The 53,887-nt window shown below is 31.5% G+C and carries 49 protein-coding genes; 11 read left to right on the forward strand and 38 right to left on the reverse strand.

The genetic code is table 11. The features are described from left to right. Positions 1 to 58 precede the first annotated feature (58 nt). The 14 genes from ACRBBL_RS16910 to ACRBBL_RS16975 all read right to left on the reverse strand — a co-directional run bounded on the left by ACRBBL_RS16910 (position 59) and on the right by ACRBBL_RS16975 (position 17,201). Entirely contained in the window at positions 59 to 1,771 is a 1,713-nt protein-coding gene (locus ACRBBL_RS16910; protein WP_431370251.1) for a hypothetical protein, read from the reverse strand. Next, a complete protein-coding gene (locus tag ACRBBL_RS16915; protein ID WP_431370252.1) occupies positions 1,771 to 2,013 on the reverse strand; it encodes a hypothetical protein in 243 nt (80 codons plus the stop codon). Before ACRBBL_RS16915 ends, ACRBBL_RS16910 begins: the two co-directional genes overlap by 1 nt. Positions 2,014 to 2,019: 6 nt before the next feature. Continuing rightward, the gene (locus tag ACRBBL_RS16920; RefSeq protein ID WP_431370253.1) at positions 2,020 to 2,373 is read right to left on the reverse strand and encodes a hypothetical protein; all 354 of its coding nucleotides are present in this window, start codon (positions 2,371 to 2,373) and stop codon (positions 2,020 to 2,022) included. Positions 2,374 to 2,382: 9 nt separating this feature from the next. After that, on the reverse strand, positions 2,383 to 2,637 hold the full coding sequence (locus ACRBBL_RS16925; protein ID WP_431370254.1) for a hypothetical protein: 255 nt from the start codon (positions 2,635 to 2,637) through the stop codon (positions 2,383 to 2,385). Positions 2,638 to 2,854: 217 nt separating this feature from the next. Then, positions 2,855 to 4,819: a sensor histidine kinase gene (locus ACRBBL_RS16930; protein ID WP_431370255.1), complete on the reverse strand. Its 1,965-nt coding sequence runs from the start codon at positions 4,817 to 4,819 to the stop codon at positions 2,855 to 2,857. A 247-nt stretch (positions 4,820 to 5,066) separates the two neighbouring features. Then, a complete protein-coding gene (locus ACRBBL_RS16935) occupies positions 5,067 to 6,719 on the reverse strand; it encodes a S41 family peptidase (RefSeq protein WP_431370256.1) in 1,653 nt (550 codons plus the stop codon). A 68-nt stretch (positions 6,720 to 6,787) separates the two neighbouring features. Further along, a complete protein-coding gene (locus ACRBBL_RS16940; RefSeq protein ID WP_431370257.1) occupies positions 6,788 to 8,074 on the reverse strand; it encodes a M20 metallopeptidase family protein in 1,287 nt (428 codons plus the stop codon). 107 nt (positions 8,075 to 8,181) lie between these two features. Beyond that, positions 8,182 to 8,937 carry a LytR/AlgR family response regulator transcription factor gene (locus tag ACRBBL_RS16945; protein ID WP_431370258.1) on the reverse strand — a complete coding sequence of 252 codons (756 nt, stop codon included), beginning with the start codon at positions 8,935 to 8,937 and terminating at the stop codon, positions 8,182 to 8,184. Beyond that, positions 8,918 to 10,012 carry a sensor histidine kinase gene (locus tag ACRBBL_RS16950; RefSeq protein WP_431370259.1) on the reverse strand — a complete coding sequence of 365 codons (1,095 nt, stop codon included), beginning with the start codon at positions 10,010 to 10,012 and terminating at the stop codon, positions 8,918 to 8,920. The genes ACRBBL_RS16945 and ACRBBL_RS16950 overlap by 20 nt, the downstream gene beginning before the upstream one ends. A gap of 210 nt (positions 10,013 to 10,222) precedes the next feature. Beyond that, entirely contained in the window at positions 10,223 to 11,107 is an 885-nt protein-coding gene (locus ACRBBL_RS16955; protein WP_431370260.1) for a hypothetical protein, read from the reverse strand. Further along, positions 11,104 to 12,051 (reverse strand): hypothetical protein, encoded by a 948-nt coding sequence (locus tag ACRBBL_RS16960; RefSeq protein ID WP_431370261.1) that lies wholly within the window; start codon positions 12,049 to 12,051, stop codon positions 11,104 to 11,106. Before ACRBBL_RS16960 ends, ACRBBL_RS16955 begins: the two co-directional genes overlap by 4 nt. 26 nt (positions 12,052 to 12,077) lie before the next feature. Further along, positions 12,078 to 14,039 (reverse strand): serine hydrolase, encoded by a 1,962-nt coding sequence (locus ACRBBL_RS16965; RefSeq protein ID WP_431370262.1) that lies wholly within the window; start codon positions 14,037 to 14,039, stop codon positions 12,078 to 12,080. A gap of 111 nt (positions 14,040 to 14,150) precedes the next feature. Continuing rightward, on the reverse strand, positions 14,151 to 15,818 hold the full coding sequence (locus ACRBBL_RS16970; RefSeq protein WP_431370263.1) for a serine hydrolase: 1,668 nt from the start codon (positions 15,816 to 15,818) through the stop codon (positions 14,151 to 14,153). A 243-nt stretch (positions 15,819 to 16,061) separates the two neighbouring features. Then, positions 16,062 to 17,201, reverse strand: a complete 1,140-nt coding sequence (locus ACRBBL_RS16975) for an alpha/beta hydrolase-fold protein (protein WP_431370264.1) — start codon at positions 17,199 to 17,201, stop codon at positions 16,062 to 16,064. Positions 17,202 to 17,402: 201 nt separating this feature from the next. On the opposite strand from ACRBBL_RS16975, the gene ACRBBL_RS16980 reads away from it, so the two are divergent. The 5 genes from ACRBBL_RS16980 to ACRBBL_RS17000 all read left to right on the forward strand — a co-directional run bounded on the left by ACRBBL_RS16980 (position 17,403) and on the right by ACRBBL_RS17000 (position 22,591). Further along, positions 17,403 to 18,401, forward strand: a complete 999-nt coding sequence (locus tag ACRBBL_RS16980; protein WP_431370265.1) for a sensor histidine kinase — start codon at positions 17,403 to 17,405, stop codon at positions 18,399 to 18,401. A gap of 5 nt (positions 18,402 to 18,406) precedes the next feature. Continuing rightward, on the forward strand, positions 18,407 to 19,102 hold the full coding sequence (locus ACRBBL_RS16985) for a LytR/AlgR family response regulator transcription factor (protein WP_431370266.1): 696 nt from the start codon (positions 18,407 to 18,409) through the stop codon (positions 19,100 to 19,102). Positions 19,103 to 19,256: 154 nt separating this feature from the next. Continuing rightward, the gene (locus ACRBBL_RS16990; protein ID WP_431370267.1) at positions 19,257 to 20,717 is read left to right on the forward strand and encodes an ankyrin repeat domain-containing protein; all 1,461 of its coding nucleotides are present in this window, start codon (positions 19,257 to 19,259) and stop codon (positions 20,715 to 20,717) included. Positions 20,718 to 20,756: 39 nt separating this feature from the next. Beyond that, positions 20,757 to 21,806, forward strand: a complete 1,050-nt coding sequence (locus ACRBBL_RS16995; RefSeq protein WP_431370268.1) for a sensor histidine kinase — start codon at positions 20,757 to 20,759, stop codon at positions 21,804 to 21,806. After that, positions 21,803 to 22,591 (forward strand): LytR/AlgR family response regulator transcription factor, encoded by a 789-nt coding sequence (locus ACRBBL_RS17000; protein WP_431370269.1) that lies wholly within the window; start codon positions 21,803 to 21,805, stop codon positions 22,589 to 22,591. The genes ACRBBL_RS16995 and ACRBBL_RS17000 overlap by 4 nt, the downstream gene beginning before the upstream one ends. Here the strand turns inward: ACRBBL_RS17000 and ACRBBL_RS17005 are convergent. Both ACRBBL_RS17005 and ACRBBL_RS17010 read right to left on the reverse strand, forming a co-directional pair. Then, complete coding sequence (locus tag ACRBBL_RS17005; protein ID WP_431370270.1) at positions 22,588 to 23,304, reverse strand: LytR/AlgR family response regulator transcription factor; 717 nt, start codon at positions 23,302 to 23,304, stop codon at positions 22,588 to 22,590. The two genes, ACRBBL_RS17000 and ACRBBL_RS17005, sit on opposite strands and share 4 nt — an antisense overlap. Continuing rightward, positions 23,304 to 24,314 carry a sensor histidine kinase gene (locus ACRBBL_RS17010; protein WP_431370271.1) on the reverse strand — a complete coding sequence of 337 codons (1,011 nt, stop codon included), beginning with the start codon at positions 24,312 to 24,314 and terminating at the stop codon, positions 23,304 to 23,306. The genes ACRBBL_RS17005 and ACRBBL_RS17010 overlap by 1 nt, the downstream gene beginning before the upstream one ends. A gap of 193 nt (positions 24,315 to 24,507) precedes the next feature. Here ACRBBL_RS17010 and ACRBBL_RS17015 point away from each other — a divergent pair, with 193 nt between their 5' ends. Together ACRBBL_RS17015 and ACRBBL_RS17020 are read left to right on the forward strand one after the other, a co-directional pair. Next, complete coding sequence (locus ACRBBL_RS17015) at positions 24,508 to 25,065, forward strand: PepSY-associated TM helix domain-containing protein (protein ID WP_431370272.1); 558 nt, start codon at positions 24,508 to 24,510, stop codon at positions 25,063 to 25,065. A gap of 45 nt (positions 25,066 to 25,110) precedes the next feature. Next, entirely contained in the window at positions 25,111 to 25,770 is a 660-nt protein-coding gene (locus ACRBBL_RS17020; protein ID WP_431370273.1) for a hypothetical protein, read from the forward strand. 80 nt (positions 25,771 to 25,850) lie between these two features. Here the strand turns inward: ACRBBL_RS17020 and ACRBBL_RS17025 are convergent, their stop codons facing one another. From ACRBBL_RS17025 to ACRBBL_RS17045, 5 genes are all read right to left on the reverse strand, one after another. Further along, on the reverse strand, positions 25,851 to 26,414 hold the full coding sequence (locus ACRBBL_RS17025; RefSeq protein ID WP_431370274.1) for a TetR/AcrR family transcriptional regulator: 564 nt from the start codon (positions 26,412 to 26,414) through the stop codon (positions 25,851 to 25,853). Positions 26,415 to 26,416: 2 nt separating this feature from the next. Beyond that, complete coding sequence (locus ACRBBL_RS17030; protein ID WP_431370275.1) at positions 26,417 to 26,968, reverse strand: dihydrofolate reductase family protein; 552 nt, start codon at positions 26,966 to 26,968, stop codon at positions 26,417 to 26,419. Between the two features lie 270 nt (positions 26,969 to 27,238). Continuing rightward, complete coding sequence (locus ACRBBL_RS17035) at positions 27,239 to 27,637, reverse strand: DoxX family protein (protein ID WP_431370276.1); 399 nt, start codon at positions 27,635 to 27,637, stop codon at positions 27,239 to 27,241. A 101-nt stretch (positions 27,638 to 27,738) separates the two neighbouring features. After that, positions 27,739 to 28,596: a LamG-like jellyroll fold domain-containing protein gene (locus tag ACRBBL_RS17040; protein WP_431370277.1), complete on the reverse strand. Its 858-nt coding sequence runs from the start codon at positions 28,594 to 28,596 to the stop codon at positions 27,739 to 27,741. Positions 28,597 to 28,620: 24 nt separating this feature from the next. Beyond that, the gene (locus tag ACRBBL_RS17045) at positions 28,621 to 29,313 is read right to left on the reverse strand and encodes an aspartate/glutamate racemase family protein (protein ID WP_431370278.1); all 693 of its coding nucleotides are present in this window, start codon (positions 29,311 to 29,313) and stop codon (positions 28,621 to 28,623) included. A gap of 131 nt (positions 29,314 to 29,444) precedes the next feature. On the opposite strand from ACRBBL_RS17045, the gene ACRBBL_RS17050 reads away from it, so the two are divergent. Beyond that, complete coding sequence (locus ACRBBL_RS17050) at positions 29,445 to 30,338, forward strand: LysR family transcriptional regulator (RefSeq protein WP_431370279.1); 894 nt, start codon at positions 29,445 to 29,447, stop codon at positions 30,336 to 30,338. Positions 30,339 to 30,507: 169 nt separating this feature from the next. Here the strand turns inward: ACRBBL_RS17050 and ACRBBL_RS17055 are convergent, their stop codons facing one another. The 14 genes from ACRBBL_RS17055 to dcm form a co-directional block, all read right to left on the reverse strand. Further along, on the reverse strand, positions 30,508 to 32,475 hold the full coding sequence (locus ACRBBL_RS17055) for a GEVED domain-containing protein (RefSeq protein ID WP_431370280.1): 1,968 nt from the start codon (positions 32,473 to 32,475) through the stop codon (positions 30,508 to 30,510). 624 nt (positions 32,476 to 33,099) lie between these two features. Continuing rightward, positions 33,100 to 34,050 (reverse strand): alpha/beta hydrolase family protein, encoded by a 951-nt coding sequence (locus tag ACRBBL_RS17060; RefSeq protein WP_431370281.1) that lies wholly within the window; start codon positions 34,048 to 34,050, stop codon positions 33,100 to 33,102. A gap of 58 nt (positions 34,051 to 34,108) precedes the next feature. Continuing rightward, positions 34,109 to 34,606, reverse strand: a complete 498-nt coding sequence (locus ACRBBL_RS17065; RefSeq protein ID WP_431370282.1) for a hypothetical protein — start codon at positions 34,604 to 34,606, stop codon at positions 34,109 to 34,111. 718 nt (positions 34,607 to 35,324) lie between these two features. Further along, entirely contained in the window at positions 35,325 to 36,587 is a 1,263-nt protein-coding gene (locus ACRBBL_RS17070) for a MalY/PatB family protein (protein ID WP_431370283.1), read from the reverse strand. After that, positions 36,574 to 37,473 (reverse strand): phosphatase PAP2 family protein, encoded by a 900-nt coding sequence (locus tag ACRBBL_RS17075; RefSeq protein ID WP_431370284.1) that lies wholly within the window; start codon positions 37,471 to 37,473, stop codon positions 36,574 to 36,576. Before ACRBBL_RS17075 ends, ACRBBL_RS17070 begins: the two co-directional genes overlap by 14 nt. A gap of 63 nt (positions 37,474 to 37,536) precedes the next feature. Continuing rightward, complete coding sequence (gene sigZ / locus ACRBBL_RS17080) at positions 37,537 to 38,082, reverse strand: RNA polymerase sigma factor SigZ (protein WP_431370285.1); 546 nt, start codon at positions 38,080 to 38,082, stop codon at positions 37,537 to 37,539. Between the two features lie 121 nt (positions 38,083 to 38,203). Beyond that, the gene (locus ACRBBL_RS17085) at positions 38,204 to 39,025 is read right to left on the reverse strand and encodes a hypothetical protein (RefSeq protein ID WP_431370286.1); all 822 of its coding nucleotides are present in this window, start codon (positions 39,023 to 39,025) and stop codon (positions 38,204 to 38,206) included. A gap of 92 nt (positions 39,026 to 39,117) precedes the next feature. Further along, on the reverse strand, positions 39,118 to 39,549 hold the full coding sequence (locus tag ACRBBL_RS17090; protein ID WP_431370287.1) for an antibiotic biosynthesis monooxygenase family protein: 432 nt from the start codon (positions 39,547 to 39,549) through the stop codon (positions 39,118 to 39,120). A gap of 11 nt (positions 39,550 to 39,560) precedes the next feature. Next, positions 39,561 to 40,088, reverse strand: a complete 528-nt coding sequence (locus ACRBBL_RS17095; RefSeq protein WP_431370288.1) for a cytochrome b — start codon at positions 40,086 to 40,088, stop codon at positions 39,561 to 39,563. A 58-nt stretch (positions 40,089 to 40,146) separates the two neighbouring features. After that, positions 40,147 to 40,581, reverse strand: a complete 435-nt coding sequence (locus tag ACRBBL_RS17100; RefSeq protein ID WP_431370289.1) for a MarR family winged helix-turn-helix transcriptional regulator — start codon at positions 40,579 to 40,581, stop codon at positions 40,147 to 40,149. A gap of 198 nt (positions 40,582 to 40,779) precedes the next feature. Further along, a complete protein-coding gene (locus ACRBBL_RS17105) occupies positions 40,780 to 42,120 on the reverse strand; it encodes a DEAD/DEAH box helicase (protein ID WP_431370290.1) in 1,341 nt (446 codons plus the stop codon). 67 nt (positions 42,121 to 42,187) lie between these two features. After that, positions 42,188 to 43,483 carry a hypothetical protein gene (locus ACRBBL_RS17110; RefSeq protein ID WP_431370291.1) on the reverse strand — a complete coding sequence of 432 codons (1,296 nt, stop codon included), beginning with the start codon at positions 43,481 to 43,483 and terminating at the stop codon, positions 42,188 to 42,190. A 3-nt stretch (positions 43,484 to 43,486) separates the two neighbouring features. Then, the gene (locus ACRBBL_RS17115; RefSeq protein WP_431370292.1) at positions 43,487 to 46,159 is read right to left on the reverse strand and encodes an EcoRII N-terminal effector-binding domain-containing protein; all 2,673 of its coding nucleotides are present in this window, start codon (positions 46,157 to 46,159) and stop codon (positions 43,487 to 43,489) included. Continuing rightward, positions 46,159 to 47,208, reverse strand: a complete 1,050-nt coding sequence (gene dcm, locus ACRBBL_RS17120; RefSeq protein WP_431370293.1) for a DNA (cytosine-5-)-methyltransferase — start codon at positions 47,206 to 47,208, stop codon at positions 46,159 to 46,161. The genes ACRBBL_RS17115 and dcm overlap by 1 nt, the downstream gene beginning before the upstream one ends. A 365-nt stretch (positions 47,209 to 47,573) precedes the next feature. Here dcm and ACRBBL_RS17125 point away from each other — a divergent pair, with 365 nt between their 5' ends. Continuing rightward, complete coding sequence (locus tag ACRBBL_RS17125) at positions 47,574 to 48,134, forward strand: DUF4494 domain-containing protein (protein ID WP_431370294.1); 561 nt, start codon at positions 47,574 to 47,576, stop codon at positions 48,132 to 48,134. A gap of 143 nt (positions 48,135 to 48,277) precedes the next feature. Continuing rightward, entirely contained in the window at positions 48,278 to 50,047 is a 1,770-nt protein-coding gene (locus ACRBBL_RS17130; RefSeq protein WP_431370295.1) for an ABC transporter ATP-binding protein, read from the forward strand. Between the two features lie 92 nt (positions 50,048 to 50,139). Here ACRBBL_RS17130 and ACRBBL_RS17135 read toward each other — a convergent pair whose 3' ends face one another. The 3 genes from ACRBBL_RS17135 to ACRBBL_RS17145 all read right to left on the reverse strand — a co-directional run bounded on the left by ACRBBL_RS17135 (position 50,140) and on the right by ACRBBL_RS17145 (position 52,848). Beyond that, entirely contained in the window at positions 50,140 to 51,042 is a 903-nt protein-coding gene (locus tag ACRBBL_RS17135) for a DUF1353 domain-containing protein (protein WP_431370296.1), read from the reverse strand. 236 nt (positions 51,043 to 51,278) lie between these two features. Continuing rightward, on the reverse strand, positions 51,279 to 51,743 hold the full coding sequence (locus ACRBBL_RS17140; protein ID WP_431370297.1) for an aegerolysin family protein: 465 nt from the start codon (positions 51,741 to 51,743) through the stop codon (positions 51,279 to 51,281). 211 nt (positions 51,744 to 51,954) lie between these two features. Further along, positions 51,955 to 52,848: a DMT family transporter gene (locus ACRBBL_RS17145; RefSeq protein ID WP_431370298.1), complete on the reverse strand. Its 894-nt coding sequence runs from the start codon at positions 52,846 to 52,848 to the stop codon at positions 51,955 to 51,957. Between the two features lie 213 nt (positions 52,849 to 53,061). Between ACRBBL_RS17145 and ACRBBL_RS17150 the strand changes: the two genes are divergently transcribed. After that, positions 53,062 to 53,877 carry a hypothetical protein gene (locus ACRBBL_RS17150; RefSeq protein ID WP_431370299.1) on the forward strand — a complete coding sequence of 272 codons (816 nt, stop codon included), beginning with the start codon at positions 53,062 to 53,064 and terminating at the stop codon, positions 53,875 to 53,877. The last annotated feature ends 10 nt before the right edge of the window (positions 53,878 to 53,887 follow it).

Consider the following 53,887-nt stretch of genomic DNA (forward strand, 5'->3'; position numbering starts at 1 on the left):
CAACTCCTATTTTCAATAATTAGAAACAATCAGCGCTATAGTTTCTTATTATAGAAAATTAAACAAGCCGTATTTTCACTTCTTTAGTTAACATTTCTCTGAATAGTTTTGCGATGCTAACAAGTATTTTCACCCAACCAATAGGACCAGTTGCAAAGCGTATGCCCCAAGTAATTACGATGCGAACAAAATTTAAGGTTGGATATAAAGCTGAGGAATACTTTTTTACCTCTGTTGTATGTGTTTGGAGCTCTTCAGCCGTTGGTTTTTTATGTATCATTGTAATGCCATCAAAATCAAAGTCGTAATCTGTAGTAATGGCAGTAGTTGGATTGATGATACGCTTGCCAAATAAAAATTTTAATCCATAACGGAAGTTTTGAAAAGCTTCTTTTATTTCTGAATAAATGATTTGAATCGATTTTTTAATAACATTAAATAGCTTTTTGAATAGCTCTAAGATTTTTTTCACTACATTTTTTATAAATCTGAATAGCTTAGAGAAAAATTTTAAAATCCCTTTCTTTGCTTTGTATTGACGTACTTTGATTCGAGTTCCTTTATTTATAGTGTCAGATTCGGCTCGTAAATCAACTTCTAATGTTTTTTTAAGCTTCTCACTTTCTTTTTCTAGTTGTCTTTTTTGTTTTTGTTTTGCGGTTTTGATATGCGAGGCTTTATCTTCGAGTACAAAATCGTAAATTTGAGATACTGAAGAATGATTTTCATGAATTGAAGATTGTTCTACAGGAATGAAATGTTCTGTTAACAGCCGGTGAATATTGATGGCACATTGATAATCTCCTAAATTGAAAAGGATACGACCTAACTCTCTTTTGTTATCCGTAATTGTTTGTATGTATTCTACCAATGCTTCTGTTGATAATGGACCAAAATCGTGGTCTAATTTCCTTTGGTACAATCCTACTGTCCAGAGTTTTACTTGAAGCATTCGTCTCATGAATCTATTAGGAATTCCTTTAATATGTACACCAACCTGCGCAATTTTTGTGTCGCTATTTTTGTGATCAGCAAGGTCACGGATATGCTTCCTTGCTACTTTTGAGTCTATATTACGCGTAAAAAGTCCTTTTGAATCAATCTCTGGATCCAATTTATGAATCAGCTTATTTCCTTCTTTAGATAGCAATTCTATAAAAATACAATGACCGAAAATATGTTTAGACAATACTTTAGATTCTAAACAGAATACAGATAAAGCTTCTTGGTCTGCCAAGAGATTTCCTAGTGCGAGCCAACCTTGCGTAAAACCAATTTCTTTGGCTGAAGTTTGTAGTTTTTTAATGACTGTATCCGTAACGCGTTGATTGGGTACAACATTTTTATGAAGATCATAAATGCGATATCGATACAGAATAACTCTTGATAGCAATGTACACGCATCAATTTCTACCTCATGAATGATCAATTCATTGTCCAAACCAACAATTTCTCTAATCACAAATTGCTCTCTCCTAGTGAGTTTGTCAGAGGTTAATAACTCTGATTCAATAGCTTCAGAAGCTTTTCTAATATCATTAATATTGCTAGCTTCGGGCAAAGCCAATGCATTTTGATATTCTAAACGAAATCGTGCTATGGCATTTGCCAATTCTGTTTCATCGACAAAATCATCTTCAAAAGCCTTAAATGGAAGGTATTTTAAGTCTGATAAAAGTTGAATTAACTCAATATGATCAAGCTTATCAAAAGCTTCAGAAAATTCTTTTCGTACTTCGGTATTTTCTATGACGTCAAAGGCTTCAATCATTACGATCGTTGTTTAAACCATGAAAATGCTTTTTTTAAATAGATATATCCTTTATACAACTTAGTTGCCAAGGATAGTTGTGTATCATTTCCATCAATAGCACCACTTTCAGGAATTTCATACGTAGTTAGGGGTTCAATAGAAGCATTGGATACTTCTGTTTTGAACCAGCTATACATTTTATGAACTTTAGATGGTGGTTTTGATTCTGGACGAAATTGATATATACGGATTTGTGGCATAAACCCTTAATTTCTAATTACTTTAAGTACAAATTCAAAGAAATCTTTTCTTGATTTTTGAGCTCCTTCAACCATACCGTTATGCGCATCTAAAAGATACTTCTTCCCTTCTCCAAGATCTGAATTGGTATAGTTCATTGCATCTCCATCAACTTCAAATCTAGAATATGCTACAAGCGTAGAAGTAGTTAATCCGGCTCTTATTGTTTCAAATACTTTTTTGTGTTTTGGGTTATTATCATCTCCTTCAATTTGATCTAGTTTAATTTCTGCACCAGTAAAAGATGCTACTTCTAAAGTCGCAAGATCATCTATTACGGCTTCAATTTTTGTTTTTAAATTAGTTAATTTATCACTCATGGTTTTTGATTATGTTAAACATTCTATTATAAATCTTGTAATACCGTTTCTAGCTTCTGTAGAAGCCGAAAATGCTTCATTGAAAAGTGCTACATATTCTTCATCAATTGGGTTTTCACTTATATAAGTTAAACTATCTCCTTCTATTTGTTGAAAGCGATATACACAACCATTTTCATTTTCAATAATCATGACATTCTCAATAGTACTAATGTCTAGTAGTGCTTCTTCCAATTTTTCTTTTATATCGTTAAAAAATGCCATTTAATAGTTTTATGAGATAGTAATTTAATTAATTATTAGTCCAGTGAATTGATAACCAGACTTAATTTTCTTCAAATAATATCAAGGATAACAAATACTTTTTTCATTTTTATTAAAATTGAAAGACATTATTTTTTAGGGAGATTTTAAATATACGAAAATTTACATATAAATATTGTAGGATTCCGTAATCAAAAATAGAGTGTTCTGGACATTCTTATTCCACTAACATTCGGGCTTCTGTGTCTTTAAAACTAATTTTAAATGAGCAACCGTTTTCGTTAGAATACACCGTTTTTCCATGCAATTGTTTTGATAATTGTCTTACGAGACGTAATCCTAAGCTTTTTGCCTTTTCGAAATTAAATCCTTCCGGCAAACCTACTCCATTATCTTTTACTTCTAACACATACTCTTCCTTGCTTACTTTATTTATGGAAACATTTAATAACTGCTCGCTACTTGTAAAACCGTATTTGTAGGCATTCGTTATCAATTCATTTATAATTAATCCTAACGGAATAGCTGTATCGATATCAAACTTATAATTAGGTACGTTGTACGTTACTTTGGTAGTTGCGTCTTTGCCATAGGTTTTTGAGATATCGTCAACCAACATTCGTATATAATCGTCTAATTCTATTAATAAGTCTTCATTTTGATATAAACGCTGGTGTATTAACGCCATAGATTTTACTCTGTTTTTCCCTTCTTTCGCCAATTCTAAAGCTTTTTCATCTTCAATACCTTTGCTCTGTAACTCTAATAGACTGGCAATTATTTGAAAATTATTTTTTACTCTATGATGTATTTCTTTTAATAATAATTGTTTTTCATCAAGTTGCTGGTTGATAATTTTGTTTTTTTCTTCAAGTTTTTTGGCTTGTTTCTTTTTTCTTGTGTAAGAGAAGATAAGAAAACCTGAAATAGCTAAGATTCCAAACATTCCAAAAATCAACCAGTTTCTTGCTTCTTTTTCTTGAGTTATATCTTTTTGATGCGCAAGTTCAGTTTCAAATTTTTCTTTTTCGTATTGATTATTTAATTCGATTTCCTTAAACTTTTCAATCTTATCTTTATCGTTTATACTGTCGTTAGCTTTATGAAACTCTTTATAATAATACAAAGCTTCTTCTGAGTTATTTGCTTTTTCTAAAGAAGTTGATAAAATAAAAGAGATGTCTCTAATCTTTTGTAAATGGTTTGCTTTTTTATAAAAGTCGTACGCTTTTTTATAAAAAGTAACCGCATTTTGATAGTGCCCTTTTTTAAAAGAAAGAGCGCCTCTTGTATCGTTAACATTCGCTAAAAAACCGAGTTCATTTATTTCTGGCAGCTCTTTATCAATGATGGCTAAATAGTAAGCGCTACTATCTAAATCTTTAGATACCTCTATATGATAATCTGTTAATTGTTTCAAAATATTAGCTCTGATGTATTTTTCATGTGGCACGTATTCTGAAAATTTTAAGTTTTTATCGAGCTGTTGTTTTCGTTTAGACTGCAAATTCATCTGATCGTACAAATCGGATAAATTTCCCATCCACTGTAATGCAGATGCAGAATCTCGTTTTCTTTTTTGTAGTAGAAAAAAATCAATAACCTTTTTATTATATATTTCAGCCTTGTTATAATCTTTAGTGTAATAATATACCGCTGATAGACGTTGTGTTGCAGACATGGAGTCTCTTGAATTGCTCGCAAACTCTTGTGCTTTAAAAATATTTTGTAATGCACGATCGTAATGACCTAAAGCAATATTTGCACGAGATTTTGTAAAATAACCCTCAAATGTAGCATAGTTATATTTTACTTTTTTTGAAGCTACGATGGCAGAATCACTAAATACCAAGGCTTTTGTATTTTCTTCCTGTATGACTAAAAATTTTGCATACCGAGCATATAAAATAGCTATCAACATATCTGCATTACTTTTTTTAGCAAACAGCAATGCTTTTTCATAACAAAGCCTGGTAGTGTCTATATCTGTTTTTAATCGATGGAGAAAAAAACCTTTAGCAAAATAGGTGTATGCAGACAACTCATAATTGTTAGTTGCTCTACCTTCCCGAATTTTTTTATTATAAAAGTCTATTTTTTGTGGTATTGGTAAGGTATCTACAACTTTATAGTTTTTTATCTTTGATAGTAATTCTTTTCTGTTTTGTTGCGCATTTGACAAATTAAAAACAAAGCAACTTATAAAAACAAGTATGCATCTAGTAGGTCTGGCAAGTATAATCATATGCTAAAAATAAGTAAATAATCTAATTATTTATATGTTATTGTTAGTTATGCATTTAAAAAAATAAAAGAATGTTATTAGATACAATTGATCCGTCCTAAACTAGGTTTATGAGTTTTAAATACATAACAAAAAACCAGCGAAGCTAACTTTGCTGGTTTTTTATCATGTATAAAATTAGGTGTTATTTCTTAATGTCTAAAAGTATTTTTTTAACACTTTTCCCTATATCACCATCTGCATCCAGAGTGATAGTCTTATGAAGTAATTCTTTCGCTTTTTGAGTATTGCCTAATTTCAAATATGCTAGGCTTAAATTTTTATAGGTTATTGCTGAATTAGGAAATAACTGTAAAATCATTGAAAATACTTGAGTTGAAGCCTGTAACTGTTGCGTTCGACCACTTTGCAATAGAATGTTTCCTAACATGTTTAACTCTGTTTCAAAATCACAAAACGCATACAATGGATCTTGAATCATTTTTGAAAGTTCTTCAGCCAATTTTTGTGTTTGTCCAGATAAATACAAGCTTGTGATATAATCCATTGGCTTCGGTTTAAAATCTTTTTTGTTGAAAGTTAATGCTGCTTGTAATACAGGATCCTGATTGCTAGCATATTCATTAAAGCTCATCGTAACAGGAATACTAGGCGCTATCCAATCTGCATTTTCTAACGCAGGCTTATCTTGCCACCATAAATACGATAAAGAAATATCAATAGCACTGTTTGGTAGTGTTACAGGACGATTATCGCCCCAAAAGTTGATGTTTTCTGCTGTAGGTTCTCCCACAAAAATAACATTGGTGTAATTGTCTATTTCATTCACAAGGTTTTGACAAGCAGAGAAAGTTCGTTTTCCAATAATAACAAATAGCTTTCCTATTTTATTGATCTTTTCACATTTAATAATTTCTTTTATAACATCTTTATTTAAATAGTTATTTCCACCGCCATTTAAACGTAAATCAATCACTAATTTCTCTACATCATTCGTTTCTATTTCATTAAAAACACGTGCATAAAAATCCTTGGTACTTTCTTCGGCTTCATCTCTAATTCTACTATGTCTAACATACATTACTTTTTCTTTGGCTAAATATTCTGAGAAGTAAATCTTATCTAATTTTTGTAAATACAGAGGTGTTATTGATTGATCTCTGGCATCTAACCAATTTTCATTTTGATGTACATAACCACGATGTGTAGGCACTCTTTTTCCTTTTTCCAATGCCGTAAAAGATTGGCTAAATGTTTTTCCATTTTTTTCTAAGGTAAGTGTTACGTTATTCTGAAGGGTTTTTGTTATTTTTTGAGCATGCAAGATTTCAGGATATCGGATATTATTAATTCCGTAGGCTTTAAAAAATTGCGAATTCTCTGCTTCTACTGTCGGTTCAATTGCTTTTAGAACTTCTGAAATTGGCTTCCCTTCTATCGCTATGACTTTAGCTCCAACAGCTTCTGGATAGTTTTTGTGCGCTCCTTGAATATAAATTCCATCATTAAAGTGATCTAAATTGAAAGGTAACTGTGAAAACTCAAATGGCTTTTGATGAAAACTGATATATGTATGCCCGTATTTGAATAATGATAGCAGTCGAGAAACTCCAACAATAATTTCGTGTTCTTGTAAGTTCGGAATGTCCTTGTATAGAGTTTCTACTTCTGCATCAAAGATGTCTTTAGTTGTTTTTACAAAAAGATGCGAATACTCATTATGTATGGTGTTTTGAATAAAACGAAGGTCTTCTTGCCATTGCGCTTTGGTTAAAGTCTCTTGTGACCATAGTTGAAAAGATAGAAATAGACTGAGGATGATTAGTGTTTTTTTCATGATGTTATTTTTTTAGCTGAATTTAGTTCAGAAGTTATAATTGAATTGATGAATTAAAAGTGATTTATTTATTTGCTGTTAGCTCTTTCTAAGATTAGAGCAGCAAAAGATTGTACGCCATATTTTATGGTTGTTTCATCTACAGCAAAGTTTGGAGTATGTGGCATAGAAACAATTCCTTTTTCAACATTAGATCCTCCTAAGAAAAAGAATACGCCTGGTACTTTTTGTTGATAATACAAAAAGTCTTCTCCAAAATACGGAGCTTGTCCGTAGAGCGGCGCTAACATTTTTTTGGTATAAAAGCTAGCAATTGTTTGTGATGCAATTTTTGTGAGTTCAGGATCATTTAAAGGAGTTCCTGAGTAATCTTTTGCATATTCAATGGAGATGAAAGAATCTTTAAATTTAGAATCAAGGATTTGTTTTTTGATTTCAAAAGGTAAACTATTCACCCTTTTTATATCTGTTTCTAGGAAACTCGCATTATAAAAAGTATCCTCTTTTTCAGTAGTTAGCCTTCCTCCTTGTAAAATGAAGTAATCTTTAAAAATGGTTTCTTTGTTTGTCAATCCTACTTTAGAATCTGATATTTTATTGATGATGTCCCAAGGAGAACCGTTTTGCTCAATAGTACGAACCAAACCTTTTACTATAGCATTCATAAAGCTTTCCAACTCTTTTTTATTGGTGTTTGGCTTGAATTTTACTTGAAGTGTTTTTTGATACGCAAATAATTCATTAGCTTTCACATTGATCACTCCTGATGCTTCTGGTCCAATATGCAATCCGTAAATTTCATCTGGTTGAATTATATCAAATAAACCATCTGCAATCATATCTTTTGCGCCTGTAAAAGTCTCCTCTGCTGGCTGAAAAATAAAGTAAACCGTTCCTTCTAGGTTTTCTTTTTGTTGTGATAAAACATTGGCTATTCCCAAAGCGATTGTCGTATGAACATCATGACCGCAAATATGTCGTATGCCTTTATTTTGAGATTTAAAGTCAACAACATCGGGATCATCTGTTTTTATAGCATCCATATCTGCTCTCCAAGCAATATTTCTTCCTTTTTTTCCACCTTTAAGAATTCCTACAACTCCATTTCCGCCTATATTCGTTTTTACTTCTAAACCTAAATTCCGTAAATAGTCAGCTACAATTTGAGACGTTCTTTTTTCTTGTTTCGAGAGCTCTGGATTTACATGTAAATCCCTTCTTATTTTAACTAAGCTGCTATAAATGGCATCCGTTTGTTTTTCTATTTGTTGAAAGTTGCTGGTGTTTTTGTCACATTGTGTGCAAAGTATTCCAGTAGTAAGTAGCAGTAATAGTAGTATCGATTTTAATTTCATGATATAGTTTGTTTGTTATTATATCACAAAGATTGCCTTATTATACCGTTAGAAATAGTGCTTTTTGTTGAAGTGTCGTATTTGATATTTGAATCGTCACAGGAACATTATTTGTTCATCCAATCCTTAAAATTACTGGTCTTTTGCCTACTTACAACAAACTCTTGATCCCTTGAATTTGTTACTTGTAACTTTACACGATGGTTAAAATAAGGTGCTATTTTTTCTATGGAGTTTTTAGCGATAATTTGCCCTCTATTAATTCTATAAAATGCAGTATCGTCTAGCGAATCATATAATTGATCTATCGTCTCATCTATAATGTATCGTTTGTTGTGAGTAACTCCAAAAGTGATGCTATCTTGAGAATAAATATACAACAGCGCCGATGTTTTTATTTGAACAAAACCACTTCCTTCTTTAACGAGTATTCCGGTGCGTTTTTTGGGCGCTTGCATGCTTTGAAGAAGGCTTTTTAAAAGTGCAGGATCTACTTGAGAAGTTGTAGCATTAGATTTTTTAAATTTGTTTAATGCTACACCCAATTCGTCTTGTTGAATAGGCTTTAGCAGGTAATCTACACTATTTACTTTAAAGGCTTGAATGGCATATTCATCAAAAGCAGTTGTAAAAATAATTGGCGCAACCACTTCTACTTTCTGAAATATTTCAAAACTCAATCCGTCTGCTAATTGAATATCCATAAAAACTAAATCTGGCGCAGTGTTTTTTGTAAACCAAACTATTGCATCTTCAACAGTATCAATAATATCTAGCAACTGAAAATTGAAAGCGCTTTTAGTTAATAAGTTTTGTAATTGACTCGCTGCACGTGATTCATCTTCAATGATTAGTATTTGCATAATTTTTCTTTTGATCAGATAATTTTAATAAGGGTAATGAAACAGTAAATTGATTTCCATCGTTTGTAATTTCAGGGAGTTTGTTTGAAATTAATGCATATCGCTGCTCAATATTTTTCAATCCAATTTTTGTAGAGGGAACTTTTGTCGATTTTGTTTGAATTTTGTTGTGAACGACTAAAAAATCATCTTTAATTGTTACTGTTATGAGTAATGGTTTTGCTCTAGAAACTATATTGTGTTTGATAGCATTTTCTATTAATAGTTGCAAACTCATCGGCACTATCATAGCAGTTAATTTATTCGCTGGAATATTCCAGTTCATTTGTAGATTGCTTCCAAATCTTTCGGACTGAATATACACATAGGCTTTGGTGAATTTTAACTCCTTTTCGATGGAAGTCAAATTAGTGTTTCCAGATTCTAATATAAAACGGTATACATTAGACAGATTATCAACAAAATCTTTTGCATGTTCTTTAGGATCTTGATCGATAATATCTCGTAATGTATTTAAACTATTGAATAAAAAGTGTGGTTGTGCCTGATTGCGCAAGGTATCTAGTTGCGCTTGAATCATGATTTGTTTTGCCTGCTCTTCTTCTCTAATTGATTTTTTTAGTCGTATATAATAATAAACAGCTTCATAAATTGCCATTGTCATAATAATGATTAAAAAAATAGGTAAAAGAACCTTTAATAGTACCATGTGACTGGAACTGTATCCCAAAAAAATGAAAAATTTTGCAAGCAAAAATCCCATTGTAACGTCAACAACTAGTATCACACTAATAATTGCAATAAGCAGGAAAATAATACGTTTCAAATCGTCTTTAAAATCGGGATACTTTTTCCGCAAAAAAATCAAAATAGATCGTATGATACACCAATCACAGATTGTGGAAACTAATGCGGCAAACCAACCGATAAGTACTAGGTCTATAGATTCTCTTTCTGATGGATTATTAAATAGATAGTTTGCTATAATACTTATAGTAAGAATACCTATTATACAAAACCAGATATCATTAAACCCTAAATATTGTATGCGTCTTTTTTTGTTAAGTAATCTCATGAATTTTAAACTGATTAGTAGAGTCTCTTAATTTGCTTCACAACGAATAACGGGATTATTTGAATACCGTGCAATCTAAAAATATGAGCAATACAAAAGTCTCTGCCTATAATTACTATTTTTAATATTTAATTAATCATCAAATATGTAATTATTAGAAACAGTATAAAATAAAATTCCTTTGAAACGTCGTAAAATGTTTTTGAATTGTTATTGTTTTGGTCTAAGATTTTCAATCACCTGAGCATCTACCCAAAATATGTCTACATTATCGTAATTGTCTGGAGTCATATTTCTATTGAAAAAAAGGTATTTCCCATCTGGTGTCACACAGGCAACTGCTTCCCAACCTGAAGTATTTATTTTATTTCCCATGTTAATAGCTTCACCCCATGAACCATCTTGTTGTTTAAAACTGATATAGATATCAGAATCACCATATCCACTATCTCTTTCACCATCCCAAATTAAATACGATTCATCTGGTGCGATAAAAGGATGTGCGTTCATTTTTCCTGTATTAATTTGTTTGCCAAATGCTTTTGGCTCTTCTCGTTTTCCATCTATGAGTTGTGAATAACGAATAACGCCATCTCCATTAGGCATACCTATCTCATCAAAAACATACGTTCCTTTGGAAGAAGTCGTAAGCCGCATAATTTGTATTTCTTGAAAAGACGAGTCCAGTTTTTTTAATTCAGACCAATCACCAGTTTGAGTACGTTCTTTATATCGTCTGCCCAAATGCATAGTCTTACCATCTGGACTGATAAAAGGAGTACCTTTTCTAGGTGATACAATTGACTCTTGCCATTGATTGTTTTTATTTTGGAAAACTACTAGTTCTTGTTTTTTAGTTTCCGCATTGTTTCTAATAAAATAGAACTCTTTTAAATCTGGTGTAAAAACGCCACTAACTTCCCAACCATCAGTAGTAACCATACCTGGTGCAAAAATTTCTGGAGTTAAACCCGGTGGTTTTTGTCCAAGATATAGATTTTCTGTAGTTGATGAGTTATCATCTTTTGAATGCTTTTTTTTAGTATCACAGGCACTTAAAAATACAAGCACTAAAATAAAACACATTTTTTTCATCGTTCTAAATTTTTAAAATACGTTGTTTTTAACTTGCTGATAATTTCTGTACTTACCCAATAAAAGTTTGATAAACCTCCTTCTTCGTTATACCGACCAAAGAATAAATACTTTCCATCAGGAGTAATACTAGGGCATGTTTCAGGAAAATTAGAATTCACTTCACTTCCAAGATTAATTTTTTTTGACCATGTTCCATCTTTCTTCTTAAAATAGACATAAATATCACTTTGTCTTTGACTATCTTTTTTGTTTCGCGCATTTACGACTAAATAATCTTGTGATGGAGAAATAAAACCGTGAAAACCAAATTCAATTCCAACTTCGTGTACTTCTGGAAATTTTCCATTTTTGTTAGGAGCATAATACATTTTTCGTTTTGACACATTGGTATAATAAAGATCTCCATTTTTTGCTTGATTCGAATAAAAAACGAAATCTTCATTTATAGGAGAATCAAGTTGTTTTGCATTACTCCATGAATTCCCAAGACGGTTTACATACCAAGCTTTTACCGATTCTTTATGGTGAGGCAATGTAAATTCGTCATGAGCTGTAAAATATATCTTATCACCATTAGGATTCACAAACGGATGCATTTCTCCAGCTTTTTCACCTTTTGTGAAATTTGCTTTTTTAGGAGTTGTCCAATTTTCCTCTTCCAGTTTTGAAAAATAGATGCTTGGGTCTTCGTCTTTTATATTAGCTGAGAAATATACTTCATCTAAATTTGGAGAAAACGAGATGCCGTGCTCATATCTTCCATTTACTGAAATAATTCCAGGAGCAAAAATTTCTGGGATTGAACCTGGTGGCTTTTGTCCAAGATAGGTTTCTCCTGTAATTGATGCATCGCTATGATTTGCTTTCTGTTTTGTCGTGTTACAAGCATTAAGTAATAGTACCAATACAAGTGTTAAAAGGATAAAGTTGTAATTTTTCATTGTTTAGATTTCTATGATATTTGCTACTACTTAACAAAAGCAGGTATAATGGTTTCAGAAATTTGAGTCATTATTTTATCTTCTCCATCATGCCCAGAAATTACAATTGTTAAATCAAGTTCTTCGATCACTATTACACGTTGTCCACCGCCTCCCCAAGCAAATGTAGTATCATAACTTTTTTGACCTACTTTTACGAGTGTTTGATACCAAAAATAACCGTAACGATAGTCTTTTGGCATCCAATCTTGAGTAGGATTTACAATGCCACTGGTAGCTTTGTCAAGATATGCTGTAGAAATAAGCTGTTCGCCGTTTAACTTACCATTATTGAGAACCAAATTACCCAATTTAACCATGTCACGAGACATGATCCTTGCACGCCAACCAGCTTGTGGCAAACCGCTAATATGAGTTGACCATTTATAATTTGTAATGCCTAATTTGTCAAGCAGCTCCGTTTTAATGAAATCCTCAGCCGTTCCAGGAACAACTGCGTCAATGACTGTCATTACTAACATTGGGTTGAAATTACCATATAAATACGCCTGAGACTCATCGGTTATAGGTTCACTTTGCTCCAAAAGCGTCTGAACGAGTCCTTGACCTTTTAATCGAACGGAATCATTCTCAATTTCTTTCCATTTGTCTCTATCTATAGTCAATCCTCCGTGCATGGTTAATGCCTTATGAAGGGTGATTTTTTCGGCGCCTTTCACTATTTTTTTAGGATCTATATCTTTTAGAAAATTAATCAAAGGTTTATCAAGATCTTCCATTGATAAATAGCCCATTTGAATAGCTCTACCCAAAACCAAACTCGTATACGCTTTTACAGCTGATGCTTGTCCATGAGGTAAGTTGATACGGCCTTTTTTATAGTAGGATTCAAAAACTAATTTGTTTTTATGTGAAATGAGTAGCGCATCATAACTTCCATGTTTGCCATCAAAAATTTCTTGAGATAATTTAAGGATTGCTTTTCGATCATTTTCATTCACAGGCAATTCACCTACTGAAATTCCATCTTTTCTATCTTCTGGTGTTGTATTTACAAATGCATTATTAAGGTGCGGAATATCCCAGAATGAGACCTCATAATTGTCACTTGAAACATGACTCATTAAGGATGATAGCCAAGCTATACTACTAACTGCTGTCGCTGGGAATGCAGTTCCATGATTCCCATCAATCACTTCTTTTTGTACGGACAAACCATTATCTCTTCTACCTTTTAGTAGTTTAATAAACGCTTCGATAGGTTCCACCATGTCTTTTTCTAATGAACCGTATGAAATAAAAACATTGGCATTCAGGCTTGAGTTTTTATTTGACGCCTCGTAAGGACCGAATTTCGTATTAAGTTCGGATAGATACGAAACTTCATTTTTGATCGATGGACTGCCAATTATATAATTAGTAAAGGTATCGGGTTGAGTTAATAGTACATAAGCCCCAAATTCGCCTCCCATAGAATAACCAAAATACGTGCGACTGTTTGGATCAGTTCGATACATATTTTCAACATAGGTAAAGACATCATTGCGAATAAAGTTTAAATGTTTTTTTCCTTGCCCTAATTGATATTTTTTTTGAATTTTAGGTTTATTTGATTCACGAAAACTATAATCTCGGAATCGACTCACATGCGCTCCTCTTTCTTTTATTAGGTCTTTATTTATATCTAATTGCCAAGAAATTCCAACTAAAATAACATCTTCTAGCATGTATTCGGTAGCTCCAGATAGCATTTCGACATGCCACATAGCATCCGTGTAATAAATGACAGGATACGTTTTGTTTTTGTCCTCTGAATAATCTTCTGGCAACTTTATATAAAGCTCATAGTTTCTTTCTGTCTTAGTATCTTTTATTGGAATTACCTGTATATGTGGTAATACTAAGGAAGATACTTCTCCATTTGATGCACGTTCTTTTACACTATTTTCCTGAGCAAAAGCAGTATTTGCAAGAATAGTGATTAACAATACGAATAATTTAATAGCTTTCATGTGTATCTTCTTTTAGTAATAATATGTTGTTATGTTTTTTATAATTTTAATTTATGAATCAAATCCGTAAATAGATGAAAGTTCATTTTATTTACTATTTTGTAGTTCATGAAGCCTATATCTAGTACGATTGTTTTGAGGATTTAATTCAAGTGATTTAGTGTAATTTAGAATTGCCAAATCATTTTTTCCTGCTTTCTCACAGGCTTCTGCATAACTATCGTACACTTTAAAACTATCTGGATAGAGAATTATGTTTATTTTGAAAGTGGCTAGTGATAATTTCATTCTATTCTCATGGAAAAAATCATAGCCCAAATCATTTAAATACTCTTCAGTAATTGTTAGATAATTAGCGTCCTGTTCTTTTTTGATTCTATATGCAGTAAGTGCTTTTTCAAAGTCACCTTCAAGAAGGAATTCTACAGGTTCTTTTTTATCAGTATCCATCTTGACAAAAGTTGAAGTTATTGCTCCGTCATTTCTATTTTTGAAAAGTAAATTGATCTTTTTATCTTCAGAATTTGGTTTGAATTGTATGAGTCGACTAGAGTTTCTTTTAACAAAACTACTATCTGAAATTTTGATTAGTTCTACCGATTTTACGTCAAGTATATTTTTATAGAATAGCTGATTCTCCTTTTGAAAAACTTCTACCATCCTACCGTCTGCCATATATCTACCAGCAATTTTATCGACTAATGCCTGATCAATTTCCATTTTTTCATGCACTGGAACATACTTATTCCAATCATATGCTAGCGCAACTGCACGCATTACTTCTGCATTAAACTCTGGAAACGTGGAGTTAGTGAGCACTACTACACCATAACCTTTGTCTCTATGAGCTACTATCTCAGCGTAAAAACCTCTATTCCATCCGTGATGCCTAAAATAGATTTCATTTTTTATATTAAGAAGCTGAAATCCTAAGCCCAATGTAAATGACCAACTAGAATTACTCACTCCATAAGGTGTACCCATTAATACAGCTAAATCTTTTGATAACCCTTTAGTACTATTACCATCTAGAGTTTGCTGTACATTGGTTAAAAATTTTGCGTAGTCTTCAGCAGTTGTCCATAAGCCATGTGAAGCCATTGCAGGATAAATAGATCTTCCTCCTTCTGCCATAGTACCATCTTTCAAATAACCTGTTGCAACCTTTGCTAATTGCTCTGTAGTAAGCGATTGGTTAAACGTACTGTTGTTCATTTCTAAAGGTTGTAACACGAGTTTATCCATTATCTCTGGAAATGTTTTTCCCTCAACATCTAGCATCATTTGTTGAATGGGCACATAGCTAGTATATGCAAAACGAACACTTTCGCCAGGTACTTTATTTGTGGTAACTGGATCGTTTGCAGCTGGAGAAGTTCCGTTTAAGACCTCTACAAGTGTTGGGATTTTATCATTTATATTGTATCGTCCTGTTCCGCGAGGATGTATTCCGGCAGAATGATTTAAAATATTCTTTATGGTAACTTTTTTTTCTTTAGTAAATTCATTTTCTGGTACTTTCCAGGATTTTAAGTAACTATTAATATTTTCATCTAAGTCTAGATTATTTTGTTCTACAAGACGTAATGCACCATAAGCCGTTACTGGCATACTAGTTGCCGCTGCCTGGAAAAGTGTGTGTGTTGTTACTGGCGTTTGACTTTCTTTATCTGTCACACCATAGCCTTTTGCCCATGCAATTTCACCATTATGTATCACAGCAACACTCACACCTGGAATGCCATAGTGTTTCATGCGTTCTTCTATAGACCATGTAGGATCGCCTTCAATGTGTACCCGAGTTGTGAGACCATTTTCTACCTTTTTTATTAAATCAATTGTGGTATCAGTTTTTGGTTCCTGTACACATGATTGAAAAAGAATGATGAGGAGGAAGATTGTGACATTTTTTTTTATTACGAATACTTTTTTAAGAAATTCTTTTTTTGATTTCATTTATGTTCTGTCGTTAAGAGGTTTGATGAGTACATCCAGATTTTAATTTTCGAGTCTTTGAAGCCACCTTTTAGCAAGTGAAAATTCCGGATCAATTGTCAGTGCTTTTTCGATCATGACCCTAGCACTTTCAAGCTGACCTTGAGCTCTACGTAAAATCCCCATTCCGAGATAGGATTCCTTCCCTTCAGGATACACTTCTATGGAATATTGAAAGATTTCTTCTGCGATAATTAAATTCTTACTCATTATGTTGGTAAAACCAAGGTGAAATATGACCCATATAGGTGGCAGGATTTTATACCCGTATCGTTTTGATAGCATATCGAAATGTTGTGTCATTTTATCCAGTGAGTCCAGATTTTCATAGGGATTGAAGTCAGGATATAATGCAAGAAGAAACTGTGTGAAATCCATCGCTGGTACATGACCCTGATTCACCAATTCATCCGTTTTATAGGTAAAACTCTCAGGTTTATGTTCTTTTACAACACGAGAGAATTCAGAAACAATCTCTGTCAAGTCCTCATCATCACTATAAATGATGTGTAGAGACCTGTTTTCCGTAAGCGTTTTTAACGGACCTGATTTTATTTTTTGTTGAAGCACTGTTGGTATGTGCATAATTGATGGGCTGCTTGCGAAGTAACTATTAAACAGAAGAGGCTTGTTGAGTAGCGTATAAACAGTAAAAAAACCACTATTAGAGCCTCCATAAAGCACATTGAATGGAGCAGTCCGGTATGTATTGTCAACATGCGGCATCAGCTCTGTCTCAAAAAAGCTAATATAGTTATCCGGAATTGTTGTGTCCTTATTTTTCCTTGTTGGCAACAAAATACTATTTCCCTCGGGAAAATCTATTCCAATGAGTATCATCTCAGGAATTTGTCCTTCGCCCATGTAGTCTAGTGTAGAAGCTAACATAGCAAACCGAGCTCGGTAATCTGAACCCAACATATATAACACAGGATAGGTTTTATTGGAACTATCATAGTTAGCAGGTAAATGGATTGCTAGTGGAATAGTTTTGTTTAACACTTTTGACTGAAGTGAAGATATTTCACCTAAGGTAACTGCTGGTTCATTGTGTTCTATTGAACGAGTAAAATCAGGATCGCTTACTTTCTGTTCAGTATTGCACGCATTTAGAAATAAGGTGAATACAAGTATTAAAATCATGAAGTTGTAATTTCTCATTGTTATTTTTCTATTTAAATGTTGAATAAAAGTATAGCATAATCCATCACTAATAATTTAAATAGGATAAACACAACAATTAAATGATAAAACCATTTCGTCATTGATATAAGGCTTTTGTAAAGAAATTATGGAGATTTGTATTTATAGATAGTATCTTTATTTTTTTAAATAAAAGAGTGTATGATTAAAAAGTCTTTAAAAAACACAATACTGATCAATATAGGAGCCTTCTTGTTGGTTTTTATGCTTGAAACATTGAGTAATTTGTTTTTTAAGGATAATTTTAAGACTAGTTATTTATTTTACGCACATGGGCTTGATTATACTTTTATGATTATGGGCTTCATTTGGGTAAATCATTTTATTCTGATTCCTTTTTTCTTAGATAAGAAAAGGTATTTTATATATGGAATACTACTCATAGGGAGCTTATTACTTTTTTCCTATTTAAAAACAAATAGTTGGTCTGGCACTTCTAAAATATCCTTTTTTCTTCTGTATACAACCGGAGCTGGTATGGCTGTTTTTTTCTTAAGAAGAAATATGATCATTCAAAAAGAAAATGAGGAGAAAGAAAAATTGCAAAAAGAGATGGAGCTTACCTATTTAAAAGAGCAGGTAAATCCTCATTTTTTGTTTAATTCATTAAATAGTATTTATTCGCTAGCTAGACAGCAATCGCCGGAAACTCCCGATCTTGTTATGCAGCTCTCAGAATTGATGAGGTATCAATTAGAAAGTTCTAAAAAAGACACCGTTTTATTAAAAGAAGAACTTGAATTTATAGAAAATTATTTATTACTTGAAGATAAAAGACTAAGTAAGCGTTGTACTATTGAGTTTTTAATTGAGGGTGATTTGATAGGTTTGCGAATTGCTCCAATGTTACTTATTCCATTTGTAGAAAATGCTGTAAAACATGGAGCTCAAAGTACTAATGAGCAAAGTACTATTGATATTTCTGCAGCTATAAAAAACACTACCCTTCATTTTTGTGTCGTAAATTCAAAGCCTTCTATGGTTTCTGAATTGAAAAGAAATGGTATGGGACTCGAAAATGTGAGAAGGCGTTTAAATCTATTATACCCTGATTCACATGTATTAGAAATTGATAATGAAGAAAACTTATATCGTGTAAATTTAGCTATTGACTTAGCAATTTCAACACTAAAAAAATAGAGTTAATGATTAAAATTGGTATCGTTGATGATGAAACACTCGCACGTAAAGTGTTAGAAGATTATTGTTCAAAAATTAATAATTTTGAATTAGTATTAAGTACAGGAAATCCACTTGAGTTTATCAATTTTATGCAGCAAAATGAAGTTGATCTTATCTTTTTGGATATAGAAATGCCTGAACTTAACGGCATGGAAATTTTGCGTTCTATGGTAAAACCACCTAAAGTTATTTTAACTACGGCTTATTCTGAATATGCATTAGAAAGTTATAATTATGGTGTTGTAGATTATTTGTTGAAACCTATAAAAATTGAACGTTTTTTGAAAGCTATAAACAAAGTTTCAGCTTCAAATATGATACAGCCTAAAAAGAATAAAGGAAATGAAGAGCTTCAAATAAAACACGATGGAATCCCTGTTAATATTCCATTTAAATCAATTTTATACATTCAGAGTTTTGGGAATTATTTAAAGATTTTCACAGATTCAAGAATGTATCTTATCTCTGAAACACTGACTAATATTACGACATTATTGTCTGAAGATTTCCAACGCACACATAAATCATATATATCCAATTTGACTAGAGTTACAAAGGCAACCAGAACCTATTTGCTAATTGAAAATAATGAAATCCCAGTTAGTACTACGTATAAGGTTATTGTTTTTAAAAAATTGGACGCTTTAGCCAAAATATAAAACATGGGCACTCTCCTCGCCTATTCTTAAGGCAAATTGAAGAATGAATACAATTTTAGAAGGTCACTTCAACTATCATTTTGTCCACTTGAGATTCTTTTTTAAATAGAAGGACTATATCGTTACTAGTTTTGTTGTTATAAAATTAGTTAACATGAAAAAAGTAATTACAATTCTAGCGCTGATCGTTTTTAATCAAATAAATGCGCAAGTAACAACCATTTTTAAATATGCTTGTAAAGGGAATATTAATAAGGTGGACTCACTTTTAAAAACACAGGATATTAATGTTAAGAGTAAAAACCAATCAAGTTTATTACACTTTGCCACCTATTGCAATCAGGAAGATATATTTAATTTTCTTATTGAAAGAAACATAGATATTAATACAAAAAATAAATATGGAGACACTCCACTTATGTATGCTGTATTAAGAAGAAATGTAAAAATGACCAAAACGCTTATTGCTAAAGGTGCTGATGTAAACACCGTAAACAAGGACAATTTTACGCCATTATACAATGCCGTACAATCTGATAATAAAGAGTTAGTAGATATGCTACTAAAGGCAAAAGCAGATATAAACCTTGGTGAAGCATTATTATTTAAGGCAGTACTCAACAATAGTTTAGTTGTTCTAAAAAAAATTATAGATGAAAATACTGATATTGAAATCGTAAATGAGTATGGCAATACACCTTTATCTTTAGCAATACGTGAGGATAATCCTGAGATTGTGGAATTTCTACTAGCTAAAGGAGCTGATATAAAAAAAGTTCCTCAATATCATCTCAAAGGAGAATATTTAGGACAGAAGAAACCTGATAGTATTCCCTTGTTGTTTGCAAAAAACTTTATTTCTACAGAAAACTTTGTGCATAGTCCCACCTTTTCTTCGGACGGAAAAGAATTGTATTATACTGTGGAGTCTTGGAGATATCATGGAGGTACCATATTTGTAACAAAACAAGAAAATGGAGTTTGGACCCAACCAAAACCTGAAAAAATTGATGGTGATTACAGAGAGATTGATCCTTTCCTCTCACCAGACAACAATACTTTATATTACTGTACAGATAGACCTATTGTAGCAACTGACTCTACTCGTGCTAATTGTGATATGTGGATGCTAAAAAGAGAAGCTAACTCATGGAGTAAACCAACACATCTTGGTAAGTTTGTAAACAATGCCGAACACCATGATTGGTTCCCAACGCTTTCAAATGATGGAACATTGTTTTATTCAACAGGACCAAATCGTTCTAGTAATATTGTTTTTTCTGAATATACAAATGGAGCGTATCAACGTCCTATAGATTTAGGTGCGAAGGTAAATTCGGAAAGTAGAGATTATGATCCTACCATTGCACCTGATAAAAGCTTTATCATTTTTTCTTCTAACAGGCCTGGAGGTTTTGGCTCAGTAGATTTATATATAAGTTTTAAAGATGAAAACGGTAATTGGAGTGATGCTAAAAATATGGGAGCATTAATTAATACAAAAACCATTGAATTTGCACCACGTTTATCACCAGATGGAGCTTTTTTATTCTTTAATCGTGAGGGAAGTATTTTTTGGGTATCAACTAAGGATATTCAGAAATTACAAGATTAATTTAAAATGTTTTAAATTACCTAATCAAACACTTAATTTGTGAAGAAAAATACCAATTACATTTGGCTTATTATAATTTCAGCAATTGTTATTACGTTGCTGGCAAACATAGGTTTATTTAATTATTTTTATAAACTTCATAACTTACAAAACCCTACACCAGCAAATCAAGAGCAATATTACTTTGCTATCCGCATAGGCTTTGTTGGTGTAATTATTGAATTATTAATGCTTATGGTTTTTACGTTCTTTAATTACTCATGGAAAGACAAACTATTTGGTAAAAATAATATAGGATTAATCATTATTAGTAATGTATTCATACTGCTTACTTTTATTGGTATAAATGTACTTTTATCTAAATATGTAACTAAAACACATCCTAATTTAGTATTCTCGTTAAGCTATGTCAAAGATTTTCTAATTAACCATTCATTAGTCTTAATGATTGCTATAGTTGGCCCTTATGTCTTATTACGCATAGAAAAAGCTAGGGAACTGGAAATGAATTTAATCAAAATTAAAGAAGAACGATCTATTGCGGAATTATCAGTATTAAAGGAACAGATTAGTCCTCATTTTTTCTTTAATACATTAAGTACCTTGAGTTCTATTGTTAGAAACGATACTCAAAAAGCAACTTTAGAATTTATTGATGATATATCAAATACGTATCGTTATTCGCTATCATCTACTAAAACAGATGTAGTAACATTAAAAGAAGAACTAGAATTTATAAAATCGTACTCAGATTTATTACAAAAGCGTTTTGGTGAAAAGCTAAAAATCACCTTAAATATTTCTGAAGAAATTTATGATAGTCATATACCGCCAATGTCTATTCAATTATTAATAGAAAATGCCATACAACATAATGTTATTGCCTCTGAAAGTCCTTTATTGATAGCTATATACAACAAAGATGCTTATATATATGTTGAAAATAATTTATACGAAAAAAAGGAAGTTGAAAGTTTTGGTATTGGCTTAATGAATTTAAATAATCGGTATAAACTTATTGCTAATAAAGAAATTCATATTGAAAAAAAGCAAGATGTATTTCTAGTAAAACTTCCTTTATTAAGATGAATGTTGTAATAATTGAAGATGAAATTAGTGTAGCTCAAAACTTATGTGACTTATTATTTGAGCTTAATCCAGGAATTAAAGTTCTAGTTGTATTAGAAACTGTAAAAAGCAGTATTCAATGGTTTCAAAAAAATGACGCACCAGATATTGCCTTTTTTGATATTAAAATTGCTGATGGAAATTCTTTTGAGATACTCGAAAAAATAACACTCAATTTTCCTATAATATTTACTACTGCTTTTGATGAATATGCACTTAAAGCCTTTAAATATAACAGTATTGATTATTTACTAAAACCTATTAAAAAAGCGGAATTAGAAAAATCAATTTTAAAATATAGAAACCTTTACACTCGCGATAAGATCATTTTAGATAATAATTTAAAGTTAATCGAAGCAATAAAAAACATTAAAGAATCAACAAAAAAAAGCATTTACAAAAGTTCATTTTTAGTAAACTATAGAAATCAGTTGATACCTTTAGATGTAAACATCATATCTTATTTTTATTTGGAGAATCAAATAGTTTATTGCAAAACCAATGAAGATAAAAAATATCAGATCTCTAATACTTTAGAAAAGTTACAAAAGCAATTAAATCCTGATTTGTTTTTTAGAGTAAATAGGCAATGTATTGTTTCCAAAAAAGCAGTGAAATCTGCTAATTTTATTGAAAAAAGAAAACTGAAACTTATTTTGTCTCCTGAACATGATTCAGAAATTAGTATAAGCAAACTAAAAGCAAGTAGCTTTAAAAAATGGATGGAGATTGACCGATTTAATTAAGATTTTATGTTTTCTATAAAACGCTCTTTAAACGCTCTTCCAATTGGAATTTTTTGTTCTATTCCGTTGATAATAATTTGATTACCAGAAACTTTAGAAACATAGTCACTATTCACAATATAAGACTTATGTGTTTGTAGAAAGTTATTAGTAAGCTTTTCCAACCATTGTTTTAATGAATCGGAACTTATTATTTTTTTGTCTTTCGTTGCTACTTCTGTATAATCTGAATCGGAGTGAATGTACATAATAGCATCACTTTTAACCTTTATTAGATCATAACCTGACTTTATTAAAAATGTTTGTGCTACAGGTGTTTTAGCTTGTTCATTGTGAGTTTCTCTCGGTTGAGATGTTGTAGTTTTATTGTTCGCCTTAGCAATAGCTTTTACAAATCGTTGAAAAGAAAATGGTTTCAGCAAATAATCCACTACATTATACTCGTAACTTTCAATAGCATATTCTGAAAAAGCAGTCGTTAAAATTATATTAGGAGAATTTTGTAGTGTCTTTAAAAAATCTATTCCAGATATTTTTGGTAAATGAATATCCAAAAATACAATATCAACACTATTTTGTTGCAAATATGGAATCGCTTCTAACGCATTATTAAATGTATGCAATAACTCTAACGAACCTACATCTGCAATATATTTCTGCAAAATTCTTTGTGCAGGCGGTTGATCCTCAATAATTATACACGTTTTTAGCATTATATATGTTCTTTTAATTGCACTGTAAGTGATACATCATATACAGAATTAATTGTACTAATAGTTAGGTTATGATTGTTTGGATACAAAATCTCTAATCTTTTTTTAACATTATCAAGTCCAATACCATGCGATAAATTAGCATTGTTACTCATTGTTGAAAAACTATTTACACAAGAAAACGCCAACAAACCACTTGAGTTGACATTTACATCGATACTAATATTTATATTTTCGCTTTGACTTGCAGCACTATGTTTAAATGCATTTTCAACAAAAACACTTAAAATTAAAGGTGCAATAACGAATTTATTTGATGCAACATTTTCATTAAAACGAATCTCTCCTCGTTCTTCTATTTGTAACTCATTAAGCGCTGTAAAATTTTGCAAATGTTCTATTTCTTTGTGCAAAGGCACAAAATCTTCCTTACAATCGTACAACATATATCGTAACACCGAAGATAACTCTAAAATAATTGAAGGCGTCTTACTCGAATTTTCTATTGCATATGAATACAGATTATTCAGATTGTTAAATAAAAAATGAGGATTAATTTGAGATTTTAAAAAGCGCAGTTCACTATCTCTTATAACGGTTTGTAATTCATCTAGTTTTTGTTGTTTCTGCCAAGAATCTAAAGCAAGTTTAAAGCCTACCATCATAAACAAATAGGGCAAAATACTAAACAATGTAAAAAAGATATTTGAAACATATTCACCTCTATCACCTCCAACAAGAATAGGCTCTAACACATATTCTTCAACTACAAATACGGTCAATAAAATAGTTACAATCAAAATCCAAAACATCCATAGTTTTTTAGTGTAGAAATATTTTGGCAGAAATACATAATTGATAACAGTTGCTACGCTAACATAGAATGCAAAGAAGATAAAATCGTAAAATTGAATGCCATGATGCTTATCTAAAGCATACATTAAAAAAAGTACGCCAAACAAGATAATTTGAGATACAAATTCTTTGAGTCTAAATTGAGATATTATCATACTACAAAAATACATTTTGTATTTAATTACTTCGTAGCGAAACCATTAAACTGCATTTATTCTCCACTAAACAACATGAGTTTAAGGGCAAACAACCAATGCGAACAATACAGGTTTACTATGGTCGTTCACAGATTTATTTTTCAATTTCTAAAAAACTATATCATTTTTGTCAAAAATCATCAATCAAAAAATGAACAAAAAAGAAAGAACAATACTAAACAGAAGTTTACACCGAGATATTAGTTATTTCTTTGTAGGATTGATCATTGCATTTTCCGTTTCAGGAATCGCATTGAATCATAGAACAGATTTTGATCCTCAAGAATACACCGTAAAAACAGAAAACTTTAAAATTGATTTGCCTAGTGATGCATCACTAATTACAGAAGATTTCTTTAAACAAGAAGCAAAAAAAATAGCTACTGAAGAGTTTAGAGGTCACAGAATACGCGGACAAGAAGCACGATTATATTTTGAAGATGCCTTTGCTTCTGTAAATCTAAAAACTGGCGAAGGAGAAATAGAATACGTACAAACGATTCCTGTGCTTGGACAAATGACCATTTTACACAAAACTACTAATGTATGGTGGATATGGTTTTCTGATATATTTGGCGTAGCAATGTTGTTCATTGCCATTACCGGAATGTTTATCTCTAAAGGAAAAAATAGTTTTAAAAAACGAGGTTGGTGGCTCGCTACTATTGGGCTAATTTTTCCTTTTATCTTTTTATTCTTGATTAGATAAAAACACTTCTAATAATTTTAATTATGAATTTTAAAAACTGAAGAAATGAAAAACAATAAAAATGTAAGTCGAAAAGCTTTTCTACAAAAATTAGGTTTAGGAGTTGTTGCAGTTCCTTTAGCTACATTAGGTATTTCATCTTTCAAAAAAGAAGAAGAAATAATTGAGCAAAATGATTGTGGATTAACAGATTGGGCTACAGAAGGTCCGTTTTATGTAAGGAACACGAAAGAAAGCGTAAATATTAATTTTACGAACTTACCTGGAAATGCAATGAAAGTAACTGGAACAGTTTATAGTGGCACAGATCAATCAAATCCTATAGCTGATGCAAAAATTGAGATTTGGCACGCAGACAAAGACGGCATATACCATCCAACCGGAGATGGAGATATTACAAGATATAAACCGTCTGAAATTGAATTAAGAGGTTTTGTTATTACAGATAAAAATGGACAGTATGCATTTCATAGTATTGAGCCAGGTTTATACTCTGGAAGACGTAGACATATACATTATAAAATTTCTGCAAAAAATCATGAATCCATAACCACACAAAGTTATTGGTTAAGTGAAAAAGGAACGAAACGTGAAAGAATTGACAGAACAGATAGTAATACAGAAGATTGTAGGTATATAGATTTTAAAAATAGTAAAAATGGTATTGCAGGCACATTTGATATCTACCTTAAACCAACACTCTAATTTTTTAAAAAGTAACTAATAGCTTACTATAGAATTGATTACGGAAAATTCAAATACGCAATATTCTTGTCGTTCTTGTATTATACTCTTGCAAGTATCCAATCGATACCTTTATAAAAGTCATTGATCGTTAGTACTCCTAAATCTGTTTTTTCATTTTGTGAAGCTGCTGCCAATGCAAAACCGTGTGTGTAATCTACAATTACATCAGCAAATAGAATACCTTCCGTTTCATCATTAACTAATGAAATAGCATGCGTTCTAATGGAATTTGTAAGATCGATTAACTCTTTATTAATTAAAGAATGGTCTGTAAGTAATAACCGAGAGACATTAGGATGCCTAAAAACACACTTGCAATAATTTCCTAATAATGTTCGTATAGTATCTTTAGAATTACTAGTGATGGTAATTTCGTTCACATTTTTATAAACAATTTCAACAAGACTTTTTATAATATCTTGACGCGAACCTACATGATGCTTTAATGCCATAGCAGTTACATTAAATGCTTTTGCCAATTTTCTAAACGAAAGTCCACTTTCTCCTTGTTCGTCAAGAATTTTCAGCGCTTCTTTTAGAATGTCGTCTTTTGACAATATCAATTTATCGTTTGTGGGTCTCCCTAAAACCTTACTTGCCATTTCTATGTATTTAATACTTGATAGTGATTTTGTATAAAACCAAACTTCATTGGTTTTGAAGTAATTAATTCTAAATCAATATCATTGTCTAATTCTCCGAACAATCGTTTTCCTTGACCAATTAGAATAGGAATTTGTGTGAGTGTAATTTCTTTAATCAAACCATCATTCATAAAGGATTGCACCAACTTTCCACCATCTATATACGCATTGTTAAGACCTTTTTTATAAAGAAATAGCATTAATTCTTTAGGATTTAAAGCTTTGATCGTTACTTGATTCTGTAATGCTTCAGGAATATCATCTTGAGTTAAACTTCTACTCATAACATAAACAGGCATTTTATAAGGCCATTGTTCAAAACCAAGTACAGTTTTAAACGTGCCACTTCCCATTACTAATACATCTATATTTTTAGTAAACTCCACAAAACTGTTATCATTTTCGTCTATACCATACTTCATTAACCAATCTAATGAGTTGTCTTGTCTTGCTACAAAACCATCTAGACTTGAAGCCATAAAGACGTAACCATTTGCATATCTATCTTCCATACATTGTTTGAATTAAAAGTGCAAATATACAGTGTATAATTTTAATATCAAAACTATGATTTCATTCCACAAACATTACTTGTCTCATCTATTATAATAAATATGAATTCGTGAATTAATACAGAACATTATAATTCAGATTTAAAATTATAATGTTCTGCACTACATAAAATGGTTTAGTGTTTTTTGGTATGTAGTTATTTATTGCATTGATTCCATAAACATCAAGAGAATACAGTTTTTGGAGTTCGTTTCGTCAATGCTAAAAAATTAATCCCATTTATTTTTTGTGGACATGGCTAGCTTTCCGCCACCAGTAAAGAACAATGCTATAGCACCAAATAAGTAAAGACCTAACAATTCAATTCCCCATCCTCCATGTTGAGTTAATGTGAAAATATCACCTGAATGTACTAGGAATATGGCAAATAATACACCAAAAGCAAAGCCAGCAGAAGCCAATCGAGTTCTAAACCCAATAATAATAAGTATAGGCATTATAATTTCTGTAATATATACACCATAAGCCATAAAGGATGGTAGCCCTTTGCCTTCTAACATGCCTTCTATAAATGATACGCCTTTTAGTTTTGCAATGCCATGTAGCAACATCAATACACCAATAGCGATACGCAGGATTAATAATCCTAAATCAGTATTTTTATTCATTTTTTTGATTTTAGTTATTACTAAAGATACTAAATTTAGTATTTATCTATTTTCTTGAGGTAAATCTTTACAGCTACACAGCTCCAATTTTAGCTATGTCACTATTTAAATAAAGCTTTTAAACCATTCTTTAATTCGAAAACAGACTTCACTTCGTTATGATCTAATGCTTTATCAAAAATGGCAAGTTCATCCATGAAACCAATATAGCCAAGGCCTAACATGATTTTTCCGTTTTCTGGTTCCCATGTAAATGGATCATTAATATTTTTTATCACACCAATGAATTGACCATTTAAGAATAATTTAAAAGTAGATTTTGTTTTTGTATTTACTTCCGAAAAAACAATTGCAACATGTGTCCAAGTTTTTGACTGAAATGGAGATGGATTTACCGTAACTGTTCGCTTTTCCCAATCTGTTTCATCACTATCATTCGTTGGATCCCACACTGCAATATCGCCCATTGCTCCTAGTCTGAATCTTCTTGGATTATGATCTGTAAAATCTACCCATAATCCAGCATCACTCCATTTAGAATCTGTAATGCAGATTGGATCACAATAGTGTGGCGCTAAATCTTTGTTAGGATCTAATCGCAACCAAAAAGAAATAGTACCACTCCATGATGTAGTAGTATATCCCACATTTTTATATGCTTTATAAAAAACAGCAGCCGTTTTTGCTTCTTTAAAATGAATTACATCGCCTACAAAACCTTTATCAATTGCTAAAACGATATTGGGATCATGTAAACCTTTTTTAGCATTATCAGCTTCTTTATAATTTTTAGCTGTGTATATATTTGAATCACCTAAAGCTAGGTCTGCAGCTGTTTTTCCATCAAACGAACTGTAAAAAAGTATATGGTCTTTTAATTGTTTTTTTTGAAGAAAAGAAGAACACATAATTAGAAGAAAGCATAGGCTGGCAATAGTTATAAGTATCGTTGTTTTCATATTTTTTTGATTAAAGATTTAAATTTATTTCACACTCCATTCAATAGCTGTATGCGCATGAATTTTTCCTGTATCAAATAGTGGAATGTCTATGTCTGATTCTGAAATTAGAATAGGCAATTCTGTACAGCCCAAAATAACACCTTGTGCACCTTGAGTTTGCAGCTCTTTTATAATCTCAAGAACTTTTTGTTTTGCAGCGTTTGTAAATTGTCCTTTTACCAATTCATTATAAATTATATCATGAACAACTTGTCTATCACTTTCGTGAGGAATCAAAATTTCAAGTCCAAAATCATTCACCAATGTTTTGGTATAAAAGTCTTTTTCCATCGTGAATTTCGTTCCTAGTAAAGCTACTTTTTCTAAACCTGATTTTTTGACAGATTCACCTGTGGTTGTCGCAATATGTAAAAACGGAATGCTTACATTTTCAGAAATATAATGACTTACCAAGTGTATCGTGTTTGTACATAACAAAATGATCTCTGCTCCTGCTCTTTCTAACTGTTGCGCTGCATCTTTCATGAGCTCTCCTATAGAATTCCAATCGCCTTTAAAAGTCAAGCGTTCTATTTCTGCAAAATCTACTGAAACCATGATGCATCTTGCAGAATGCGAACCTCCTAATACATCTTTTGTTTTGGTATTTAAAAACTCATAATACAGTTTTGATGATTCCCAACTCATTCCGCCTATCAATCCTATTGTTTTCATACGTTACTATTTTTGCTTATAAAACTATGCTGAAGTCTTCGGTTGGCATTATTTTAAAATTGAGATTCCTAAAATGATAACTGAAATAATTTCAACTATAACTTATAGCCAAGTAGTTTATCTTTGTAAGTATGGAGCTTAAATATTTCAGATTAATAAAAACGATCGCAGAAGAAGGAAGTATTGCAAATGCTACGGAACGATTGTTTTTAACACAGTCAGCCTTAAGTCATCAACTGCGAGAGTTAGAAGAACGATTGGGTTTTAAAGTCTTTCTCAGAACCAGAAATAAATGGGAGTTAACTCAAGAAGGTACTGAGCTTTACAAATTGGCCAATAAATTATTCAGCTCTATTGATGAAGGTTTTAGTAACATACAACAGATCAAAGAAGGTTCTAAAGGAGCAATTAAATTGAGTGCGGAATGTCAGTCGTTTTTTCATACCATTCCAGGTTTTATTCAAAAGATGGGAATCCTTTATCCCGAAATTGATATTGATTTGACCTTAGGAACTACGCATCAAACCATATCACAAGTATTATCTGAAGAGATCGATATTGCAATCGTAGCATCAAAACCGGAATCTGATGAGTTGTTGAGCATTCCTGTTTTTAAAGATGAGATTTTCGCTATAATACACGAAGAGCATCCATTAAATAATATAGCGTATTTAGAAGCGAGTCATTTTGGAAATGTTCATTTGTTAATTAATTCGTTTCCGATGGAAAGTGTTGCTGTCTACGATCAATTCTTAAAACCAAATAAGATACATCCTAAGAAGATTTCTGCAATTCCTTTTACCGAAATTACGTTGTCGATGATTGAAGCTAATATGGGAATCATGTGTGCTCCAAAATGGCAGTTAAACTCTTTTAAACTATCAAAAGAACTGATATTTAAACCTATTGGTAAAAACGGTTTAAAACGAACACATTACTTAGTTGTAAAAAAGGAGCATCGCACTAAAAAGTACATCCACGATTTCATTTCTAATTTTGAAGAAGATTTTTTGGAGGCATCCTAAATTCTTTAGATTGCAAAAACCCTAGATGATTTATAAGAAATAGAAATGTTAAAGCCTTTATTTTCATTGTATTACTTCTTTAGTTTTTATGAGATGTTTGTTTAGTGATGATAGACAAAAAAAAGCTGTTGATTAAAAACCAACAGCTTTTATAAATCCCTTAATAAAATTATTGTTTTATAAACTTCTTACTTATAGGTTGATTGTTTATAGTAAACTGAATAATATATAATCCACTATTCAAAGTTCTAACATTTACCTGACCTGAACTGCTCAATACGCCCTGAGTTACCGTTTGTCCATACATATTTTTAACAGAATATGCTACAGTCTCTAGTGTTGGTAAAGTAATATTAATAACTTCTCCTTTTACTGGGTTAGGATACATTTTTAAGTCAAAAGCTAACGTATTTTCATCGCCTCTTGCAGTTGTTCCACAAGGTCCTATGTATTCCCATCCACCATTAGTTTTTCTTTGGTATAAGCTATTTCGGTATACTACTCTATCTCCTGGAGAATACGCATTAGAGCTATTGTAAGCTGGAACGCCTGCACAGATATCTCCTCCTGTATCACAAGGTGCACATGAGCCTCCACAATCTATACCGGTTTCGTTTCCATTTTGGATACCATCAGTACAGGTTGGTGTTGGTGCACTACCAGTAATATTTACGGTATAATCTTCTACTTCACCATCTCCAATATTTCCACAAGCATCTGGAGCTGTGTTGTATCGCATGGAAACTCTCATTCTAGTAGTTCCTGAAGCAGCAGAAGATGATGGTGTAATTGAACCATTTACGGCGCTATTAGAAGCCGAACCAGCATCGAATGCTAATTCTCCAGCGTCACTAAAATCTCCATCTTGATTGTAATCGATCCATACTCTAAAGTATTCATTATACGCAGATCCTGAAAACCCTGGAGTTAACGTAATAGGATTGCTTGTTCCTCTAGTCAATGTAGCTGTTTGAGATGTGAAATCTGAATACGTTTGTGCTCCTGAAGAATTGTCTAAACCACCTACTTGTACTCTAGCAATCCATTCGTATTGTACTCTAGATCCTGATGATTCGCAATATTGTGTTTGACAAGGATCACAAGATCCTCCACAATCTACACCAGTTTCATCACCATTTTGAACACCATCATTACAGCTTGGCTGTACAGGAGGTTCGCATTTTGATGAAAGTGCTAAACTATGTCTAACACCACCCGAAACCAATACTGCTCTCATTCTATTTTTTTGACCTTGCGTGAATAAATTCATGCAAGAATCATCACTATAATCCATATAATTTTGCACCATATCTACAGAACCGCAAGAAACATGCGTTGTATTACAACCAGTATTAGAAGCATCTGATTCTGGAGTATCGCTTACAAAATCATCAACTCCACAAGCTCCATCACCCCATATATGACGTAAATTCAAGTAATGTCCTACTTCATGAGTTGTAGTCCTTCCTAGCTCAAATGGAGCTGTAGCAGTTCCTATTCTTCCAAAATATTTATATCCCATAACTACTCCATCTGTAGCTGCACTTCCTCCTGGAAACTGTGCAAAACCAAGTAAGTTATTGAAACCTGGAGCAGAAAGTTTAGGACATACCCACATATTTAAATATTGTGAAGTGTCCCATGGAGCAACACCTCCAGAAGAAGGCTTTTTCATAAAGTTATCTGCAGATCCTCCCCAATCTTCTCGAGTGGTTAGCTTTCTTGTAATACCAGTTGTCGCATTTCCATTAGGATCTACTTTAGCTAAGCAAAACTGTATTTGAGTATCCGCAGCTTGAGACCAAGTATTATCTGCATCACTATTGGTACGTCTAAAATCTTCATTCAAAACATCTATTTGAGACTGAATTTGAGCATCACTGATATTTTCTGTTGAATTTCTATATAATACATGTACAACAATTGGTATGGTAATTATGTCTCCATCTATGGATTTAGCAATAGACATTTCTTTTACTTTCTGAGCTGTAAACTCTTCAATTTTAGCCATTCGTTTAGAAAGACCTGGATCTGTTTGCATTCTATGTTCTAAATCTTGCATAACTGCACAGTTTCTTTCTTGAGCAAAAACTGTAAACGAGATAAGAATAAAAAATAATAGTGTAATTTTTTTCATTATTCAACATTAATTTTGGTTACTATTTTGTTATAATTTCTGTTAAATTATTGAATCATTTTTATTTTTTTATGCTTTTCAATGACAATTTAATAAAGAGGAATATTTAGTATAACAAGTGATTAATATAGTATTACTACACACCTAACACTCTTCGTTTTTTGAATATAAACTTGTGAAAATCTACTTTAGTTTTGATTGAGAGAAAGGTTAATTTCTAATGAGGCAACCTATAAAGTTTTAATTAATAATTTTAGTTAAAACCCTATAACTTTGTGTTTCAGACATAAATACAACATTCATTCAGGCTTAGGTTTATTATGAAAGGGACAAACGACTCTTCAAATAATCAATTATTCAATTTTAGAGGAAAACTCAATAGTGATAAGTTAGCAATTGTGTAAGTGCTGGTCTTTGGATATTTGGTTATAGATACTGCTGCCTGTATTCATGATTCTAATAATAGTTCGGCAATTACAGAAATTTTATATAGGGAACAAAATTTAAGTGTATTATGATATAATGTAGCTGATTATGTTGTGGATATTCAGACTCTAAAAATAAACTTATGTGTAGTAAAAGTGTGTTTCATTTATTAAAAAGACAGATTCAGTAATAGTCTATCTATCTTCCATGCAATTCCATATTTGGCAAGCTATTAAGGTCTTTTAGATAATAGTCAAAAAACTTTTTGGTTTGGCTAAAAAACTCATTGCGATATTCTCTTATTCCATGGTCGGCTCCTTCAAATAAAATGAAACGCACAGGATGTTTGCTTTTATACAATTCATTCACCAATTCTAATGATTCTGATGCTTGAACACGCCAATCGGAACTACCATGCATTATTAATATCGGTGTAGTTTTACACATTTTATCTGCCCAAAATACTGCAGACCTAGCTTTCAATTCTTTTTCTTTATTTTGATAATAATTTGGAATATACTTAGCATACACATGTTCTTCAAATTCTGGTCGATTTTCAAGTGCTTTAAAAGCATTGGCTGCACCTGCAAGAACAACAGCAGCTTTGAATTGACACGTTTTTTTGAGCGAAAGATATGTCATCATTCCGCCTCTACTTGCACCTTCGATGCCTATTCGTGATGTATCTGCATTATCAATTTCATTTAAAGTAGGTATCAGATTTAAAACATCGTTTACATCTTTTCCTCCTACTTCTTCTTTTCCTTCACTTCCACTATTTCCTCTATATTGACTTGCTACAACTACATATCCCCAACTAGCGAGTTTTCCCAAAAAGAAGCCTATTCCTATTTCATTCCATTCGCCAAATTCACCTGTTCCGCCTCTATTTGAAATGATACATGGGAAATTCCCTTTTTGAATTGGTTTAGCAATAAATCCTTTTACTTTTAATGAATCTGATAAATAGGTTATTCGGAAAAACTCTATATTTTTAAGCGCTGGAATCATTGTTGAATCAGCTTTATGAATCTTGGCAATTGTCGCGTCGCTTAGAATTAACCTTTCCTTTTCTATAATTTTTCCATTCTGTGCATGAGTAAAAAAAATAGTAAGTACTATTAGAACTAATGTAGATTTATATTTCATAGCGATGTTTTATTTAATAAGCTAGCCTTTGTATCTAAAGAAATGAATGATTTGTATTTTAATTTAAATGATACTTTTCTAAACAAACTAAATCAGAAAAAATATCTGCAAATGCATCTTGATACTTATTGTACATTTTACCACCTATTTTTATAGGTCCATTTGACAAATTATTTAATTCTAATTGCAACATTTTTATTTTTTTATTCAAGTAATATGAAATAATCGAAAATTGACGATTCCATGATTGTGCTATTATTTCTGAACGTCTATTTTGTTTTTCTATTTCAATAAAAAAATTACTTAGTCCCGCAATTTTAGAAAAATTCTGATCTCCAAATGCATCTAAAACAATTTGATTATCCATAGAAAGGATGAAATATATCTCCTTAATATGATGTTTTTCAATTAATTGCTTTATAGACTTTAATGTTTCAGTATCAGGCGCAAAAGAATTACCCAATGAAGTATAGAAATAATTCTCATACTTAAATGTATTGCTTATAATAGATTCTAAGCAATCAGTAGGACATAAAAGGTAAAGACGTTTATGCATTAGTTTGCGCTATAAGGAAATGATGAATGGTGTAAATCAATTTTAAATTTCCCATTTATTAATTTATAACCAAACGTATATTCAACCTTTGCTTCGTTTCCATCTAAATCGGTAAAAAAGTAGTTTCCCATTGCTATGGCACGATTTTCTTCTAAAATAAGGTTTGAATTTTCAAATCTTACCTTTGTCCAAGGCTGAATGGCAAACCCTTTATCTTCTTTACATGCCCTATCTTCTCCTGCAATAAAATAAGATAACGCCTCTAGTTTGGTTGGTCTAAATTGTTCTATTTCACATTTGGTAGGTTTAAATGAAACTAAACCTGCTTCAAAAGCATAAAGTGTATCTAGAAAATCATTTGTAAATTTTTCACACGCAACTCTGTTTTCTTTTAATGCACCAATTCTTACTACTCCATTACCCCAATTGTTCTGAGCTTCTACTACTTGTTCTTTTNNCAGAAAATGAGTATTTCCTATTAATTATATCCATTATTTACTTTTACTAAAACAAAATTAATCTAAACTATAATTAAAAGCTGCTAATGCAACTAAGTTGCTAAAATAATAAAAATACTTATTAATGCAACTAAGTTGCGATATAAAAATTGCAATAAAAAATTTGATACCCTAAAACCGTTTTAAAATGGCACTAAAATCTTTGTAAATTATCAAAAGAACTGATATTGGAAACCTGTTCTTATTTTAGTATTCTAGGTTTAACACGAACAACAATCAGTAGCTGATGCTGCTTCATTAAAAGAACAATCGACACCTTGATCTACTGCTTTTTTTAGTTGAAGAAAAGCTTGTTGAATTTTTGACAATGGTGAAGCTACGTTCATACGCATAAATTGTGTGTGTGAGTTTTCAAACCAATCGCCCGGAGTTAAAGCCAATTTTGCCTGATTCACTACTAAATGCTTTAAAGCAGCATCAGATATATTCAGTTTGCTAAAATCTAACCAAACTTGGTATGTGCCTTCTGGCTTGTATAATGTTACTTCTGGCAATTCATTTTGGACAAAACTTTCAATCCAATTCATTGTTTTTTCAAGGTATGTCAGCAAATCATCCAGCCACTCTTCTCCTTTTGTATACGCTGCTATTGTTGCATTGGCCGAATGTATGCTTCCATGATCTAAATATAACGAACCAATGGTGTCTTTAACTTGTTTGAAGGTGTTTTCATTTGGGATATATAGATATCCATTTGAGATACTTTGCATACCAAATGTTTTGGCCGGCGAGCCTAATACAGCAATATGATTTTCACTAGTATTTAATGAAACGATACTATTAAATTCAGCGCCAGAATAGACAATATCAGAATGAATTTCATCACTGATAATAGTTACGTTGTATTTATTTGCTAGCTCTACCAATTTTTGTAATTCTTCCTTAGTCCACACTCTACCAACAGGATTGTGAGGATTACATAATAAGATAGCTTTAATGTTTAAGGTTTTGAGTTTGCGCTCCATATCTTCAAAATCCATTTGATATTGGCCTTCAACTACTTTTAACTTATTAGGAACTACTTTTCGATCTGCAGATTCAATCACCTTAAAAAATTGATGATAGACAGGTGTTTGTACCATGATACTATCTCCTTTTTCAGACAGTTCTCTAATCAACACACCAATTCCTGTAAGTACTCCAGAAACCTGCACAAACGATTTAAGGTTTAATTTTAATTGATGACGTTTTAAATTCCAATCTGAAATTGCTTTAAAAACCGCTTCTGTATTAAATTCATACGCATACATATTCCTTGTTACCAATTTTTGCAAAGCTTCTTGAATAGGTTTTGCTATTTCAAAATCCATGTCGGCTATCCATAGTGGCATTACATCAGTTGCACCAAACATACCTTTTAAGTAGCTTGGATTACTTTTTGCAAAATTGTGTTCTACTGTGTGTATTGTATCAAATTGACTCATTTTAATTTCTTTAAATTGTTTTTTATTAGTTCCACTCACTTTTTGCAGCTTTAAAAGCTTTTTGAAATTTGTCCGTATGCCACATAAGCATCAACATTTTATGTGCTATTTGTCTTGCTACTTCTTCATCACTAGGAAAATGAACTCCCATAATTTCTCTCGACAAACCAATTTCATAAGCTAAGGCAATATATTCACCTCTCTTTTCTGGCACTAATTCACTTAAAGTATACGCTTGAATATACGCCCATAACGTATGTCCGCTTGCAAAAGAAGGTGTTGGTATTTCTTGTAAAGGTTTAATATTGGCATCCAAATGATACGGTCTGGCACGTAATAGATTAAACTTTATAGCAAATTCTAATAAGCGAGTATCTTGCATAACACCTTTTAATAATTCGGCAGTTTTTGGATATTCTTTTGCATTGTATTTTTCTCCAGAAACTTCTCTTACCATAAAGAATAAGTCTTTTAAATTACTCTCATATCTATCATCTGTTTTTGTATAATTTTTATGAGGCCAATACCCTATTTTGGCTAACTGCATCACGCGTTTTATTTGTTTTTCAGTTCTCTTATTTTGTAAATCGAGTAAAAAATCTAGTTCAGCTCTTGTCTGTTGTGAACTATTGGCTGGAAATTTTACTGAATTCACAATGAAATCTACCTGACTAGAACTTAAATAGTGAGGTTCGTTCGAAGCATACACAAGTAGAAAGTTTAAATAATTATCTGTAGGATATTTAATTTCATCCATTGCGGCATATGCTGTACGATTTTCTGCATCTAGTTTTTTTAACTCTTTGTAGTGATTGCGTATAGGTTCTATGTCATGAATTGTTGAAAAAACAGCATTCTGACTGTATATACTTGTAGTGATAAAAAACGTTAAAATTAATGTGATATGTTTCTTTAGCGTATTCATGTTATATATAATTTGTTTGATTTTATATATAGACGTGACATCTAAAAAAAGACGCAAAAAAAATTAGTCACAAGATGGCTTGCATTTTTTTGCTTTATACGCTATAACATCACCATATACATCTGTAGATATAGTACAACATTGGTCGTAGGAAGACTTTAATAACTCTCTACCTCGTTGTACTCTTGATTTTGCACCTGAATACGAAATGTTTAAGCGTTCTGCTATTTCTTTCTGTGGTACGTTTTCAATATCTGCCATAATTATAGCTTGTTTGTACTTTTCGGGAAGTGAATTTATAAACGGGCTGATACAATGAGTTAGCTCAGATGTTAGTGAATTTTCAGAAATATCTTCCGCTTCAATAGTATCAGAAGAAGTTTCAAATTTAAATTTTCTAAAATGAGAAATTATTTCATTGCGTGTAATTTGATATATCCAAGACACCAATTTTTCTTTGTTTTTTAAAGTATCAAACTTTGTGAATACTTTTAAAAAGACATCTTGAACTATATCTTTTGTGAGATCAGGATTTTGAACCTTTCCATTAACAAAATTTGTTAATCGGTCATTCATATCATTCCAAACGTGTATAATTTCAGTATTCATAGTAACAAAAATAAATCAAAGATTTATTTATAGACGCAAAGATTTAAAAAAGACGCAAAATATTTTAAAATACTAAAATGCAATCGGTATTCAAGTCATTTTACAACTCATAACTTGAATTTTAATTCATTACATAACTTATTCCTAATAGCCCAATAGCTCCATCTATTAAAACTGAATAATATATTTCTTGGCGTTTGAGAGTTGTACATGCAATTAAGAGTGTTTGTACCATAATAGCTACTACAAATACTGGCGATTTATACATGGATTGAAAGACAATCTCTACTCCTACTATTGTTAAAACAAACAGTGAAATTGCAATCATTTTTGCATTTCGAATACCTACCACTTGTGGAATTGTTCGTTGCTTATGCGAATCATATTTCAAATCTCTAATATCAAACGGAATGGCGACTCCAACAAAGTACACATAATGTGCAGGAATAAAGAATAAAAAGGTTTCCCAATTGTAAATTTTCTCATTTATTATAGGAAACAGTATTATCACTAATGTCCAAGTCAAAGCAATAGAATGAATCTTAATATAAGGCAATTCACGTAGGTTTCCTCCAAATATTCTAACTACATAAAAAAACGATATAATACTAGCTATGCCAAATAACACTGCAATTGTCAGTGTTATATTGTTTACTAATTTTAAAAATATAATGCTTGCTATTAATCCACTAAAAAGGCTTAGGTAAACTATTAATTTCCGATGCTTGTACACCCATTTCAACCAAGGTGTTTTAGCTAAAATATTAGCTTTAAATAATCGTTGACTATTGTAAACACATAAGGTGGAGAAAAAACCAAACAGACCATAGTACACATAACTATCTATAGCAAATAGGTTTGCAACTCCCGCAGCGAGAAACCCTGCAGAAGTTGCTATGATAAGATTTAAGTGAATGATATATGTTAGAATTACTTTAAACAATTGAGTTTAAGTGTTTGAATTAGGAACAAAGCTTCATTTCTATTATATATCACCTGTATGTATTAACTATATAGTTAAGAAGCAAATGATGATTATTCTCTTATTAGGGTATAGAGAGACGGATTAGCTTTAAGCCCTTCTGTAGGTGGCACTCCGAGTTCTTTTGCCATTTTTTTGCTAGCATCCATAAATGCTTTTGAACTTTCCCAAACCGCAACATTTATCAATTCAAATTTGGTATCATTCTTTATTGATTTATGCAATTTTGTAGATATATAACCAGGTTCTTTTTTTAGAAAGTCTCTGCATGCTTCCCAATAAATTATTGATTCTTCCAATTTACCTTCTGGCACTTCAAATGGATTTATTAAAATGATATGTTCTGATGCATTGTTTTCCATAGTTGATTTATTTTTAGTTTGTTGTTCATTAGTACATGAAGTAATGCTCATTAGTAAAATTGTTATGAAAGTTAATCCTGAAACCTTTACTAAACTCTTCTTAAATAGTTTTCTAGTATTCATTTTTTAATTTATTAAGACATTCTTTTTAAAGTATTCTCTTTTGTTAACGTATAATGCTTTATCACACCTAAAACGTGTAAAGCCAATAATATAATCATGATTGTGGCTAAAAATCCGTGGGCTTTTAGAGGCATAAGGTCTTCTCTTGAAAGTATTAAATCAGATACTCCCGATTGCAATGCATCAATATAACCGCCTGTAAACATGGTTACTATTCCTGCTATTGAAATAGCAATCAATAAAATGTAAAAGGCATTATGAATCCACACAGCTAAGGTGTCATTGAATTTAGAGCCTGTCTCCAAATCTTTTGGTCGTTTAGATTTAAAAAACAAGTAACTTCTTATTAGAGTTAAAATAAATACAACGACTCCTAGGATGGCATGTACCTTTATTAAACCCATTTTTTCAGATAGTGAAATATCTTCCATGTATTTCCCTAAAGGAAACAAGGTTAGAATTAATAGTGCAGTTACCCAATGTATTACAATAGTTCCCTTACTATATTTTTGTGTTAAGTCATTTTTTTGTTTCGTCATAACATTGATTTAAAATTGTTATAGCAATATTTGTCATGACAAATATATGTATAAAAAATTATTTTGATAAGTTATCTAAGATTTTTTTTGAAGTATCATTAAACGCCTGAACTTGTTCATTACTTAATCCTTCGGTAGCTTTTTTAAGTATATCAACGGCTAGAGGCTCTACTAAATCACGAATTTCTACACCTTTTTTAGTTATAGAAATTTTCCAAGATCTTCGATCATTCGTATCTGCTTCCCTTACTGCGTAGCCTTTATTTTCAAGTTTATCAACTATCCTAGTTATGTTAGCATTGTCTTTGAAAGTAAGTTTTGCAACTTCTTTTTGAGTTAATCCAGATTTTTCATTTAGTCTATTTAAAATAGCCCATTGTTCTGGTGTTACATCAATCTTATTATTTTTTATAGCTGAATTAAACTCTCTTTTTAATAAAAGAGCTGTCATATTAATCAAATAACCTGCAGATTGATCTAAAAATGATTCCATAGTATTTGTTACATTATTAGTTAACATGACAAATATAAAGTTAATATTCATAATACTATTGAAATTCTTATGCACAAAATAGCGCATACAGAATTATTCAGACAGATTAAATAATGGATGGAATTATAGCAAAAGTATATTTAATGCAGTAAATACAGTGCTTTAACGATTTGCAAATACTATATTACATTTATCTAGCTAGTGTTTTCTCTTCTTTTTTGGAGTGTCACTTTTTGCATTAGCAGCACCAGTTTGTGCTAAATAATTAGCAAATATTTTATCTACTAATTCTTCTTTTGTTAAGTGATGAAATATCGTTTTAATTTTAGCTTTATAAGCTTCAGAAACGTCACGGTTAGGTTTTGTTTTGAATATTTTTTTAGCCCATAACAAACCATTATTTTCTTCAATGCTTTGTGCATCTGCTTTTTTGAATTCGTTAAAAACAATGCCTAATTCATCTTCAAATTCAGGAATTTCTACAACTTCTTCTTTTTGTATCACAGATAAGGAAAGTCCCTTTGCTCCTGCTCTCGCTGTTCTTCCGCTTCTATGAACATACGTATCATACGTGTCTGGCAAATGATAGTTAACAACATAGGAAACTTCTTTGACATCAATACCACGCGCGGCCAAATCGGTTGCAACTAAGATATCTATAAATCCTTCTCTAAATTGTCCCATGATACGATCGCGAATTCCTTGTGTCAAACTTCCATGAATTGCACCAGAAGAGAATTTATTGATCGCTAGTTTTTTTGCTAATTTGTTTACTGCAGCTTTGGTTTTACAGAAAATAATACCGCGTTCGCCTTGTTTAGAACTTAGAAAATGAAGTAATACTTCTAGTTTTTCTATCGGTTCTACGACTACATATTGATGCTCAATTCCTTGATGACCAACAGTTGACATGTCCGCTTCAATATGCACTACCTGTTTGAACATGTAATTTTGAACCAATTGCTTGATGGTTCCTGGCATTGTTGCCGTAAACAGTAAGGTTCTACGAGTTTTTGGAATTTCTTTTATGATGCTATCCAATCCTTCTTTTAGCGCACTGACCATTTCGTCCGCTTCGTCTAAGATAAAATAAGAGATGTTTTTGATGTTGATAGCTTCTCGTTTTACCAAATCGGCTAAACGTCCTGGTGTGGCTACAATAATGTGTGTCGCTTCTTTTAAACGTTCTATTTGAGGTTTTATAGGAACGCCTCCACAAATAGAAGCGATAGAGATTTTAGGACTGTGCTTTGCAAAAGATTCCAAGTTATTGAAAATCTGTTGTCCCAATTCGCGTGTTGGCGTGAGTATTACAGCTTGAATTGCTGTATTTTCAGTGTCAATGAGTTGCACTAATGGCAAACCAAAAGCAGCAGTTTTCCCTGTTCCTGTTTTTGCTAAGGCAACCACATCTTCTTTTTGATTTAGCACTACCGGAATTACTTTTTCTTGAATATCTGTCGGAACAGTTATTTGCAAGTCTGATAGACTTTGTTGTAATTGTTCATTAATTCCTAAATCTGAAAACTGTTTTGACATCTAAAATAATTTTCGGCAAAGATAGGTAGTGTTTTTGAGGTTTTGGTGGTGATTGGATTGTATATTCTTAAATTATTTGTGTTATTCCTAATCTATTAGAATAAGAACTATACTCTACTTGAATTTCTGATAGCAATTCTTTATTGAAAATTTTTATTTTATTAAAACGTTCATGAAATATATTTGGAGGTAGTGAAAATGCATACCTAAAATCAAAGATTAATGCACAATCACTTCTTTCTTCATCTAAATATAAATGGTCAAATATTTTTAGAGATAAAGGCATAGTACTTTTACCTTTTAACTTGTTTTTTTTCCTAATGGGATTTAGAATTAATAAACCACCAAGTAGTTTTAAGTTTCTACCATATTTATTTTGAGCAACATCACAAGGTCGCGATATAATCATTGCTATATCAATCAATTCTGGGCTTCTTTCACCATCATCGTGATTAGTTTGAAAAGATAAATATTCTGCAATATTATCATCACGCTGGATATTATAGTTTTTAATTAAAGACTCATTTTCACAGATAGATATTAATCCAGGAATGATCAGTTCTTTAGGAATTGGATTTTGTAATATAAAGTGAAACCAAGAATTAAGTTTCGAATCAATGTCTGTTTTAGGGAATTCAGGTATGTTATAGAGGTTTTCGTTGTTTACTTGAGTTATTTCCTCAAGTGGTCTCGTCGATTTTGAATTTGATGATAAGATATTGTCTAGTGCATCAAAAAGGACTTTTCTTTTCTCATTTTCATTTCCCTGCCCCAATAAATAAGTCCCACCATGACCAATTATTATTTTTTGTAATTTCTTCTTTAGAGCATCAGCATCAATACCTTTAACGAGATGACCTATAATTGTATTTGATGAATGTATTATACTTTTTTTCCAGGTCGCAAGTTCATCTATTTCAGGATATTTCTCTAGCTCACCTTTAATTGATAGCTCTAACTTTTCAAAATCCCAGCTGTCCTTAGTTTTGAAATCATTTTTCTGTTTTACTATGCAAGCAAAAGGAGAACGGTTAATTTTTTTCAACTCTTCTAAGATTTCATCTTTGCTGTCTGTTTCTTTTGACCACAAGATTAAAATATAAAAAGAATATTCAGGTACTAGACTATAAATCCATGCAGCACAAAGTTCAGGATCATAATCTCTTATATTTTCTGTATAATGAACATCTAAATATATTAGATTTAAATCTGAAAAATGAATATTAGGTTTATCATCTCCATTGGCTAAATGTGCATTAAAATACTTAATACCAACACCTTCTTTTTGATATTTTTGTATTATTCCCTCGACTTCATCAATTTTATCGTCTATTACTGCTATTCTTGGTTCAAATGATAACATATATTATTGATCTTTATTAAAGGTTAATTTTATTGCTGCACCTCGATATTTTGTTGGAATTTCAATATCATCTAAATCTGAATTTTCTAGTATTTCAAACTTTCCATATTTCATCATAATTGTATCAATCAAGTACAAACCGATTCCAATCCCATCATCTTTTCTAGTAAAGAATGGTCTAACTAAATCTGTAATTTCATCTTTAAATCCAGGTCCATTGTCTACAATAACAAATGAAGGAAAATCATTGTCTAAATATGTTTTAATATAGATAGCTTTGTCTTCTTTGTTTGTGGTATCTAACCAATAAATACTATTATCAATTACATTCATTACCATAGTAATAAAATATCTCTTATCACATTTTATTGTTTCAAGTGACTCATTATAATCGGTTACTGTTTCTATTTTTCTCTTTTTTAATTTAAAATTATAATTAGAAATTGCCTTATTAATACACTCTGACAGATTAATTGGTTTATTCCCTCCTTTTCGTAGTACAGATAAAATACCTTGAACATAGTCATTTAGCTCATCTACTTTTTCATTTCCTAAAATAGGTTGAAATGGGTTTTCATTAACAACTTCCTTCATTCTAGGGACCAATTTTTCAATTTCATGAAGTGCTACGGAAGCTGTCATTCCAACACCAGCTGGAATTAAAAGTGTTTCTTTCTTTTTTTCAAAATCATTTTGAAGGCTTTCAGCTTCTTTTTTTAATTTTTCTTTTTTTTCATCATCAGAGAAATCTGTAGAATCAATAAGCTCTGAAAATATGGTTGTTTGATCTTGATATTCCCTTTCTTTAGGAGCTGGACTTATATAATCAAGCCATTTTTGTCTATCTTTCCAACGTTCAGTTCTGTATTCATTTATGACACCTATTAAACAGTTTTCAAACAACTTATAGTCAGCACTTTCTACAAAACCTTCCCTACTTGTCTTTTCAACTAAACAACTAGAATTTCCTGAATCTAAATACACAAAACCAATATTAAGTTTATTAGAAATCCAAGATTTATTATTAACTCTTCGATTTTCTAGTTCTAACCAATCATTTCCAGGTTCTCCATAGTTAAAAACTCTCATTTCATCTTTAAAGACTTTGATTCCTGCATGAAATTTTAAAACGCTCTTAAGAGTTTTTGAGTCATATGTATAATTCCTGAGAGTTTCAGGGTCTTGATCATAAGTGTATAATTCTATTAACAAATTCCCAAAAGGAAGAGTATTGTTAAATATTTTTAATTGTTCTTCTAACTCTTCATTTGTTAACTCTTCTTCTTTTTCTATTTCTTTTTTAAATGTTTTAATTAATTCACCTTTAATATTAATTGCTCCATTGTCAATTATTCTTTTCCCAAATTCTTCATTCAACTTAAATTCACAGATGTAATCAAACGTTAAATTATAATTTTCGTCTAATAAAGCCGTAAATTTATAAGGTGCAATTTTTAAAATCTCTTGAGCATCAGGGAAATTTTGTAACCAGTGATTCCCAAAATCTAAGTTTATTTTAAAATCCTCTTCTATATTTTTTGGAGATAACATAGAAGTTACATTTCGTTTTAGACTCCTTGCCATTCTTCTTGTCCATGGTTCTTTTAATGAAGTTACTTCAATTAAAGTTCCAGAATTATCTTGGAAGTGAAAATTCGTTTTGTCGGTTTCAGTTTGCCAAGTAATAGGTATGTCTTCTAAGTATTTAGATTGAGAAAATGCTTTCCAATCAATCTTTAATGTTATTTCATAATCTAAAGCTTTTTTCTCTTTTATTCCATTTTCACTTTCAACAATTTCGGCAGGTCTTGTAATCAGAGTTATTATATTTCCTAGTTTATGAACAGCAAAACGACCAACTCCCTTTTCTCCCATTGGCACGCGATCGTGAATAGGACTTCTATTAATTATTCTATTCCCATCTTCATCAATAGGTTTTCTATGATCGGTTCCTGGCTCCAACCAAACATTTTCAATTACATCAGAAGTAAGTCCTGTTCCATTATCTTTAATAGTAATAATCGCATTATTTTTATCTTGAATATTAGAAAAATTAATATTAACAAAGCTTGAATCTGCATCATAACTATTTTTCACCAACTCATAAATAGCCATAATTGGACTCTTTATAAGTTCTTCTCCCAACAATCGTAAAATATGAGCTTTTGGTTTAAAATGTTTTTCTGTTACATTACTATCGTTATCAAAATTAATTTCTGTTTGTTCTTCTGTTTTAGTTTTTAAACTCGATACTGTTAATCCTTTAACTATATCCTTTTTTTCTAAATTTAAACTTCCTAAAAAGTTTTCAGTTTCTTCCTCTTTAATCAAAAAACCGTTATAATTAAATTCATCTATTTTAACTAAAATAAAAAGACTATTTGACTTCAACTTTTTGTGAAGCCTAGTAATTCTATACTCATTGCGAGTACCTTTCCCGTAATAAATTAATCGGCTCTTAGGTTGAATAACACCATCTTGCCAATTAATATTTATAAACTTTTCATTATTATCACCTCTTGTTCCTTTAAAATCAAAAAAAGAAATTGAACCTTTTGGTACGTAAATACCTACTTGATGCCCTCCTGTTTCGCCTGCATCATTTGCGGAAACAATTTTTAAAAATGTTTCTTTTGATTTATTAATTAATTCTAATATTTCAGAAATGTCTTCCATTATATTTGATTTAGAACTTGATTTTGTTCTAGTAATTGATTGTCTTCTACAAAATTTGTAATATTTTCTGCTATTGCTGTTAATACAGGAACAGCAACCGAATTCCCAAATTGTTTATAAATTTGACTATTTGAAACTGGTTGTTCAACTTCACCATCAAAAAACTTATAACATTCTTCAGGAAAACCCTGAAGTTTACATGCTTCTAAAGGTGTTATTCTTCTGGGGATATCTCCTTCTTGTTCCAATAATATTTCTGCTCCATCTTTATGATATCTAGCCGACATTGTTCTTGTTATATTATCTGCATAAGGTCTACGAATCATATTAAATCCAAAACCATTACCAAGACTTCGATGTCTATCTCTATGACGTTGTAAAGCATTCCATGTTCCTAAACCCAAAGTGTACTTATCTCCATATAGCGCTCTTATTTCTTCTTCTGGCATTATGATATCTTCCAATTCATAAATTCTTTGTGCTGGTTTTTCTGGAAATAGAGTTTCTATTTGCTCCTCTGTAATACCTAAATCAGCTCTAAAACCTATTATATAGATTCTTTCTCTATGTTGTGGAACCCAATTTGCAGCGTCAATAATTTTAGATTTAAATGTATATCCAACTTCTGTTAAAGATTCACATATCGTTTCAAATGTTCTTCCTTTATCATGACTTTTAAGATTTTTTACATTCTCTAAAAGAAATGTTTCCGGTCGTTTAATACGTAATATTTCTTTAACCTTGAAAAATTCAGTTCCTTGAGTAGGATCATCAAAACCATGTAATCGACCTAAGCTATTTTTTTTTGAAACGCCTGCTAATGAAAATGGTTGACAAGGAAATCCAGCAGTTAATAAATTATGATCTGGAATTTGATTTTGAATATCTTCAATTTCATGTATATCTCCAAAAGGAATTTCTCCATGAAAAGCATTATACGTAATTTGTGAATATCTATTCCATTCAGAAGAAAACAAACATTCGTTTCCATGAGCTTCAAAAGCAAATCTTATGCCTCCAATTCCTGCGTATAAGTCTATAAAATCCATATAATACGAATTTAATAATTTTAAGTAACGAATAAAGAAAAACTCCACATTAGTTTTATACTTTTATTTAACAAATGTTATTATAGTTCATTTGCTCGGCTTTTTACTTTCTTCCAATATAAGTTTTCAAAGAACTTTCAATTCAAAAACAAATCTAAATAATCATTAGAAAAGGATTTTACGGAAAACCACATTCAAACAAAAAATATTAAAAAACAGAACACACATCATAATTCAAACTCACCTAACTCCCTCACTCTAAAACCACTACAAAACCCACATTAAAATTGTGAATATCTATTCTTTTTATTGACTTTTTTAGCTAAAAGGAAATCCTATATTTGTCGCCCTTAAAACAAAAAGATATGAGTGCAACGTGGTATGAATGCAAGGTAAAATATAGAAAACTTGATGAAGTAACAGGTGAACAAAAACTAAAAACAGAACCGTTTTTGGTAGATGCTATTTCCTATACAGAGGCAGAAAGTAGAATTACACAAGAAATGGCTGCTTATTTAAGAGAAGGCGAAGAAATTAAAATCACCAATATTAAAGTGGCTAACTATGCTGAAATACATCCGTTTGAAAATTCAGATAGATGGTTTAAATGTAAAGTGAGCATGATTTCTTTCGATGAAGAAAGCGGGAAAGAACGCAAAAGCAATCAATACCTATTGATCCAAGGAAATGATGTAAAAGAAGCATACGAGAACACGGTTACTGCAATGAAAGATACCATGGCAGAATATACAATTCCTGCTATTTCTGAATCGCCTATTATGGACGTATTCCCTTATTTTTCTGGTGAAGAAAGCGAAATGGCAAAGATGGAAAAGTTTATTGCATTGAAAGATTCTGTACCTGCAACGAATGATACAGATGAAAAGCTAGAACTAGCAGATAGTTTAGCTGTAGAAGCAGAATAACTACTATATCTTGTTAAAAGAAATAACTAAAATCTGAGCAATAAGTGTATTGTTCAGGTTTTTTGTTTTGTATAAGATTCAATTTACACATTTAATCTTCCTATTATGCTTATTTTTACAAATTATAGTATTTACCAGCATATATGAGACACCTACAAGAAACAGCAAAAAATAAAAATTCAAAACCAAGAGCTACCTTAAAAAAAGCCTTTAAAACTATTATTTGGCCTCGACGAAATTTGGTTTTCCTGGGATTATTATTGATCATTATTAGAAGTTTAGCTGGTTTTGTGATACCACTACAAAGTAAAGTACTGTTAGATGAAGTTGTTCCTAATAAAGATTACAATCAATTATATATATTAATTTTTATTGTTATTGCTGCTATTTTAGTACAAGCAATTACCTCTTTTTTACTGACTAAGGTGCTGAGTATACAAGCGCAATATTTAATTAGTGAATTGCGCGCCGAAGTGCAAAAGAAAGTATTGTCGTTACCAATTAGCTTTTTCGACAACACAAAGTCAGGTGCTTTAGTATCTAGAATCATGAGCGATGTTGAAGGTGTTCGTAATCTTATAGGAACAGGATTGGTGCAATTAGTTGGTGGAACGTTTACTGCCGTGATAACCTTAGTTATTCTGCTAAAAATGAACGTTTGGATGACGCTTTTTACATTTTTGCCTTTATCAATTTTTGGGATCATTGCCTTAAAATCATTTAAATATATTCGACCAATCTTTAGAACTAGAGGAAAAATTAATGCCGAAGTAAAAGGGCGATTAACCGAAACTTTAGCTGGTATTCGTGTGATAAAAGCCTTTAATGCGGAAGAGCAAGAAAGCAAAGTTTTTGAAAAAGGTGTAAACGATATTTTTAAGAATGTCAAGAAAAGTATGACTGTAACCGCTTTAATGACGAGTTCTTCCACCTTTTTAATAGGTATCGCAACTACTGGAGTAATGGGAATTGGTGGTTACTATATGATACAAGGTTCCTTGACTTTTGGTGATTTTATACAATTCACATTTCTATTAGCATTCATGGTTGCGCCAATTGTACAAATGAGTAATATTGGTAGTCAATTAACGGAAGCATTAGCAGGTTTAGATAGAACCGAAGAACTCATGAATATGACTGCTGAAGAAGACAATGAAGATAGAACGATTCAATTAAAAACAATAGAAGGTGCTATTGAGTTTGATGATGTTTCATTTTTTTATGAAGAAGGAAAAGAAGTCTTGCATAATATCAACTTTAAAGCACCAGCAGGTTCCGTGACTGCTTTGGTAGGAAGTTCGGGTTCAGGAAAATCGACTATTGCTGGACTATCAGCTACATTTTTAACACCACAATCTGGTAAAATTACTATTGATAATCAAGATTTATCGCAAGTTAAACTGAGTAGTTACCGCCAACATTTAGGTGTGGTTTTACAAGATGAGTTTTTATTTGAAGGAACTATTCGTGACAACATCACGTTCCCAAGACCAAATGCCACCGAAACAGAAGTCATAAACGCCGTAAAAGCAGCGCATGTAAACGAATTTACTGACAGATTTGATTTAGGTTTAGAAACTCTAATTGGAGAAAGAGGTGTAAAACTTTCTGGTGGGCAACGTCAACGTTTGGCCATCGCTCGTGCTATATTGGCAAATCCTAAGATTCTTATTTTAGACGAAGCTACATCGAGCTTAGATACTGAAAGTGAAGCCTTAATTCAAAAAAGTTTAGCAGAGTTAATTAAAGACAGAACCACTGTCGTTATTGCGCACCGTTTAAGTACCATAAAAAAGGCAGATCAGATATTAGTCATTGAAGCTGGACATATTGTAGAACGTGGAACTCATGATGAACTAATTGCTGAACAAGGTCGTTATTATGAGTTATACACCTATCAAGCAAAAATTTAAGTGATTATTAGCATCACTTTGCAGTTATCATTTCGTGAATATTTGAATTTTCTTTCTTTAAATTAGGAATGGAACTAATACGATATGCGTACTTAGTTATCCTTCCAAAAAATACCGCCAATGAGTCGTACTCCAAAATAAGCCATCCAACGTTTTATAAAGCCTACGCCTTCCTGTTTCATGTGTTCCAGAAAGATAGAATCTGTTTCTAATCGGCTTATTTGCACCTTTATGCCTTCGTCTCCTTCTTCAGAAACACACAACAAATTTTGATCATTTATTGTTAGCTTTCCTTTATTCACATAGAGGAAATCATGAACCAAAGGCGCAATGATGGAAAGTTCAAACGGAGCTATAAATGTCCATAAAAATCGAGGAATGGTAGACAAATCGAATTTAAATCCTTTCGGAATCTCTACTCCAACTGCTTTTGCTAATTGTTTCGAATTGATATCTACATTGACTTGCTCTTCTAAAATCCAAATTTTGCTTTGTTGATTCCAACTGATCTTCGGATCGGGTAATTTTGATCCTTTAATATGAATTCGAGTATCAGAAATGGATTTGAATGGCCTTAGTGCCACCAAAGCTTTAGGAACAAACCATATCAATAAAATAACCAAGCCATCCATAATTAGATGAAATAGAAGTAATTCTTTCTCAGGTAACACTTTCTTCTGTCGAACAAGTGTATAAATATTTCGTTCTTGTCCAGATGCAGTTTCTAATTCTAAAGTAATTGCTTCCGCTTCTTGTTGCAAATAGTTACGTTCATTATTGACTAAGTTTAATGCACCATGATTTGCATAGGCAAAAATTGAAAATCCTGTAATAACTATAATTCGAGCTAATGATGAGGAAATATGTTTAGGAAATGAGATCATTGCCGCAACGAGTCCAATAGCGACTGTTGTATAAATACCCCAAAGTACCTGAAAAGAATCGAACCGTTGATATAGTAGATTTAAGACTTCGTATAAATCTTGTTCTTGCATTGTAATTTGATTTATATATTATTTTGAATTTACAAATTACAGAAAATTAAGCATATTTTATCCGTAAGGGTTTTACTTCTTAATTTTATATAATTTTCATTTGCATATATAAACTCCTGAACATGCCAATTATACATTTAAACAGTATTAAAATAGCGCTGTTTTATACAACTTTTCTATTAAATATAGATTCAAATCGATACTTTTCAACAGTATGAATTCCAACCTGCAAAAAATTATTTTCTTCTTCTTCTTCTTTTCTTGCTTACGGATCTTAAAAATGAAAATAAGTTCTTTATGTTGCTTTTACTTTTCTTCTTAACAACTGCAACTGGCGCATCGTCTAACACAACTATTTCTACAATTTTGCGTAATACTTCTGCACCTCTCCAAGATTTTTCCTCTAATTTAATGGGTCCAGAAACCGTAACATCTAGTTTATCTTCTCCTAGTCCCCAAGGAATATCCCATGTAAATGTAATGGATGCACTGCCATCTGGACTCTTATAAGTAAGTACTCCTTCGGTGCCTGTTGCAGCATCTTTATCACCTCTTGTATAGAATACTTTTGTAGTGGTGGTACGTTTTTTAATATTACTTTTATCATATACACTGCCCCATTTCATTTTTTCTTCTCCTGCAATAAAATTTATTGCTGTGTAGTTTTTTACTGCAACTGTAAAGTTTTGTGCTTCTGCCATTTTGATTGGTTTTTAAATAGTTATACATGTTTTAACTAAATTCTGAATTAAGAATTCTTAGAATTGATATAAAACAAATATTGCTATTATGAAGAAAATGAGATAAATAAATCACTGAATGACTATTTCTATTTAGTGAATAGACATAAATCCTAAGTAAATGATTTAATAGGATGCGTTTTTATACACCGGAAAGAAATGTTTAGAAGTATTATTTTCGTTTTCTAGAAGTAATGAAATACACACCAACCAATAAAATACAGGCTGCAACGATAGATTGTGTCGTCAATTCTTCACCTAAAACCCACCAACCTAAAAGCAAAGCCACCACTGGGTTTACGTATGATGCGGTTGCTACTTTTTCTGTAGAAACTTCTTTGAGTAAGTAATTGAATGCCGTAAAAGCGACCAAACTACCGAAAATGATCAATAAAAACATTGACCATTGTACGTTAGCACTCCAGGCTAATGGAGAAGTCCATTCTTCGCCTAAACAAAGACTTACCACAGATAGCATGAAAAAAGCAATTCCCATCTGATATCCTGTGCTCACCAAATGATTTTTAGGTAAATCTGCTTTTGAAACAAAAACACTGGCATAACTCCAACCAATTACACATACAAATACAAGTAAAATTCCAATCAATGTATCTTCATCTGTCACCAATTCTTGTTGACTTACCAATAAATACATTCCAAAAATTCCCAAAGCAACACCAATGATTGACTTTGGTTGCATCTTTTTATTGTCTATCAAACGCATTAGCAGTAATACAAATAATGGTTGTGTAGAGGCCAATAACGCAGTAAAACCGCTGTCGAGATACTTTAATGCCCAAACAAAAAGCCCGTTTCCAGACACCATAAACAGAAAAGCAACAAATGTTGAATTTAGAAATTGTTTTTTGGTGATTGAGAGTTTTTTACCTGAAATTTTAGCGATTCCAAATATTAATATACTAGCAAAAAAGAACCTACATGAAGCTAGGAAAAATGCTGGCAACTCAGTAACCGCAACTTTATTAAGTAAATAGGTACTTCCCCAAATAATGTAAATGGCAAAAAATGCTAATATGATAAGTACTTTTGACGATATTGGTTTCATACACAAAAAATAAAGTGCAAAAATACGATCTTGTTTCCACAACTTGGGAGTTATTTTGAAGCAGTTATCCGTAATTTCTGTTTTTTCACAAATCTGTATTCAAATGATATAATTTTTTCACCATTTTATTTGACGTTTTTTTTAAACTAACGATCAATTTTACGCAACCATTTTCATCATTTCACATCTATTATAAAAATCAAAAACATTGCTATGAAAAAGATATTCCTATATACCATTCTTTCATTTATTATATTTGGTTGTTCTGTAGATAATTCAGACATTCAAATTCTTCCAGTTACGATCCTTCAAGGAAATGTTATTTTAAGAACACAAGCAGATGTAGATGCCATTGGCGCACAAAGATATAATGTTATTAATGGATATTTGAATATTGGTGATCGCTGGGCAGAAGATCATATTCCTGTTCCTTCCGATATTACCGATTTATCTCCTTTAAATACCATTATAAGTGTTACAAGACAAGTTGAAATACAAAGCAATCCTCTGTTAACTTCGTTAGAAGGTTTGTCTCAATTATCGGTTGCATCTGGATTGATTGTAAATGATAATGAAAACTTGGCTTCATTGGATGGTCTGACAAATTTTAGAGCGATTGAAGGAAATTCTTTTGTATCAAGACAAACAGTGTACAGTGGTGGCGTAATTTCTTTCCTAAACAATGCTTCTTTAACTTCTATCGAAGCATTAAGCAATATCAATCCGCAAGTACTAAACAGTGTTTCTGTCAATACTACAGGACTTACATCGCTTGAAGGATTGGAGAATATTACAAATGTTGCTACTCTACAAGTTATCAATAACAATAATTTAACGTCATTAGCAGCTTTAGAAGGCTTAACTGCTATCAATAATACTCTTTTGATATTTGGAAACGATCTATTAAGTAATTATTGCATCTTACAAGCTCCGTTGCAAAACAATTCGGCTTTGGAAATTTATAATGTATCGGAAAATCAATTCAATCCTACACAACAAAATATTATTGATGGAGATTGTAGTCAGTAAATGATGTTAA

Source organism: Kordia sp. (assembly GCF_050633145.1).
In the GTDB taxonomy this organism is placed as follows: domain Bacteria; phylum Bacteroidota; class Bacteroidia; order Flavobacteriales; family Flavobacteriaceae; genus Kordia.

What these genes read in the sequence shown, in the direction of transcription:
- ACRBBL_RS16910 (WP_431370251.1), bottom strand. Translation starts at nt 1,771, where the DNA reads ATGATTGAAGCCTTTGACGTCATAGAAAATACCGAAGTACGAAAAGAA.
- ACRBBL_RS16915 (WP_431370252.1), bottom strand. Translation starts at nt 2,013, where the DNA reads ATGCCACAAATCCGTATATATCAATTTCGTCCAGAATCAAAACCACCA.
- ACRBBL_RS16920 (WP_431370253.1), bottom strand. Translation starts at nt 2,373, where the DNA reads ATGAGTGATAAATTAACTAATTTAAAAACAAAAATTGAAGCCGTAATA.
- ACRBBL_RS16925 (WP_431370254.1), bottom strand. Translation starts at nt 2,637, where the DNA reads ATGGCATTTTTTAACGATATAAAAGAAAAATTGGAAGAAGCACTACTA.
- ACRBBL_RS16935 (WP_431370256.1), bottom strand. Translation starts at nt 6,719, where the DNA reads ATGAAAAAAACACTAATCATCCTCAGTCTATTTCTATCTTTTCAACTA.
- ACRBBL_RS16940 (WP_431370257.1), bottom strand. Translation starts at nt 8,074, where the DNA reads ATGAAATTAAAATCGATACTACTATTACTGCTACTTACTACTGGAATA.
- ACRBBL_RS16945 (WP_431370258.1), bottom strand. Translation starts at nt 8,937, where the DNA reads ATGCAAATACTAATCATTGAAGATGAATCACGTGCAGCGAGTCAATTA.
- ACRBBL_RS16950 (WP_431370259.1), bottom strand. Translation starts at nt 10,012, where the DNA reads ATGAGATTACTTAACAAAAAAAGACGCATACAATATTTAGGGTTTAAT.
- ACRBBL_RS16955 (WP_431370260.1), bottom strand. Translation starts at nt 11,107, where the DNA reads ATGAAAAAAATGTGTTTTATTTTAGTGCTTGTATTTTTAAGTGCCTGT.
- ACRBBL_RS16960 (WP_431370261.1), bottom strand. Translation starts at nt 12,051, where the DNA reads ATGAAAAATTACAACTTTATCCTTTTAACACTTGTATTGGTACTATTA.
- ACRBBL_RS16970 (WP_431370263.1), bottom strand. Translation starts at nt 15,818, where the DNA reads ATGAAACACTATGGCATTCCAGGTGTGAGTGTTGCTGTGATACATAAT.
- ACRBBL_RS16975 (WP_431370264.1), bottom strand. Translation starts at nt 17,201, where the DNA reads ATGATTTTAATACTTGTATTCACCTTATTTCTAAATGCGTGCAATACT.
- ACRBBL_RS16980 (WP_431370265.1), top strand. Translation starts at nt 17,403, where the DNA reads ATGATTAAAAAGTCTTTAAAAAACACAATACTGATCAATATAGGAGCC.
- ACRBBL_RS16985 (WP_431370266.1), top strand. Translation starts at nt 18,407, where the DNA reads ATGATTAAAATTGGTATCGTTGATGATGAAACACTCGCACGTAAAGTG.
- ACRBBL_RS16990 (WP_431370267.1), top strand. Translation starts at nt 19,257, where the DNA reads ATGAAAAAAGTAATTACAATTCTAGCGCTGATCGTTTTTAATCAAATA.
- ACRBBL_RS17000 (WP_431370269.1), top strand. Translation starts at nt 21,803, where the DNA reads ATGAATGTTGTAATAATTGAAGATGAAATTAGTGTAGCTCAAAACTTA.
- ACRBBL_RS17005 (WP_431370270.1), bottom strand. Translation starts at nt 23,304, where the DNA reads ATGCTAAAAACGTGTATAATTATTGAGGATCAACCGCCTGCACAAAGA.
- ACRBBL_RS17010 (WP_431370271.1), bottom strand. Translation starts at nt 24,314, where the DNA reads ATGATAATATCTCAATTTAGACTCAAAGAATTTGTATCTCAAATTATC.
- ACRBBL_RS17015 (WP_431370272.1), top strand. Translation starts at nt 24,508, where the DNA reads ATGAACAAAAAAGAAAGAACAATACTAAACAGAAGTTTACACCGAGAT.
- ACRBBL_RS17020 (WP_431370273.1), top strand. Translation starts at nt 25,111, where the DNA reads ATGAAAAACAATAAAAATGTAAGTCGAAAAGCTTTTCTACAAAAATTA.
- ACRBBL_RS17025 (WP_431370274.1), bottom strand. Translation starts at nt 26,414, where the DNA reads ATGGCAAGTAAGGTTTTAGGGAGACCCACAAACGATAAATTGATATTG.
- ACRBBL_RS17030 (WP_431370275.1), bottom strand. Translation starts at nt 26,968, where the DNA reads ATGGAAGATAGATATGCAAATGGTTACGTCTTTATGGCTTCAAGTCTA.
- ACRBBL_RS17035 (WP_431370276.1), bottom strand. Translation starts at nt 27,637, where the DNA reads ATGAATAAAAATACTGATTTAGGATTATTAATCCTGCGTATCGCTATT.
- ACRBBL_RS17040 (WP_431370277.1), bottom strand. Translation starts at nt 28,596, where the DNA reads ATGAAAACAACGATACTTATAACTATTGCCAGCCTATGCTTTCTTCTA.
- ACRBBL_RS17045 (WP_431370278.1), bottom strand. Translation starts at nt 29,313, where the DNA reads ATGAAAACAATAGGATTGATAGGCGGAATGAGTTGGGAATCATCAAAA.
- ACRBBL_RS17050 (WP_431370279.1), top strand. Translation starts at nt 29,445, where the DNA reads ATGGAGCTTAAATATTTCAGATTAATAAAAACGATCGCAGAAGAAGGA.
- ACRBBL_RS17055 (WP_431370280.1), bottom strand. Translation starts at nt 32,475, where the DNA reads ATGAAAAAAATTACACTATTATTTTTTATTCTTATCTCGTTTACAGTT.
- ACRBBL_RS17060 (WP_431370281.1), bottom strand. Translation starts at nt 34,050, where the DNA reads ATGAAATATAAATCTACATTAGTTCTAATAGTACTTACTATTTTTTTT.
- ACRBBL_RS17065 (WP_431370282.1), bottom strand. Translation starts at nt 34,606, where the DNA reads ATGCATAAACGTCTTTACCTTTTATGTCCTACTGATTGCTTAGAATCT.
- ACRBBL_RS17075 (WP_431370284.1), bottom strand. Translation starts at nt 37,473, where the DNA reads ATGAATACGCTAAAGAAACATATCACATTAATTTTAACGTTTTTTATC.
- sigZ (WP_431370285.1), bottom strand. Translation starts at nt 38,082, where the DNA reads ATGAATACTGAAATTATACACGTTTGGAATGATATGAATGACCGATTA.
- ACRBBL_RS17090 (WP_431370287.1), bottom strand. Translation starts at nt 39,549, where the DNA reads ATGAATACTAGAAAACTATTTAAGAAGAGTTTAGTAAAGGTTTCAGGA.
- ACRBBL_RS17095 (WP_431370288.1), bottom strand. Translation starts at nt 40,088, where the DNA reads ATGACGAAACAAAAAAATGACTTAACACAAAAATATAGTAAGGGAACT.
- ACRBBL_RS17100 (WP_431370289.1), bottom strand. Translation starts at nt 40,581, where the DNA reads ATGGAATCATTTTTAGATCAATCTGCAGGTTATTTGATTAATATGACA.
- ACRBBL_RS17105 (WP_431370290.1), bottom strand. Translation starts at nt 42,120, where the DNA reads ATGTCAAAACAGTTTTCAGATTTAGGAATTAATGAACAATTACAACAA.
- ACRBBL_RS17110 (WP_431370291.1), bottom strand. Translation starts at nt 43,483, where the DNA reads ATGTTATCATTTGAACCAAGAATAGCAGTAATAGACGATAAAATTGAT.
- ACRBBL_RS17115 (WP_431370292.1), bottom strand. Translation starts at nt 46,159, where the DNA reads ATGGAAGACATTTCTGAAATATTAGAATTAATTAATAAATCAAAAGAA.
- dcm (WP_431370293.1), bottom strand. Translation starts at nt 47,208, where the DNA reads ATGGATTTTATAGACTTATACGCAGGAATTGGAGGCATAAGATTTGCT.
- ACRBBL_RS17125 (WP_431370294.1), top strand. Translation starts at nt 47,574, where the DNA reads ATGAGTGCAACGTGGTATGAATGCAAGGTAAAATATAGAAAACTTGAT.
- ACRBBL_RS17130 (WP_431370295.1), top strand. Translation starts at nt 48,278, where the DNA reads ATGAGACACCTACAAGAAACAGCAAAAAATAAAAATTCAAAACCAAGA.
- ACRBBL_RS17135 (WP_431370296.1), bottom strand. Translation starts at nt 51,042, where the DNA reads ATGCAAGAACAAGATTTATACGAAGTCTTAAATCTACTATATCAACGG.
- ACRBBL_RS17140 (WP_431370297.1), bottom strand. Translation starts at nt 51,743, where the DNA reads ATGGCAGAAGCACAAAACTTTACAGTTGCAGTAAAAAACTACACAGCA.
- ACRBBL_RS17145 (WP_431370298.1), bottom strand. Translation starts at nt 52,848, where the DNA reads ATGAAACCAATATCGTCAAAAGTACTTATCATATTAGCATTTTTTGCC.
- ACRBBL_RS17150 (WP_431370299.1), top strand. Translation starts at nt 53,062, where the DNA reads ATGAAAAAGATATTCCTATATACCATTCTTTCATTTATTATATTTGGT.